Raw genomic sequence first — 57,671 nt, 5'->3', positions numbered from 1 at the left:
TGGACCATACTCTTCGAAGATTTCATCGCTTCCGAATACGTATTTGCAATCGTCACATTGGAAACTCCCGGTATTTCTTTGATCGTTTCCATATTACGAAATTCCGTTTCCATGCTAAATCCATTAATGCCCTGAACAAATTGATGTCTTACTTTTGATTTCATTCTCTTTTTGGAGATTTGGTCAATAATTTGATTTTGCTTTTTTAATAGCTGCTCTTCCTCTGACTTACTGGCTTTTGTATCCATTAATGGCTCATCAGCTAATTCAACCATTAATCTGACTTTATCTTGCGGCGCAATTGGCTTATTTGTAGCTTTATTAATATCTTTCCTATTTAGCCCCCTAACTCGTTTGGACACCTACTTCGTAAGATATTACAATAAATATATCCGAGGGGGCGTATAAAATGAGTAAAAGAAGAGGGCCGATAGAAGAAGTAAAGAAAAATTATGTACGCATGGCTTTAGAATCTGGAAATATGGCATTTGTAGCACGTAAAACTGGTGTAAGTCAATCTACTCTAAAAGCTTGGGTGAATCTATATAGGAGTGAGGTGGAGGCTGAAATGGAACAGGAGGGGGTTAATCCTCTCTCTTCTTCACCTTCTAATAATGACCTTCAAAAAAAATATGATCAAGCAATGAAATTGTTAGGGGAAAAAGAGCTGGAAGTGGCGATGCTTCGTGACATGTTAAAAAAAAAGTTTCCGAACTTTCCGAGAGAGTAGAATTAGCTCACGAATGGATTCAGGAGGGATTCCCAGCTAAACGGGTCCTTAAGATTGCCTCTGTTCACCGTTCTACCTATTACTACCGTCTCTCTCATCCTAAAGGAATGAAAAAAATAAAAGGTGGACGACCTGTACCTGGATTTTCCCGTACGCAATCGAACAAAAAAGTGAGCGACAAAAAGATAAAAGGCTATCTGATGAAATTGATGGAGAGGAAAGAATGCGTCTATGGCTACAGAAAGCTTACTCGAAGTTTAAGAAAGAAATACAAATTAATCATTAATAAGAAAAAGGTTTATCGCCTATGCAAGGAATTGGATATCCTGGTGCCTCAACGGGAGAAAAAGGGGAAGATTCCAAGAAAACTAGCGAAAAACAGAGTGGTTACAGGACCAAATCAGCTCTGGCAGCTAGATATTAAATATGGTTACGTGACAACTTCACGACGTTTTTTCTTTCTTGCCAGTGCCATAGATGTTTTTGATCGTTCCATTGTTGGTTATTTTAAAGGGACTCATTGTGAAGCAAAGGATATTACGAAAATGCTTCAAAAGGCGATGTTAAAGCGTGGAGTTCATATACCTGACTCCGACGATGAAAAAGCTTTAATCATTCGAACGGATAATGGCCCTCAATTTTGTAGTACACATTTTAGAGATTTTTGTGAGAATCAAAAGGTTTTTCATGAACGAATTCCACCCAAATCACCTAATATGAACGCATATATAGAGTCTTTTCATAGTGTACTAGAAAGAGAGTGTTACCAGCCAAACGAGTTTGTAACTTTTGAGCAAGCATATAAAACGGTTGATGAATACATCAAATTCTATAATGAAGAACGGTTCCACGGTGGGCTAAAAGATAATACACCAAAGGAGTACTACGAAAAGTGGCAAAATAAAACCCTAGAACCAGTTAGGTTAGCCATGTAAAACCCTATATCCTGTAGATTTTAGGTAAAAGGAGCCCTTTTACCTAAAATCTACAGGCCACCAAGCGATAGCGCGGTAGATAAAATGGAAAACTAAGAAAAACAGAGAATTCCAAAGTAAGTGTCCAAAATTAAGGGGTTAAACCGTTTCTTTGAGATTCCTAACTTATTTGCGGCATGAAGACTGGCTTCTTTTCGCTGTTCCTTCAAGATTTCCTGTCCTTTTTGAACGATTGATTCTACATTTACTTTGCCATTGCCATCATTGTTCTCCGCACTCGCGAAGGTATAGCTGCTGCCGCTGACTAATAAAGCAGCTAAAATGCTTGAACAAATGATTTTGTTTGGCATTGATTTTTTTCTTCGTTTCATGGATAAACTCTCCCTTTACAAAAGATAAACTTCGAAATTGCCTTTCTATACTTTTTTATTATTTTAATAGTTTCATCATTGTGCAGAGTTCTCTTTTTCCACTTCATCATTTTCTGCTGGATTGTTTTTTTCTTCAATCATTGAATTAGTTGGCTGGTTTGACTCTTCTTGAGTCTTTTGATTATGATCTGCCGTTGCTGAAAGCTTGTTTTGATCAAGTGGAACATTAATCATTTCATCAATATAATGATTTAATCCAAGTAGATGATAGTTGACATCCGTATCCTTACAGGAAACTTTTTGTTTTATCGTCGTTGTAAAAGTTTCTCCGGGATGTAATGCTTGATTTTGGTCTATAAGTTTAATAGGAATCATTATAGTAGAAACATTTTCAATGGTGATATTTTGAGAAATCTCACAGTTGTTATAATAAGTAACGTCACTGGTAGAAATGGATAGTAAATCTTTCGTTGTTGCATTCGTTATTTCTCCACTTGCATTAATCTCCGCTGTAAACCAAGCATACGTATTTAATTTCCCGGCAAAAAGAAATAGGCAATATATTAAAATAATGAATGGAAAAACTAGCATTCGCTTCTTTATTTGCATATAACCTCTCCCTTGCTACAATAAAAGCAGTCGAGTAACCGACTGCCTGACAAAATTATTCTCCGTCGTATTTGGATCCATCATCTGTTTGTTTCGCTTGGACTTTCAAATCAGCCGAATATTTCACACCCTGATAGTCGTTGTTTGCCGTTTCATCCAATTTAATAGCAAACATAACGTCGATATACTGATCCGATTTCAATCTCCAGAATGCTTGATTTGTCCCATCACCAAGCTGCCATTTTTTATCGGATACAGCTTTATAACCCGCTACGCCTTCTTCTCCCACTATACCTGTAACCGCATATACACCTGGTAAAATTTCAGCATCATTGCTAAATGCTTGGGATTCTACCACATTTGTCGTCCCATCAAATAATTTATCCAGCTTGATTTTCGCAGCCTTTTGAACATCACCTGATGGCTTTTCTTTATATTTTAATGCGATATACCCAACTTTATATTTTTTAATATTAACGTCCTTGTCCAATTTCTGACTTAGGATTGCTCTAATATTTGCATCTTGCGTTCCTGTATTGTCGATTGTCATCCATTCCCCATACTTTAATTGGGACGGAGCAAAATCAGCACCATCAATCACTTTTTCCGTAATATTTTGTCCATTATTTAATTGCAATGTTCCGTTGGCGATCTGACCAGCAGCGTTAGTCTCTGAAGTGAACCAAGAATACGTCCCATATCCCGCTGATACAATCAGCGCCCCTGCCAATGTGGTACCCAATAAAGCTCTTTTCACCTTTTTCATAGATTTCTTCCCCCATATAAATAATATTTTTACTAAGGTCATGAATCTTGATGATAGTGGAACGCGGTTCGATTTGCCTCCCATTGGCGAATCTCCCCGCTTTTTTCTAAATCAACATACTCTAGCTTTCTATTCTTTATTTGGTTTGAGACCTAATGCTCGTAAAATATCTTCCAATCCTTTATTGCCAAGCTTTGCTTGAGGTTTTGCATTTTTCTTCGCATTTTCCCCAACTTTCAAGAAGTTCTTTTCAATGAAACGAACATCTTTTTCATTAACAATGCCGTCTTGGTTGATATCTTCTTTGTCATGTTTTTTACCGTACTGTGCAGCAACTTGGACAAGATCGTTAATATCAATCACTTCATCACCATTTACATCTCCGGCAGGAAACTGATCAGTGTATGTTCGATAGCTAACTCCCACTTGTTCACCATCAACCTCTTTACTTAAGGTTGCAGTTACTTTACTAGTTAAGTGACCCGGAACTTCTACGTAAATATCATAATCTTTATTTGAAACTGGAATTCCATGAATCTCATATTGTCCTGATCTATCAATGGTTCCAACATATTCTTTACCATTTCCTGCTTTTGCATAAACCTTCGCATGAATTTGGTCTAAATCTTTCGTATGTGTCCCATTATCATTCGAGAACGCTTCCGGCTTAACGAATCCACGTACAACGGAATGTTTTGGAATGATCGAGAACCCTTCATTTGTAAATCCAGGTATCGTTGTTTCCTTTGTTTCCCCGGCTTTCGTATACTTAAATTCATTAACTGTTAAACTGCCTCCTCCCATTCCATCATAGCTTTCATCATTAATGATTTTAAAGGTCACATCAAGGAATGGAGTATCGCCATCAAATCCTTTGAACTCCTTTTGATTAATAGACGCGCCAACGGTTACTGTTTTTGTCCAATAATCATCTGTAATGGACGGTTCATCTAGTGTAACGTTTAGTTTATAGTCATTTACATATTTTTCAAATGCTTGATTTAGCTTGACATCTTTAAATTCAAAGTTATTTTTCAAATATTCCACACCATATTTACCAGAAACAAGCTTTTTCACATTATTAACACTTAATGTCATCGTAATCGTGTCGCCAAGTTTTACCTTTTCCTTGTTAAAGGTTGGCATTACATACTCTGTTCCTTCTTTAACAAAGGTATAATTGTAGCCTAAAAGTTTAGCAGCCGTTGCGAGATCAAACGGGAATAATTTTAGGTTCACAGGTGTTTCGACCTCTTCAGGTAATAATCCAAATTTGATATCGCCGTTAGGCTGAACAGGCAATATACCTGATGGCCAAGCTGAATTTTGATAATAATAGAGACTATTTGCTGATTGATCAAGCTTTAGACCTTTTGAGTTTAAAAGATCAATCGTAGAATCATATACATTAGCATGTGCCCATAACGCATGGTAACCATCTTCATCGGTGTACATAGAGTCATTCACTTCATAGAAGCCTGGTTTATAATCCTTGAAGGTTAATTCTGGCGGCTTATTATCTACAATGATTACTTGATCATTCACATACGTTTTTCCATCATTATCTTTAGCAATCATTTCAAAAGTATAATCACCATCTGGTAATTTGATCTGTTTGCTGCCTATCGGATTAGCCGGATCATTAGTAAACGGATAAACAGCACCTGTGAAAGCCCATAAAATATACTTTACTGCATCTGGTTCAATGTTTTCGGCATTATATAGTGAACCAATATAACCAACAGGCTGACCTGTTTTCCCGTCTTTTACGATTACATCAATTGTTTTCATCGGGCTCTTCAATTTAAATATGGCATTTACAAATGGATTTAAGTATGGATGGAATTTTGTTGTATCCGTTGCAACAGCTGGTCTATCTAATTGAACATAGTCGATCCCTTTATCTGTGTAGCGAACCGAAAATGGAATTTGATAGTTTTCCTCCGCATCCTTTACATTCACAAAATGAATATATCCTTCGTATCGTCCCGGTTCCGCATTAGTAGGAACATGAATAGCAGGCTGAATTTCCTTTGACTCCCCGGCAGATACGGTAACCGAAGATGGTGCCGTTACCTTCACACCATTTTTCGCAGCATCCTTCACACTTCCTTTTGCTGGCAAGTATTCCACTTCTACTTTAAATTCCTTTGCTTCTTTCTTATCTTTGTTTTGAATCATGACTTTTTTACTTTCATCATAATCCTTATCACTTTGATAATGGCTTCCTAACGCCATTGATCCTGTCTCTTCATCAATTTCAACGGTTTGGTCCCCATCCATATTTTTTGTTTTATCGATTACTTTAATCGATGTATTGGCGTGAACCGCTTCATACGTATCAATGCGCCCCGCCCCAACTTCATTCACGGAATACTTTTCTTTCAATTCATCCGCAGTATTCATCAAAGCCTCTTTCACTTCAAACGGTGTATAATCCGGATGCTCTTGTAAAATTAAAGCTGCTGACCCTGCTACATGTGGAGATGCCATCGAAGTTCCTTGCATACGAGTATAGGCAATATCGTAATTTTCGCCATCTCCAGGATCATTCATATATTCTGGATAGGTAGAAAAAACGGCCACTCCAGGAGCAACAACATCTGGCTTAATATCATAGTTTTTCTCAACAGGTCCGCGAGAGCTGAAGTCTGCTAAATGATCTCCTTCTGTATGTGAACTGCCTATTTCTTTAAATGTAAAAGACACATCGTCCAGTGATTTTAAACGTTCTCCATCTGCTTTTGTTAGTTGGAAAGTTGGAACATAGCCCGTGCTCTCTCCTAAATAAGCAGAAATCTCGCCGTCCACATTATTGTAGACAACCACTGCTTTTGCGCCAGCTTTCTCGGCATTTCTAATCTTTTCATCAAAGGCTATTTCTCCTCTTTGGATTAAAGCCAATTTTCCAGTTAAGTCCTTTCCTGCAAAATCGCTACTTTTTCCTAGTCCTACATAGACGACCGGAAAAGATTTTTCCTTTAAATCATCTAGCTTGTCCGTAAAATTCTTTCCTAATAATTTCATTTCACTAAACTTTTCGTTTCCTGCACTCGCAGAATATGTCGCGATTGTTTGGGAAAAATCACTTGCTCCAACCGTAATAGCTAATGCAGATGCGCCTGGCGAGCCGACCGTTTTTTCATCTGGTCCTGCGTTTCCAGCCGCAACCACGGAAACCACTCCAGAAAGCATTGCATTGTTAATAGCTACGGAAGTTGGATAAAGAGCATCATTGATACCTGCACCTAAAGATAGATTGATAACATCCATTCCGTCTTTTACTGCCTTATCAATTCCCGCAAGAACTGCATCTGTATAACCGCTTCCATAAGGACCTAATACACGATACACGTATAGGTCTGCTTCTGGTGCGACTCCTTCCACTGCATAGTCAACATTGTTTTTCTTCTCTCCGGCGATAGTTCCCGAAACGTGCGTCCCATGCGAAGTATAATAGGTTGATCCAGTAGAAGGGTCTACTTCAGGATATTTTGAGTTCTTCCAATCTTTATAAGTGGTTTCCATTGGATCATTATCATTGTCTACAAAATCATATCCGCCTTTATAAGCATCTTTTAAATCCGGATGGTTGTAGTCGACTCCAGTATCGATTACCCCTACTTTGATGCCCTTTCCTGTAATATGTTCTTTATGAAGCTTGTCCGCACCAATTTGACTGTTGCTATCTTCGGTACCGGACATTGCGGTTGACTTTAATTCTTTCGGTTCTTTCGGCAGATCTAATTGGACCATATTATTATTCCAAACACGTTTAACGAGACCGGTTTGTACCAAGGATTGCACCATATTACCAGGAATGGAAAGCGCGACTCCATTAAAGGCATTTCTATACTCTCTCGTAATCTTTGATTCATTTACATTTATACTGAATGTTGATTTCGTGCCTTTAAGTTTATTAAATTCTTTTTTAAATTGTTGATGTGATTCTTCCACTTTAATTTGTGCAGAAGATAGTGCCATTTTTTTCCCTTTGGCCATTTGCTTCATCATTTCCACTTTTGCCGGTTCCTGCTTGAATTCTACAATGACACTTACCATTTCAGGGCTGTCAACTTTGACATCTGGCGCGATTACAAATCCTGTACCTACTTCAAGCTCCTTAAGTGCCCTTCTCTGTTCATCACTTAAGTTTTTCAGTACCCCTGTTACATCTGTAATTTTTGTTGGTTCCTGCTTTTCTGCCAACACATTATGCGGAATACCCGAAGAAGCTATTAAACTTGCTGTTAATGCTGATCCCAACAAAATATGCCCTAACTTCTTTTTTTTCATGCTCTTCCCCCTCTGTTTTCCTTTTACTTGTGAATAAGTATGTTGATATTGTTCTAGATGACAATATTCGATTATCTAGATAATCATCAGGAAAAAAATTAATCGAATTTTCACTCTAGTCATATTGTAAACGGGGGTATTATTTATCGTAAATTGGGGTTTTTGAATATTCAGAAATCAGTTCTTTCCTCCTGAATATTAATAGGATAGATGTCTCATTTTCGCTTTCTTTCATGTAATTCGTGGGAAAAACAAACATTATACCTAAAGTCTATTTTCCTATTAACGAAAAAAGGAAAATGAAAAAAGAGTAGAAATTACCCCAAATATGGTAAAATCGTTCATTTTTGAAAGTAAGAAAACAGGAGATATTAGATGAATTTGCTCATTTTTTCACTAAATACACATGGAATCATAAATATTCCGTATTTTCTAAATAAATAACATGAGCTTATAATAACAAGTAATTTACTTGTGCATTCTGATATCAAATGGAGGTTACAGATTCATGATTAAAACTATATCTAAAAACATTTCTATTATTTTTCTCATCATTATTTTTCTCGTCATCGCCTTTTTGCTGTATTTCACCATTCAATCAAAAAAACATCCGGAGAAAGTACCCACCATTTTTGGAATCAGTCCATTAACCGTTTTAACTAATAGTATGCATCCATACATGAAAGCGGGTGACTTAGTCATTATTAAAAAGGCAGAGCCGTCAGATGTAAAAGTAAATGATGTGATTACATTTAAAGAAACACCAACAAAATTTATTACCCACCGAGTCGCCTCCATTAAACAAAGTCAAGGAAACATTGGATTTGTGACAAAGGGAGACAATAATAATACAGCAGATTCCAATATTGTCACCTCTAATAACCTAGTAGGCAAACTAGTATTAAAGATTCCGAAAGCTGGATATTTCGCAAAATTTGTTAGCGGTCCAATCGGGTTTATTCTATTAATTCTAATCCCTGCCACTGGATACATTTGTTTAGAGGTTTTTGAAAGACTTTCAAAGCCAAAAAAGCAATCGGCAAATGTTCTAAAGGGGTAAAACTAGTAAATAATTTTCCAGGGGTTACTAGCATATTGAGACGAAACAAACTGGAAAACGGCTCTACAACAACTTCTCTTGAATAAAAACAAAACCTTCCGCATAAGGTAACAGGTTCTTTTGAATGGGGAAAAATAAGTAAATCACAAATATAGTTGCACACTTACTCGTAATGGTTGAGTAGGTGCTTTTTGTTGATATTAAGCCAGTTAGGCATTTTTATTATTATAATCGCAAGAAATTCAGCGTTAAATTAATCTTGTACATTAGCTGTTGTACAATGCTATTTTTCTTCGATTTTGATTACTGATATCAAAGATACTGTTGTTGTTCATTGTTGATTTTCGTGTAAGTATGAGAATTCATAGGCGGAGAATTTCCGGCTAATGTATATAATGGAGGCTTAAGGTGCAGGTATAAGCGGAGATATTCCGACTAACTGCTCTAAATAGAACAAAATCTAAGGATTTCGATAAAATAAGCGGAAAACCTCCTCTTATTTTTAAGGAAATAGGAGTATTTCCAAATTTAAACGGAATTTTTCCGTTTATTTTTCAAACACGGTAAAATCAATATAAAAGAGCCATATTAAAAGATATTTCTACCAGATATTCAACCTATTTAGGATTGACTATTCGGCTTTCCGAATAGCTGACGTTTAATAAACACACGGTAAACAGTTGATGAATAACGATAAAAAACTGCGATTTTTATATAAAAACGCAGTTTTTTCTTTGCTAATTTATTGAGATTTCATATGTTTTTTTGAGGAAGGTTTCTTAACTTTTTTATAGTAAAAAATCTGGTCCCATTTCAGGAAGATTTCTTCCTTTCTTCATATCCTGCCTTCTCAAAAGCCTTTCTCATCGGGACATTTTCAACATCTGTATCGGCATAAATTCTCCAAACTCCTAGATCTTGCAAAAGTCTTGTTGTTCTTAAAAGTAAATCGTTAATAATTCCCTTTCCACGGAATTCAGGAACCACACCAATATAATGGATGGTGCCTTCCATCAGTCCGTTCTTCTCACAGCCCTTGAATGTAACAGGCTGGATAAGCCCCACAATTTCTTCTTGATAGTAGGCAAGTTCCCACCATTCCTTTTCAAAATGAAAATATTCTTCGTCTACGTTGAAAATGTTATCTACAAGTTCACGATGACTCTCAGGTGTTATGTGTTTTTTATCCTCTCTATCTAATGAGTTTATTACTACTCGACTAATAATTTCTTTAAATGTATTTTCTAATTCCGGCGTCACTTTTTTGAAATAACAGCGTTCAGGTACGATTACCTTTTCCTTTGGATCATTCCATATATAAGCGATTTTTTCATAATTTGATGGCAAATTTCAAATCCTCCTAATGGCAGTTTCTATTTCAGATTCCTAATCTATTAGTTCCCTTTTTTCATGTAAAATCCTTTATATTGTTTTGTACATAGAATCATTATTGGTGATATATAAGCCGAATACGTATATCTATGACAATAAAAAAGTAAATAAAATCGATAATTTTTTATCGTAAAACGATAAATTTTATGTTAAGATCAATTTTATAATAAATAAGTGAGGTGCTTATTATGAAACAAGTCTCGACCCTCTTTTTAAAGATAGCTGTTATTTTTATTGGAATCCCCATTCTTGCTTTGTGTATATTTTTGGTGCCTGAGTTAGCGAATATTGCAACAAAATTATTGCCAGGGTTTCCTTATATAAAATATTTCGTTTTCATCGTTTTTTATGGATCGGCGATACCTTTTTACTTTGCTCTGTATCAGGCTTTTAAGCTGTTAAGCTATATTGATGTGAATAAAGCTTTCTCGCAAATTTCTGTCATTGCATTAAAGAAAATCAAATACTGTGCAATCATAATCAGTATCTTGCATGTTCTAGTCATACCGCTCTTCTATTTATTCGCGGAAAAAGACGATGCCCCAGGTGTAGTTTTTATCGGATTGGTTGTTCCTTTTGCTTCCATGATTATTGCAGTCTTTGCCGCTGTTCTCCAAAGGCTTTTACAAGAAGCGATTAATATAAAATCGGAAAATGATTTAACGATCTGAGGTGAATAACATGGCAATAATAATCAATATTGATGTGATGCTGGCGAAAAGGAAAATGAGCGTAACGGAACTTTCCGAGAAGGTTGGAATCACAATGGCGAATCTTTCTATATTGAAAAATGGAAAGGCAAAAGCAATTCGATTAGCTACTTTAGAGGCAATTTGTAAAGCGTTAGAATGTCAGCCTGGAGATATTTTAGAATACCGAAGTGATGAGGATACCCATGATGAAAATGGGAATATTTAATCGCAGGGAAAAGAAAGTTTTTGGCAGTAACCGTATGTATATAAACCTAAATCTATTTAACTACTATTATAAGCAGAAACAACGTTGGAGGCATAAATCATGAGAGCGCTAAAACAACTCGTTCATTTTGGTTGGGAGCAGGCCCTATCATGTTTGTTTCCTGTCGTAATATTTGCTTCTTTAGCTCTCACACAAATTATACCTCTCCCCTTCCTACCTCGGTATGACTGGCTGCTCATCATCTGTCTTCTGATGCAGTGGTGGATGTTGCATTCGGGGCTTGAAACACGTGATGAACTTAAAGTTATTACATTGTTCCACCTTATTGGACTTACTCTTGAACTTTTCAAGGTACATATGGGCTCCTGGTCTTATCCAGAGAAAGGGTATTTCAAAATTTTCGGAGTTCCTTTGTATAGCGGATTCATGTATGCAAGTGTAGCGAGCTATCTTTGCCAGGCGTGGAGGAGGTTAAAGGTTGAATTGATTAAGTGGCCACCGTTTTTAGTAGTTGTACTTCTTGCAGCTGCAATTTATTTGAATTTTTTTACACACCATTATTGGATTGACGTTCGTTGGTGGTTATCTGGTCTTGTCATTATCGTCTTTTGGCAATCATGGGTTACATACGAAGTTAACGGAACTCGGTATCGTATGCCACTCGCACTTTCTTTTGTGCTCATTGGTTTTTTTATATGGATAGCCGAAAACATCGCGACCTTCTTTGGAGCTTGGAAATATCCAAACCAAACCGATGCATGGAGTCTCGTAGATCTAGGAAAGGTGAGTTCATGGCTCTTATTAGTAATTGTTAGCTTTCTTATAGTAGCAACATTAAAGCAGGTTAAGGGAAAAAGCCTTGCCAGTATGGATACTAGTCATTTTTTATAACCTATTTAAAAAAGCAGTGGCCTTATACTAGTAAGAAATTCGCGTTTTTTAGAACATATTTTAATGCGAAATAATAAGATTCTTGTTAGCTAAAGGAGCATTCATCAAAGAAGGATTAATGCTCTTTTTTGTTAGATTATTTATGAACAATAGGAGCAAGGCCGAGGTTTAGCTCCTATTGTACCTTGTTTTTCTTTGGATACAGATGCCATTACTGTGCTGAAACGTTTTCTAACATATCTTTGACCGATTACATACTCCAATCTAATAAAAAATAACCCAAACTAGCTTGAAAAATTTCAATCCTTATTTAATCACAATCGACAATTTATAATTAGCATGCTTAATTAATTCGGTTAAAAATTGATCCAGTACCTCATTAGACGGAAATTTACACTCCAGAAGATAGCAGCCTTCCCCGCTGATTTTAAAGTTATTTACGATGTATTCTTGTTGTGTATGAATAAACGATAAAAATGGCTGGTGATGGATATTCTTCGTATAGATATTAAGGAATGCGTGAACAAAGTAACCTATTTTTCTATCATTTAATTTAATGGTATAGCGTTCGATGACACCTTTCTCTTCTAATTTCAATACTCGTGTTGATGCTGCCTGCCCGGTCAAGTGGACCTTTTCCCCTAATTCTTTCATTGAAATCCGGCCGTTCTTTGTCAGTTCTTCTATAATTTTTTTATCTGTATTATCTAACACCCGAGATCCATCCTTTCACATTTCAAGTGAAACCCCATAATTGCTTGATTTTATCTATGTAAATTTATTTTTCTTCATTTTATACTATCCATAAATCTTGCAAAAGGGGGAACACCTTATGAATATCAGACAAATACGAAATGCAACACTTGTAATACAATATGCAGACAGAAAGTTTTTAATCGATCCGTTTTTAGCAGAAAAAGGGACATTTCCGCCGTTCCCGAATACACCAAATCAAGAATTGTCTAACCCATTGGTTAGCTTACCTACTTCCATTGAAGAGATTATTCAGGTTGACGCAGTTTTCGTCACCCATTTACACCTTGATCATTTTGATGATACTGCCAAAAGTGTTTTACCTAAAGAGATAAAAATCTATGCACAAAACGAAAAGGACGCTGAAGCCATTAAAAAAGAAGGTTTTTATAATGTTGAAGCATTGACGAATGGTGCTAGTATTGGGAGCATCTGCATAACTAGAACAAACGGAAAACACGGTACAGGAGAAATAGGGATGAGGATGGGGGAAGTTTGCGGTGTTGTCTTCAAGCACCCGAATGAAAAGACACTTTATATTGCAGGAGATACAATATGGTGCAGCGATGTTCAAGATGCGATTAAGACTCATACCCCTGAAGTAATTGTTGTTAATGGAGGTGCTGCTCAATTTCTTCAAGGTGATCCTATTATTATGACGAAAGAAGATATTTATGAAACCTACATGCATGCCCAACATTCAACTATAATCGTTTCCCATATGGAGTCTGTCAATCACTGCTTATTAACTCGAAAAGAATTAAAAGCTTTCATCGCTGAGAAAGAACTATCGGGCAACATTTTAGTTCCAGATGATGGCCAAACCTATTTATTTTAATGAAAGTTCTTTAAAAGAAAGAATCCGTTCGCTTTCTCGGTATTTAGCGAACGGATGAACTTTCATAAATCCTTATTAGTATAAATCTTAACGGACACTAGCATGGAGACAAAGCCGATAATAATGGAAGCAATAAAGGGAAGCCATGCAAAAATAGGTTTGGATAATAGTAACGGAACATCAATTCTTATGTTAGCTCCCTCCATCCATTTCATTAAATGCGGCAATACGAAAGGTGTTAGAAAAACGATGAAAAAGCCAATATATTTTGTCTTCTCATATCCGAATTTCACCTGAACAGGAATGAGGATACCGAAAAACAGAGACACCAGAAGCATAATGACTCCCATTTGTTCAATACTTAATGTTTGAAGTGTCGGTGATATCCCTATAAATGTTGACAATGCATACAAAATAATGCAGCCTAAAAAAATGATCAGGATCAGAAGATATTTAGCTTTTATCACACCATCGCGTTTATATGGTGTCGTACATAAAAGTACAGATCCTTTGGATTTCTCCTCTAGCATGGAAACAGAATTAAACAACACATATTCCGTAAATAGCACCGTTATTAGCAAACTAATAAATCCATCATTACTGAAACCTAATTTTGCAGAAATAATGATGGGTGCAACAAATGCAAAAATAATCATAAACAGCCAATATTTTTTGGTTAATAGCAAATCTTTTTTCACAAGGTGGAATAACATTATTGATCCCCTCCTAAATAAGCCAGCATTATTTGTTCAATACTAGGTCTTTCCGCAACGATTTGACTCATCTGTTCTTTTACGACGGATAACTGATCCGTAATTCCCTCAAAACCATACGAAGTGATATGCAAACTTAAAAATAATTTCTTTGTATACTCATTCAAAAAGGCTGTATCCCCTTTAACTAAAGCATGTCTGTCTATTAATTCATCTTTTGCTTCATGCAGCAAAATTCGCCCCTCATCTATTAAAATCAATTCATCTGCCACTTTTTCTAGATCGGAAGTGATATGTGTGGAAAAGAATACACTTTTCCCTTCTTCCATCATAAAGTCTAAAAGAATTTCCATTAGTTCACTGCGGACTAGAGGATCTAAACCGCTGGTCGGTTCATCCATAATCAATAAATCAGCATGATGAGATAGTGCGATAGCAAGCGCAAATTTCATTCTCATGCCTTTTGATAAAGTTGATATTTTTTGAGACAGATTGAGCTTGAATCTATCAATATAGTGATGAAAAACAGAATCATCCCATGTGGAATAAGCCGGTGCTATGACACTTTTCATATCCTTCAAGGTCAAATCTTCATAGAAATACCCCTCATCCATCACAACACCTATTCGATCCTTAAAGGCTCCTTCATTTTTTTCGATATCTTTTTCTCGAAATCGTATAGAGCCTTTATCCTTTAAGATTAAGTTCAAGATTGCTTTAATAGTAGTTGTTTTCCCTGCCCCATTTACCCCAATAAAGCCTGTGATACAGTCTTCCTTAAGCGTGAAGCTCACATTTTCTAATGAAAAATTTTTAAATGCTTTACTCAAATTATTCACTTCTAAAATAGGTTTCATATCTAATCATCCTCTTCCATAAGTAAATCTATCATTAAAAGAAATTCCTCTTTCGTTATTCCCACCAACTTTGCTGTTTTCCATGCTTCTAATAGTTGTTTTTCAACTATTTTCCTTTTCGTTTCTAGCATCATCTCCAGGTTTTCCGGAGCAACATAAGACCCTTTGCCAGCCTTCGTTACAATAAAGCCTTCTTTTTCTAACTCTTCATACACCCTTTTAGTGGTAAGTACACTTACATTCAAGTCACTCGCTAAAGCCCGAATGGATGGAAGCTGCTCGCCTTCTTTCAGTTCTCCTTGCAGAATACTTGCTTTTATCTGCTCTTTTATTTGTAAATATAAAGGCTGATCCGATACATTTTTTATTATTATTTTCATAAATGAACCTCTTCTTTTTATAACTGTTAATATACAACATATACAGTATATACACTATTCACATTATAATCTTTTCCTAATTGGTTATCAATATCTAAAAAAAATAAACAGGCGCCGCATCTCTGATGTACGGATTTCAACGTCATTATGAGCCGCATTTTTTAATCAAAGGAATACGGCTTCTGACTATTAAAAGGTAAATAACTTCATTGTATTGAACACTTAAAAAAGGTATGATTTTTTCTTTTTCACTGACCACTTTTGTCAGGGGTGACGTTTTAAAATGAAAGAGACAATTAATAAAGGAGGCGACCAATAATGGTCATGACATTGAAGCAATTTCGCGAAAATTTAGACGGGAATCGTCGTTTAACGATTCGAACACTTGAGGCTTTTCCTGAAGACAAGTTATTCACTTTTTCACCGGTAGAACCACTTCGGCCTTTCTCAAAAATGATTTTAGAGATACTAGATATTGAAAGAGCATACATACGCGGTATTGCTCTCGGTGAATGGGAATATAGCCAATCATTTGCTGGTATTTCTACCAAAGAAGAACTCTTAGACGCTTGTCATGAAACAACGGAGGATGTGCAAAAATGGTGGCCAAAAATCACCGAGGAAAGGTTGCACACCGTAGAAAAAGATCCCTTTTTTGGCGGCGAAATGAGTCATTTTGAACGTCTGCATAATGCATTGGAAAATGAAATCCACCATCGTGGCCAAGGTTATATTTACTTACGGTTACTTGGGATTGAACCGCCAGCGTTTTGGGAGAGACAATAAAAAGTGCTGCATGGTTGAATATTATCATTTCCTTAACAAGAAAAAAGCCGATATCTTGATTTGCAAGATATCGGCTTTTATATAGTACTTATTCCTAGATTTTCAAATAAACCCTTATATTTGATCTAAGATACCAAACAAATTTTTATACTTAGAGAGTGTGCCCTTGTCCACTTTTGTACCAGAAGCAAAAAAGGTAATGTCACCTTTTCCGTTGCCCAGTAAATTTCTTTCCTTTAATATTCTCTCTAAGTTTTTTGCTGTTCCAATACTTCCGGAAATCATTTCAACCTCTTTATCAAATAACTTCTTCAAGGAATTAGTGAAATACGGAAAATGGGTGCATCCTAAAACAACCGTTCCATACTGCTTTAGGTCAAGTGAGGAGAGCTCCCTTTGTAAATATGGCAACACTTTTTCCTCCCTGAATTCAAATTTCTCCGCAAACTCTACTAGACCTGGAAGAGGAATACTATCTACAATATCATGATGGTCGATACTTTTGACAAGGTGATGATATTTTTCTTCCTTAAGAGTTAATCTAGTGGCCAACACTAACACTTTTTTCTGTTTTTCTTCACTTTTTTGAACAGCCGGTTTTACCGCTGGCTCAATACCCAAAATAGGGAAATCATATTTTTCACGAAGGTCTTGTACGGCGATGCTTGTAGCTGTATTACAAGCAATGACTATCGCCTTAACGCCTTGATTTGCGATAAACTCCACTGCGTCAAAAATATATTGTTTTACCTCTTCCTTCGATTTTTCACCATATGGTACGTGTGACGTATCTGCATAAAAGAGGTAATCTTCCTTTGGTAAAATTTTTAATGCCTGATGAAGTACGGTCATTCCGCCAATACCTGAATCAAAAAATCCAATTCTCATTTCTTCCACTCTTCTCTTTTTACTCTTTCTAACTCTGTACATTACGAAGCAGTCTTGAAATAACGACTCGTTTAACTCATTCGGTGAGGATCGTTTCTTAAACCAACACAAAAAACTTCCCCACCTAAAAAAGTATTGTACAATTACTTTTAATTGATTTACAATAATTTTTTTAGATCGAACAAAGGAGGATGTACATGTCTAAAAAAATAGGTATTATCGGTGACTTTAAGGAAAACTTACTCAATCATACAGCCATCAATAAAGCAATTGAAATCAATAAACAAGAACAGTATCCTGAATTGGACTATGAATGGTTGCCCACCCAAAATTTACATCAAATAGATCTAAGTACATATGATGGATTTTGGCTAGCACCTGGTGGGCCGTATGTTTCGGATGATAATGTTTTAGATGCCATTAAATGGATTAGAGAATCAAAACAGGTCCCCTTCTTAGGAAATTGCAGCGGATTTCAGTATGGAATTTTCGAATTCATGAAAAATGTCGTGGGATTAATCGATGTAAATACCGAAGAGGTTGATGCCAATGCGGCAAATAAAGTAGTAAGCAAATTATCCTGCTCCCTTCGCGGAAATATCCATCAATCTGTTTTTATAAAGAAAAAGACAAAAGTATATGAAATAATCCAACAAGCGCAAATAACAGAGACCTATAACTGCAATTATGGAGTAAGTCCTGAATATCAAGAAATGTTGGATGAACACGGCTTGGTTGTTGCAGGTGTGAATGAAGACGGTGAAGCACGAATTCTCGAACTGCCTCATCATCCCTTTTTTATCTTGTCATTATTTCAACCAGCAATGAATACAAGCAAAGAACATCCGCACCCATTGATTACTGCTTTTATAAAGGCCCTTTTTACAATATCTTAACGGGTTCACTTACGAGGTGCAAAACGGTAAATTACAAACCTAATCACATAACAAATCACAGCATATTGAATCAAAAAGGCTTGGAGATGCAAATATCTCTCAGCTTTTTTTCGCTAAAGCATCTGTAAGTTAAAGCGAGTTTGATAAATAAGCGGAGAAATTCCTCTTAATTACGAAATAGGACTGAAAATAGCTTTAATAGACGGAAAAATTCCGACTATTGACTCGAAAAACGTGAAAATGGGTCATTTTACTTTGCTTAAGCGGAAAACCTCCGCTTATATACCTCGAACCGAGTTCTTTTCTGCGGTTTAACCGGAAAAAATCCGCTTATTTTAAATATCACTGGTTACTCCATTAAGGATAAGACTTTTTATGTTTCAAAAAACCAAATGAACCTTATTTAGATGCGTTGTGGGGAGCATTCGCTCTGTCTCCTTAGCCCCACTAATCCAGCCGTGAAAGTTACCCATTAAAATCAAATCAACTATCTCTGTAATCGCAACATAATCCACGTACTAAACCACAAAAAATTCACACATCCTCCAATAATTATTTCATATTCTGTGATTTACTATGTGAATTAGGAAACGATAAGCAATTAAAATTCGCCAAAATGTTGATAAATTAATAAAAACGCACTGTGAATGATAGTGTGAATTCAAGTGCGTTTTGCTATGTGTTTTATAATGTTTACACCTCTAAAGTAAACCCGTTACTAATATTTTTGGGAAGGTTATTCTTTATCCAAAAAATTCGTATAAGTCTCCACCCACTGGGAAAACGGAAGATTGGGGTCCCAAGTTACCATATTGATTGCTTTTGCGCATCCCCAATCTAAAACGCGCTGCTGAAGCATATGTATTTTCAGGCGATTTTTTACTGCCTCTTTATTTTTTATATCATCCAAATAAACATTTAAAAGATGTTTCGCTATCTCCTGTTCCCCGTTATCCATATAATAAATCATCATCTTTATTAAATCCGAAACAGGATCTCCGAAATAAGCATTAGTGAAGTCGAATACCCCACTGATTTCCCAGCCATTCAAACCGTTGTTAATCAAAAAGTTACCGGGCTTAAAATCACCCATCACGAATGTTGGGGAAGTAAATGTTTCGAAGCTTTGTCTAGAGCCCTCCAACAATGTTTCTGTCCATTTTATATCATCCGTTGTAATCACGGAGTATTTCTTCGCATCTTCTAACCAAAACATAATTCTGTTATACAGCCATTTTACATAGCCTTCTTTAAATGGAACTATCCCAAAATGCCCGGTATCAAGCTCACCGAATTGCTTCACTTTCCAACGATGGAACTCCCTTAAAGTTTCTGCAATTGCTTCAGCAAGTCGATGCTTGTCCTCTGCATTCAATAAAGCTTGAAAGTGACCGGAATTCATATGCTCCCCTTGGAGGCATGGCATAAGCGAATAGCTCCAACCGAATATTTCTTCCGAATCGTCTATCCTATATGGAATGGGAACCTTTACTTTTGTTCTTTTATGGAGATTTTCAATAAAAAATTTTTCCTCCACCAATTGTCCAGGATACAAAGGGTTTCCCTTCAACACAAATTTCCCTTCCGTTGATGTGATAAGCATCGTCTGTCCCATTGCCCCATTTGCCGTTTTCGTAGAGGAAACCAGCTGTCCTAAATGAAATTTATCCAGCATAAGCTGCAATTGCTCGTTATGGATATGGCCTAATTTATTGGAAGCAAAAATGATTTCCGTTGTCATTTAACAACCTTCTTTAGCTTTTGTTCTAATTCATCCTTCTGACGCAGGTGATGGCGGGAATGCATGCCGACTAAATCGTACCACTCCCTCGCATTTAGCCAGCCAAATCCCCCATGTTTCACTTTGTAATTTGGATTGATACCATCCACTTTCATTTCCCATTCTCTCATTCTTTCGATTACCTGATCCAGTCTGTTCGTAAGTTCTTCTCTGCTTGCCGAATTGTTTGGCGGGGAATTTAATTCAGTTGGTAATTTGATTTTAATAGGGGGAAAGCCGCCTAATTTATATAAATTCTCCCCGAACTCCGTTTTTCCAAGCGTTTGCTCTTCCTTTGCTAATGCACAGGCTTCCATATAATCTAGGTACTCATTGGCAACAACAATCAAATGGTCATACATTTGCCCAATAGACCAAACACCTTCAGCCGAAATATATTGTAACTGCTCTAATGAATAGTTTTGCAAATCTTTTTTGAACGTTTCCAGCACTTCATGATCACTCATTAAACCCTCTCCCTTTTAGGCCAGCCCCTCGTTGATTAAGAAACTCTTTTTTTATAAAACAAAAAGATAAATTGATATAATCCAAAGACCACCGTCAGCATAAGAATGACTGGAAATTTTCGCTCGGCAGGAATGAAAAAGTATACAATCATCATAGTGAGCAGAAAGATAAAATAACCAATATTAAATGCTTTTTTGAAGGTCATAGAAAAACCCCCCTTTTATGTGTCCTACAGCTTAACATTAGTTTATACAAATTTATACATTAGGATATCATCAACATACTCATTTTCACTCATCTTGAATTCTTTTATTTTACGTCCCTCTTCCAAGAACCCGATACTCTTGTATAAGGATATTGCTCTAAGGTTGGTTGACAATACTCCTAAGCTTACCTTTTCGATAAAAAGATTTTTCTCTGCCCAGTCTAATAATGCTTTCAAGAGCATTTTTCCAATTCCCATCCCTCTGTATTCTTTCTTAACCAGCATGCTTAAAGAACCAGTGTGTGATAATCTTTTACGATTATCAGATTGAAATACTATCCAGCCGACAACCCCGCCATCTATTTCAGCCACAAGCATTGTCTCTTTTTCATTTTCGATTATCTTATGAATCCATTCTTTTTGTTCCTGTATGGATGGTTTCTCAATTTCTTCAGGTACTGAAATGAAAAATTCCCTCTCACAAATGATAGAATACTCTAAATCCAAAATTTGCTTAGCATCCTTTAAAGCTGCAGTCCTAATAATGCATTTCACATTATTTTTGAATACAGGCATTCCTCTTCCTCCAAATGATTTTTTATTAATCTTCGACATTTGCTATAAAATTCCTGCTGTATGAAAACTTTCCATAATCTAAAAAAAGATATGTAGCATTTCATAAATTATTCTAATTTTATGGATTGCGCCTGTTCCGGTGTCCGTTTTCGGTTGCCACTAAATTGTTGGCATAAAAAATGGAAATAGAAATAAATATAAGTTGACAAATAGGAATTATAGGATTTATTCTATTATCAATAATAAAATTAACATGTCATGGAAACTTATCCAGAGAGGTGGAGGGACTGGCCCGATGAAACCTCAGCAGCAGATTCCAATGGAATCCTGTGCTAATTCCTGCAAGCATATGCTTGGAAGATAAGTTGAGGTTCATAAGTATTCGAGTAATCCTCTTCTTATCTTTATTCATTAAAAAGGAGTGGATTTTTTTATGGGTAAATTACTAAGGGAAGCTGTTGAAACTAGAAGGAACGAATTAATTAGTAAGTTAATTGAACTTGATCAATATAAAAAAGACGGCAAGCATTTATTTGAGTTAACCTTATCGGATTTGGAATATGAATATTTTAAAATTCAATCAAAAAACCACCCTCACAGCGGTATCGATTCCATCCGGTGGAGAAATTTTTAAATTGGAAAATGCAAATATCCCTTTCTAGAAAGGGATATCTGCTTTTATATTAAGCTTGTATAAAATCCGGGTTCATGAAAGTTGGATTAGGATACTTGTAGAATCCTTCCCCTGTTCCTCTTCCAAGCTTTCCTTTATCGATATACTCGGATTTCAATAAATCAGCAAGTTTTTTATAGTCAGGGTTACCTGTTGCTTCCGCTTTGGCGAGTGTAATATTATAAGCGGTTGTGATTCCAACCACATCTAAAATCGCAAATGGACCCATTGGTGCTCCTGTTGCTACCATCCATGTTTTATCAATGGTTTCCGGATCGGCAATTTCATTTAATAACAACATTTGCGCTGCATCTAAAAGCGGAACTAATAATGAATTTAAAATATACCCTGGCTGCTCTTTTTGCAATGGTAATGCAACCATTCCGATGGCTTTGGCAAAATCAATTACATCCTCAAATACTTTCGCGTCCGTTCCAGGATGCTTCATGATTTCCGCAGTATTGTTTTTCCAAATTTCATTCGCGAAGTGCAAATTTAAGAATTTTTGCGGACGGCCTGTCGCCTCTGCAAATTGGCTTGGCAATAATGTCGATGAGTTGCTCGCAAAAATCGTTTTTTCCGGAGCTACTTTTCCTAGTTCTTTATAAAAATCTGTTTTTATTTGAACCACTTCAGGGATTGCTTCAATCACTAGATCCGCCTCAGCAGTTGCTTTTGCTAAATCACTGTAAAAGGAAATTCGATTAAAAGCGGAATTTACTTCTTCCTCTGTTGCTTTTAAATCTTCTTGATAACGTTGTTTCAAATCCGAGATTCTATCTTTTGCTTTGCCTAATACTTCATCATTAATGTCATATACATTTACATTAAAGCCTTTGAAAGCAATTTGGTAAGCAATTTGACTTCCTAAAACGCCGCTTCCTGCAACGGTGATATTTTTGTAATTCATCGTATTTTCTCCTCTTTTCTTAAAAGAAGCTTCCTTATTAATATCTTTTATTACCCCCTAATTATAACAACGTTTTAAATTAAATAAAAATTAGATATACTAATTAATAATTAAGTAATACTTAATATAGGAGCAAAAGATGAATCTTGAACAATTACAATATATCGTCGAAATTTCCAAATCCGGGTCCTTAACGATGGCGGCCCAAAAATCGCATATTACTTTGTCGGCAATCAGCCAATCCATTTCATTGTTAGAAAGTGAATTGGGGGTAACGCTATTTTCAAGGTCACGGGGGCAAAGTGCTGCACCAACACCTGAAGGAAAGGTGATTATTGAAAAAGCAGCGGAAATATTAATGAAAGTGAATGAGCTAAAAGAAGAAGCGAATAGCTTCAACCATACACTGTCAGGTGAATTAAGAATCGCTACGATTCCTGGTCCCACCCACTTACTTGTAGAAACTGTAGCCCGTTTTAAAAAAGATTTTCCAAACGTTAAGATCGAAATTTTTGAGAAAGGACCTAAGGAAATCATCGAAAATATCTTATCCAATAAAATGGATATTGGCTTGATGGTGCTTGATGAAGATTACATCCCGAAAAACAGTGATTTAGTGTTTGAAACTGTGTTAGAAGGCAAAATGGTTGTTGCTGTTAATAAGGATTCTCATTTATCCAGTGAAAAATCCGTCACGCCAGAAATGCTAATAAAGGAAACATTGGTCCTATATGAGGATGATATTATTAAAAACTTTCTGGAAGAAAATGTTGCAAAATTTGCTGAAATTGATGTTTTGTTTGCAACAAATAATACGTTTGCCATTGAAAATGCAGTGGAAGAAGGCGTAGCCGTTACCGTAGGATTGGACTTCTCCTTTCATAAAAATCGAAAGAATAACCAAAACATTATGACCATCGATTTGAAAACCCCGAATAAAAATATTGTTCCTTATGGGTGGGTTCGTCACAAAAACAAACCTTCTTCCCAAATTGCCAAAACATTTATTAATAGGTTATCATTGGATATTTAATACTTTAATGACAGAACAATAAGAAAAGCGCAAGCGCCTTGCTAATCGGCGTACGGATTTCGTAGTCGCTCACCTCGAGATAAAGGAAACACAACATTTGTAATTGGCATATGGATTAGCAAACATTTTAGCACAGTAAAATACTTCTTGTATTACAATGATTTTATAGAAAATAGTCTCAAAACATCAGATCAAATAGCACCCTTAATAGAGTCTTGACAATAGTTGTTGTCGTCCGTGGAATTAGTGTGCTATTTAAGTTGTTAAGGAAGAATATGTTTCTCATCTGGCGATAAAAAGCTGCTGATTCCCGAATCTTGGATTAAGAGGGGCCGCACTTATCAGTTGGGGAACCAGGTTAAGCCCCAATCTGAGAAATAGGCGGAAAAATTACGCTTAATTAGAATTTTTTCAAAAAATAAGCTTAAATAGACGGAGATATTCCGCCTATTGACTTAAAAATTAAAAAAATGGGGGAGTTTTCTTTGCATTAAACGGAAAACTTCCCCTTATTTCCCCCGAAACGAGCTCCATTCTGCATTTAACCGGAAAATCTCCGCTTATTTTACTTTTGCTGGTTACTCAATTAAGGACAAAACATCTTAATTACAAAGTCTGGTACGTTCTTTAGCAAAAAATTGATTTGTATTTCCACTTTAAAGTGGTTGCCTCAAGCTTTTTTGTGTGCTATTTCATTGTTATTTGTAATGCTAATTTGTTGTTATTTAACTTGTGATTTTGGATTTTCTCCATGTTATCGGAACTACTTAGTATAAAATGCATTCCTTTTTTCTTGTTGTTTATTTGTTTCGCTCACAATAATTCTATAAATTTATAAAAATTCTTAATATTTTTATTACAAAAAATCCACAAACTTCAAATTTAATCCACAAGCTCTTAATATTCAGCCACTATACTAACATTGTACTAGTAAAAATGACATATATTTTCAAACTTCCACGTACTCGTTACACCTGAATACATATTAAGGGGGGGAAAACATTTTAAACAAAGCCCTTTCATCCATTACTAATTTGAAATGAATAATAGGTCAAATCATTTTTATTTTAAAAAGGAGAATGTGAATATGAAACTTGCAAAACGTATAACGGCTACTGCATTGGCAGTTGCAGCTACTACCGGTATTATCTTTGGAGGTATATCACATCAAACAAAAGCAGCCTCATCCGATATTGTGGTTGCTGGTTCGACAGCTTTGCTTCCTCTTACTCAACAAGCTAAGGCAGAGTACCAAAAAGCCCATAAAGCTGTTTCCATTTCTGTTTCAGGTTCATCCTCCATTGACGGTCCTGAATCTGTTATGAAGGGAACTGCTACAATTGGCGCATGTGATTGGGACGCTACGGTTGCCCAAGGCGGATTTAAGGCCTACAAGCAATTAAAAGCATATAAAGTTGCGGTTACTCCTTTTGCAACGATTGTTAATAAATCTAATCCTGTTAAAGACCTATCTACTAAGCAATTACAGGATATCTTTTCTGGAAAAATCACGAATTGGAAGCAGGTTGGCGGAAAAAACGCCAAAATCGTCGTGGTTAATCGAAAATTCGGTTCCGGAACTCGTGTTAATTTCCAAGCAAAAGCTCTAAAAGGAGCAAAATTCATGAGTAAAGGAAATTACAAAGAAGTTGGAAAAAGCGGTGAAATGGTCGCAAGCATTCAATCCAATCCAAATGCAATTGGATACGTAGATTTAGCCTATGTAGATAAAACAGTAAAAGCCCTTCAATACAATCATGTTTCTCCTTCCGCTGCAAATGTCGCTAGCGGCAAATACCCAGTTTGGGGATATGGCTATCTGTTAACTAAGGGCGCTGCAAAAGGTGAAAATCTTAAATTCATTCAATATATGCAAAGCAGTAAGTTCCAAAATGGTTCCTTAAAGAAATTAGACTTCATTCCTTATAAAAACGTAAAATAAGTTCTTGTGTTCCCCCTAATTTTCAAAATATACGGAGTACCAGCCTTTCATAGGCTGGTATTCTTACTAAACGGAGGTATTTATGGCAAGCATCGAGCAAGCTCCGAAAGACAGAACCATTTCTCAAGATACGTTGTTCAAAAGAAATGTAAATGTGAAGTATGCCAAAAATAAACTATTTAAGCTAACAACCTTTGGTTGTGCCATCATCTTATGCCTAGTCTTATTATCGATTATTATCTTTGTTGGAAAAAGCGGTCTTGCAGTATTTAAACATGTTTCAGTGTTTACTTTCTTTTTCTCCAAACATTGGGATCCAAGCACTGATCATTATGGTGCCGCTATATTCATTATTGGAACCATTGCCTTAACAGCATTAACCATGCTATTGGCTGTACCTACTTCCATCGCTATAGCCATCTTTACCGGGGAGGTTGCACCTAATTGGATGAAAAAAGTGATTCGGCCGATGCTGGATATTATTGTAGGAATACCGTCCATTATTTTTGGTTATTTAGGTTTAACCATTCTCATCCCATTCATTATGCGAATAACCGGCTCGGTAATGGGCGAAGGGCTGCTAGCCTCCTCCCTCGTTCTCGCATTCATGGTTATTCCCACCATCACTCAGGTAAGCGACCATGCCATCTCTTCGGTCGCTGCTGAGATTCGCGAAGCTAGCTACGCACTTGGGGCAACGCGATTTCAAACGGTTTTCCGAGCCATTCTGCCTAGTGCTAAAAAAGGCATTTTGACTGCTTCTATTTTAGGAATGGCACGGGCTCTTGGAGAAACAATGGCTGTTGTGATGGTTATTGGAAATACCGCTCAGCTCCCGCATAGTTTAACGACACCAACAGCAGTCTTAACTAGCAACATCGTCATGCAGATTTTAGAGGTGCCATTTGATTCGACCTGGTTTGATGCATTATTTATGATGGCATTTTTATTAATAATCATCTCTACCCTAAGCATTGTAATCATTCGCAGACTAAGGGCAAAAGGAGTTTAACAAAATGAATAATAATATTTCTCCTTTTACAAATAGGAAGACTAATCGAAGACTCGTTACAGACCGGCTATTTACAGGATTTCTTTGGCTTGTTACGTTGGCTGTTATGACAATCGTCTTTGCCATTCTATTTATCATTTTATCGAAAGGGCTCCGTCACCTTTCCTTGCATTTCTTATTTGGATTGCCGAGTGAAATAAATGCAGGAGGAGGAATAGGACCATTCTTGTTCAATTCTTTTTATATTCTCATCATATCCATGATCATTTCTCTCCCTATCGGAATTGGCTCAGGCATTTATTTAGCTGAATATGCACCGAATAATCGATTAACGGAAATCATACGCACCTGCATTGAAAGCCTTGCATCTGTTCCTTCCATTATTTATGGGTTATTTGGATATGTATTATTTGTTAATTATTTTCATATCGGTTTAAGTGTACTTGGTGCTGCAGTTAGCTTATCTTTATTAAACCTGCCTGTTCTAACGCGTGTAACAGAAGAAGCAATCCAGACGGTTCCACAGAATATTAGAGAAGCATCGTATTCACTTGGTGTAACCAAATCAGCTACAATCCTTCGCGTTGTCTTGCCTGCCGCATTATCCGGGATCTTAACAGGTATCAGCTTAGTTGCCTGCCGTGCTTTCGGTGAATCTGCCGTAATACTAATTGCCGGAGGAACTGCCGCTTCTGATACAATGTGGGATTTCCATTTGCTTTCTCAAGGAGCAAATTTGCCCGTTCATCTATGGTATGTCCAATCGGAAGCATTAGTACCTGATGCGAAGCAAATTGCGGACCGTTCTGCCGCAGTATTGATCATCATTATTTTGTTAATAAGCGTTGTCATTCGAATTCCAGCTTGGATTCGTGCGTATCGGCTGAGAAGATAATAATTCTTACCTCACACTTGAGTGAGGTTTGTTTTTTTAGTGAATTTTAGAACAGAAAAAGGGACAAACTTTTAAAATAGGATCTATTCGTTAAATTGTTTGCCTTTTCATCAAAAAAGCAATGAATCAAAAAAGGAGATGTCAAAAATGACAAAAAAGTTTAATAAAGGCAGCAGCAATCAAAATTCCCCTTCCTTACACGGGCAAGCTCCTGAAAGCGGAGACAATAGTAAGGGGAATAAAAGAAATAAGGATAAAAGGGATAAGACGGATGGGGTAATATAAGGAGCGGAAACCGGTCGTGTTCTTGATCGGTTTCTTTTTAGACTGCAAATGCAGTAAAAAAAGGTTGCCAAAAGCTCCTCATGAGCATTCGACTAACCTTTTAAAATATCAATATCGTAAATTACTTACACCATTGCACTAATTAACGTATTTAGCTCACTAAGCTTTTGTATTTCGTACGTTGGTGTTATACCTGTGTTGTTCGCTTTCCGCTCAGGATTGAACCAACAAGTATCGAGACCATAAAGATTGCCGCCTTTTATATCAGCACTTAACGAATCGCCAATGATAAGTCCCTGCTCTGGAGATAGATTAGGGATACGGGCAAACACATAATCGAAAAACTCCTTCATCGGTTTCTGATAGCCTGTTTCCTCAGAGACAAAAATCTGCTTAAATAGCGGGTACAATCCAGTTGCACGAAGGCGTTTATCCTGTGTTGCAGAATCCCCATTGGTCACAATATATAAATCATAATGATCCTTAAGTTCTGTAATTAATTCCAGTGCCCCGCTAATAAGCTGATGACCTTGTTCCAAGTAGCTGCGGTATTTATTTTCCAATAAAACGCCATCCACTTCTTTTCCATATTCTTTAAATAAAGCGGCAAAACGGGTATTTACCACTTCATCACGGCTGATTCTTCCCTCTTCAAACGATCTCCAGAGTTCTTGATTAATTTTTTTATAATGCTCTTTCAACTGAGGAGTCAGCGTCATTTGCTCCTCCTCAAAAAGCAATTGCAAAGCAGCGCTCTCAGCAGCACCAAAATCCAATAATGTATCATCTATATCAAAAAATAAGGCTTTATATGATTTCACTGATATCGTCTCCCTCAAATTGTGTATACCTTATTAGTTTACATAATTTTTGACTGCCTTGAAAACATATTTGAACTTAGCTAGTGACAACCCTTTGAAAATTGGGAAATCGGCGAAGTGTGAAAAAGGAAGGTAACATAACTTAGGCAGTGCGATTTTATCCGCACTGCCGTTTTTGTTTGTTCTTTTTCAAAGAAATAACGAGGTAATTATTCCGCCGATTCCTACACATGATTCCACCATAAAATATACAGGCTAGATGGTTATGTAGCATCGTTTGATTTCCAACTCTCTGTAATTGTCCATACTATTGCAGGGAAAATGAACATCAACAGACCAAATTTGCACGATCCTCCTTCGAAGACCTCTTTTTGGTTAGAAAGCCTGTGAATGACTTAATATATTGATTAACTTTCCAAAAGGATCCCGAACATAGAACCGCCTGACTCCCCATGGTTCGTTTACGGGACCGTATTCTATTTGGAAACCAGCATTTTTGACTCGTGTCATCGCTTCATCGACATCATCGACTTCTATGGATAGATCAGGTGTCGGGGTTTGGGATCCACCCTCGGAAGCAAAACTAATTTGGATGCTCATTTCTTCGCTCGTCCCATATGTTGCTATCCAGCCATGATCCATCAGCAATTCAAGACCTAATACGTCCTGGTAAAAGCTTTTAGCTTCCATTATTTTCTTCGTTTCAATATTGGCAACGATTCGTTTAACCTTCATTTCGGGCCTCCATTTATAAGAACGCTATATTTATATCATTTTAGCATAGTTTCGTACCCGTAATCTAAATAATCAAAAATAATAATGCGGTGTTTTCCCACCATGAAGTCTACCGCTTTTTGATCGTGAGTTAGCTTTACACTGCCAATGTCCCGAAACAGAAAAGTGAGCCCAATTCCCGCAAAGTCGCGTACGCATCTCCCTTATACTAGGAATGCGCGCCCAGACTGAAGTAAGCTCCTTTTTTCTTATTGGTAATGGCTCGGCCGCCTAAGCGATTCTGTTTTTCAATGACCACCGTTTGTTTCCCAGCTTTTGCTGCGTAAATTGCAGCGGTTAAACCCGCAATACCTCCACCAACCACGACCACATCAACATCAACCTTTTGCATCGCTCATCATCCCTTTCAAATTTTACCGGTATGACGGGAAAGGGATATGATTTGTGACAGTAAAGCAAAAAAAATTAAGGGAAATCTCCTCGGTTAACCAGGTTTTCGAATTAGTTCCCTATTCATGCTGATTTCTACTCTTAGCATTAACACTATTTGTGATGCGGTTCTCCGTAATGTATCTATGTGAGGTTTAAAAAAGTGCCCCAAAGGAATAGATTATGAGGCACCTACAATATTTCATGACTTATTATCTCAACTTGCATACACTTTGTGAATTTCGTTATAAAGATGTTTCCAACTTTCAGATTTGCTTGCAAGTTCACCTAAACTATTCATGTAAAGCTTAATAATAAACTTTCCAAGCTTACTGCTGGGCGTGGTCTCAAGCGTATCCATGATCTGCTGCAATCTTTCATTCATAACCTTAACAGTTTCCACTTCGAATTCATCATTAGTCGAAACATATGCGGCATGTTCATACGCATCTTTAAGATCAAAAGGTGCAGTTAATATATAGACAATGGAAGAAACAATTGGTTTAACAAATTGCGGCTCGCTTTCCCTGACTTCCGGTAAAACCTGGTTTAACACAACAGTTTCTAGGTTATTGATTACTTCTGACATTTTAATTTGCACCCCACATTATAAATTTCTGCAACTTTGTATTATGGCGGATGATAAAAAGAAATGGATTAGCATCCTTCAAATTTCATCATGTTTATACAAAAAACTACGCAACTATTATACCATTTAAAAAAAATAATTTTCCTGCTGGGGTCTGGTTCTGCCGCTTAAGGAAAAAAGCACAGCTTTTTACAATGGGGGAATGAATCATCCTTTACTTATGGTACGGTTCCCCCTGTCTTACTAAGTAGTAAAGCGTCATCATAATCAAACCAAAAGGTGGCGCGACACGTTCCTAAGTGAAAAGCTTAGGCGCTTTGAAACATATTTCCTGTTTCGAGTGAACTATTATTCCGAGAAGTCAAATGAAAGGGTAACGCCTTGAAGGGCTTCCTCTAATCCTTCGACATGCAGAATAATTGGCAAGAATTATTCTGTATGAAGCTCGATGAAGTCGGTCGAGAGTTGCCGTAAGTCTTATGACACGAAAACTGTCCAGAGGTGGATGGTGCAACCTATAGACCGGGAGTCTATAAAACACTTATGGTTAGGATGTACTAAGAAACGCATGTGATTGGTGTTTCGTACGGACGAATCTCTGATGGTACGGGTCTATATCGGAAGCAGGTCGAAAGGTCTGTTGACACAAGTGGTGTCGCTACTGTGGATTAGTAAAACTCTCCTTTATGAAAGTCCATATATTGTTAAAGGCAATATCGAGGTAGCAGGCTCATAGGAGAAACCTAAAAGTGTATATGTAAAGATAGGAATAATGGAACGTGGTAAACTGCCAACGTTGAGGACTTGCACTCCAATGAAACGGTTCTTAGGAAAGCATTTATGATATTAGTAAATGTATAACTAAAATTTATGGCAGTGAAAGTGGTGGCACAGTACCTATGAAGCGTGTAATGAACGTGGAGGGATAGCCACTAGTCGATTGAAGACTGATAGTTATTTAAACGGTTCAACGTGGTTTTGAGTAAAACTAAGAGATGTAGCTTTCTCCTTCTGGGGAGGGTACAGCCCATGTTGAAGAAGCCCAAGTTAAGACACAGTGAATATTATAATATGCAAGATTATTTTGATGAATTATATTCCAACAGTCTTAACGGTAACAACTTCTATAAATTAATGTCTATTATTGGTTCCGAAGATAACATCCGTTTAGCATTTAGAAATATTAAAAGTAATAAGGGTAGTAAAACTGCGGGAACAGATGGATTAACTATTAAAGATATTTGGCATTTGAATGACCGTGAAATTATACGTGGTGTAAGAGATAGGTTGGATTGGTATCAACCACAACCGGTTAGAAGAGTGTATATACCTAAAGAAGGAAGCGATAAATTGCGACCTTTAGGCATTCCTACTATTTGGGACAGATTGGTTCAACAGAGTATTTTGCAAGTTCTTGAACCAATTTGTGAAGCAAAATTCCATAACCACAGTTATGGTTTTAGACCAAACAGAAGCACCCACCATGCACTTAGTAGGATGATTAGTCTCATGAACATTGGACATCATCATTACTGTGTTGATATTGACATAAAAGGTTTCTTTGACAATGTCAATCATGGAAAACTTTTGAAGCAGCTATGGACAATTGGAATAAGAGATAAGTCCCTACTCTGTATTATCTCTAAAATTCTTAAATCCGAAATTGAGGGTGAAGGAATTCCTACTAAAGGAACACCGCAAGGTGGGATAATCTCCCCTTTGTTGTCCAATATTGTTCTTAATGAACTGGATTGGTGGGTCAGCAATCAATGGGAAACTTACAAACCTAAAAATGCGACCACCATTGGGTTTCGTCAATATGCTAGGAAATACACTAATCTCAAGGATGGCTATATTATACGCTACGCTGATGATTTTAAAATCATGTGTAGAACATATAAGGATGCCAAGCGATACTATCATGCCACAGTTGACTTTCTTAAGAAAAGACTCGGTCTTGAAGTCAATGCCGACAAATCTAAAGTAGTCAATTTAAAAAAGAACTCTTCTACTTTTCTAGGTTTTAAAGTCAAATTGGTTCCTCAAGGAAAATCTAAATTTGGTTGGGTAGCAAAAACAAACATGACTGATAAAGCTATCACTAAAACCAAAAGAGTATTAAAGGATAGAGTTCGAGAAATTCAAAAGAATCCTATAGCAGAAAATGTAATTCGATATAATACCACCTTAATTGGTATACAAAATTACTACCGATATGCCACGAAAATATATCTTGATTTAACGGAGATTAGCTACGGTTTGCGCAAAGCCATTAAAACCAGATTAAGAAACAACATGAGCGTTATTAGATTCAAAGAGACATCCGAAGAATTTAAAAAGAAAACTCAAGGGATAAAATCAGATACTAAGGTATATGTAGTTCAAAATGCACCTTTACTTCCAATCACCGGAGTACATCACAAGAAGCCAATGAACTTTTCACAAAATATATGCAACTTTTCAAAGGTTGGTCGTGAGAAAGTTCATAGCAATCTTAAAGCCATACCAAGAGATGTTTTGAAATATGTCATGTCCAATTATTCTGTCAATCGGAGCATTGAGTACAACGACAACAAAATATCAAAATACGTAGCCCAGTATGGAAAATGTTATGTAACAGGTGAAGTAATAGGAATCGATAGAATCTATTGTCATAACGTTAAGCCCCGTAGGATGGGTGGCACTGATAAGTACTCTAACTTAGTGATTATAGATTCCAAAGTACATAAACTCATATACATGAAAAATCCTGATAGAATCCGGGAGGTTCTTCGAACTCTAAATCTTAATACGAAACAGTTTAACAAGCTTAATCGCTTGAGAACTGAATCTGGAAATGAACCAATAGTAGTTTAAAATAATTTATTGTATCAGTTGGAAACGATGGAACGCTGAGTGCTCTGAAAGGGGCTCGCTCAGTGTGAAGTGGGGGAAAAGACGGAGATTACATCAAACTCTTACCTATCACTATATATGCTTTATATCCTTTCGGTTCGGCTCGACTTCTATCTTTTTTATAATTGCCCTTATTAACTGCTTCCTTTGCTCGAAAGTAGCGGATTCGTAAAGAGTATCAAAGTTTTCAAGGGCTTGGAAAACCGATTCTTTAGTAATAATTGATTCGGAATGTAAATCTTCATACTCCCTTTCAAATTCTCTTCTTCTATCCTCCAAAACGGCAATATCCTTTAAGATTAATTCGGCTTGCATATTATAAACTTCCGCCCTAATTTTTTCAGCAAAATAATCACTATTTAACTTATCTAAATGAGCCTTTTTCTTTTCAAGGCTTTTCTTATTTAATAACAGGGATTTCCTTATTGAGCTTTCTTCAAGCACTTTTTGCTCCTCAATCCTATCAAGTACCTCTTCCACAATCCCCATATCGCTTAATAGCTCTTTTATCTTTTGAAGTACCTTCCTTTCAATACTCTCTTTACCAATTAAATTTGATTTACAAGCCTTTAAACCCTTACTAGCAAACGCTTGACACATATAGTATAAATGATAACCGCTCCCATCCCTTTTTTTCGACTTACTCATTACAGTTCCAGCACCACAAACAGGGCAACGTAGAATCCCTGATAGAATAAAATCTCCATGAAAGTTCCTATTTTTTGATACACTTTCCCGATTGGTATTATTAACCGCTTGTGCTTTAGCCCATAAATCGAGGGAAATTATTGCCTCGTGCTTTCCCTCGACTAAAACATAATCCTTAGTAACTCCTTTCCGCCTTTTAGTATTCCAGTCCTTTCTTCTACCCCATCTACACTTTCCTATATAAACTTCGTTCTCCAATATCGTCTTAATCGTACAGATGCTAAAAAGCTTCCCCTTTTTTGACCTATATCCTTCTTCATTCACAGTTTTAGCAATATATTTATATCCCTTTCCCTCTGCTCTCAATTCAAATATTCTTTTTACAATTAAAGATTCGCTTTCATTAATCACTAGCTGCTTATTTACATTATCGTAACCTAGTACAATACCCCCATTCCAATAGCCTTGTTCCGCCCTTTTCTCCATACCAGATTTTACTCGTTCGATAATCATACCACGTTCATATTGGGCAAAAGTTCCTAAGAAGTTTATGAACATACTTCCATTAAGGGTGGAGCTATCTAGATTATTATCACTTACTAGTAGTCGGCAATTATTTGGTAATAAAACATCATCAAGCAATTTTGAAATATCACTAAGCCGTCTTGAAATTCTATCGACCGTTTTTACAAGAATCGCTTGAAATTTCCCCTCATATAAGTCCCTAAATAGTCGCTGAATTTCTGGACGTTCATAGTTTTTTCCCGAATATCCTTCATCGGAATAAATACCGTATATCTCATACCCATTATTTTTGGCATATTTCTTCAAAATATCTTCTTGGGCTTCCAAGGAAAATCCTTCTTTAGCCTGTTCCTCCGTTGAAACCCTCGTATATATAGCAACTTTCAAAAGCGGTTGATTCATTCATTCTCCCCTCGTTTCTTAGTAGCTTGGTTCTTTATTAAATAAGCTAGTAAGCTAATTAAATCACTTCTTTTCGTTTCCTCAACAGTGGGTATTACAAGATTTATACCTTCTTTATTTCCTTTCGCTCCCATTTTTTCCTCTCCTCTTGATGTAAAGTTTTATAGAATTGGTTCGTGCACACCTTTAGTTTTTATATCACCGTAGCAATACGTGCCTTCATAGAATTCCCTACGGTCTAATATTCGTTTTACTTGCATCTTCGTAAATTTTTTCCGCTGTTGAGTGTGATACCCTTCAGCATTTAATTGAGAAGCCAATTCAGATAAAGACCATTTAGGAAAATTCCCTTTTAGCTCAAATAATCGTTTAATAACCAACGATTCCTCATGATTTATCTCAAGAAACTTTTGCCCCTTTTTCGCTCTATAACCGAAAGCGGCTCTCCCTCCAGCATATTTCCCTTGTCTCGCCTTCATATTTCTTCCACGACCTAGCTTCATAGCTATTTCCATACGTTGATACTCGTCCAATAACTCCATTAATCCATTTACTAGAAAATCGTTTGGGTCTTTCTTATAAATGCTATAATTAGGCTGTTCGATACTTTTAACGTCTACTCCATACCTTTTTTTAGCTCTCGATGAACTAAAACTTTAACAATATCAGAACGCCATAGGCGGTTAGTATTTAAGACAATTACGAAATCTACCTTGGAAGTAGAAATTTTCGTCAGCATATCTTGAAAGCCTTCTCTTTCTACCTCTAAGGCTTCTTCATCTATTTTTGCTCCACTTATTCCAGCATCAATAAAGCACTCTAGCAAATTCCATCCTTTCTTTTCACAGAATGACTTTATTTCATCCTTTTGATAGGTAAGGCTATAACCATCTTTTACTTGCCCAAGTGTAGAAACCCGAATATACCCTATTACGTTCACCGTTTTTCCTCCTAGCGTAACGAAAATTCTAATTATCGTAACGTTTTAAAAAAATAATTACCTTTATTTGGTAATTATTTACTAGGCAAGCATATTACGCTTTTACGTATAATTACAACCCTAAGTTGTGCTAATTTTCTACTTGAGGTATTTTTACAGGGTATTATGAATTTCAATATTCTAATTTGGGCTTAGGTTTTGGTTTTTAAAGGAATATAGATTAGTCCTTTTAAATAAAAGAGCACAGGCATATTCACAATTCCCTCTTAATCCATCAATTTTAGGTTTTAAAACATTGTAGCTAAGTCGATTTCTTCTTTAGGCTCCATAATCTTAAAGGTCTGAACCTCAATATAGTTGAGAAACTCAACAGAAAACCTCCTACCGTCTACCTTTTTTAATCCTCCCTCAATATCACCTAAATATTCCATTATCTCAAAATAGTTACCTCTGATAATCTTTGGCTTTATTAAATTATTACTTTGCAAATACAGTCGTTTGCCGAATGATCGTTCATCCGCTTTAAATTCACTTAAGTTTTTAATTAAATATTTTTTTAACTTGGCATATCTATCAACAATTTGTTGAGAATGAATCATTTTTACATTGACTATTCCATGCCCCCATATATTTTGAAAAATACCGTTTCTTAATTCTTCCGCTGGTATATCAGGTATATCCATCAAAACATGGAAATGAATCGTTCCTCGTTTTTGAAAGGAACGCACTCCCAAGTATTTAAAATCGGAATATCTATCACGCATACGCTTAATCCAGTTTTCAAAATCCCGACCTGCTTCATCTAGCGACACCTCCTCTTTTCCATAAGTCAATGTCACATACTTATCTCCTACTTTAAAGTTCATATCCATCAAATCGCTAAATACTTCGATTTCCTTCATTTTAAGGTTCCGAGCTTTAGGGGTTTTTATCGTCCTTTTCCCATTTTCTTTATCCCCCGCTCCGTTATTTCCCAAAATAGCCACTTGAATCATTTTCTCTAAAGCAGAAAATCCAGAGTTTCCCTTTATCTCCTTAATTTCCGCTTTCCGTTCAGCCTTCGTTTTTCGAGAACTTCCTCTTTTCCTAATCTCCTTTCCATAACGCTTTATTTTGATGTAGCTTTCTATCCACTTCATCTCGCAATCATATCCGTCCATATTCTTCCTCCTAAGTCCATAGCTCCCCTCTGGGGCGTTCGATATAAATAAACCAAGGAAGGACAAATTCACACCGTGAATTTTCGTGAATTAAAAATAAATGTGATTGGCGATTTAAAATGCGGATATTTCACATGAATAGAGCGGATTAGGGTTTCTATTACATTTCAAAATAAAACAGCCCCTACAGAGCGATTTTTGGACGATAAACCGTCCTTTTCGCCAGTAAGGGCTTGGGTGGGCAGATTTATATTTAGATTAGAGGGAAAGTATCCATCAGACTTTTATATTAGGGAACAAACAAGTAAATATAAACTATAAACTAGGACGGAGCGAAGCGAAGTCCTCCGAGCGTAGCGAGGAGTAAGGTCAGTTATCTCTTGGATTTTCATATAAAGGAAGCGTCCTCTGTACGAGGGCATGACTTCCCCATTAATTAAGAAGTAGAAGCTTCAGCTTCGCTGAAGAGTTTATTCCCTCACTTAACACTCTGGAATTTTCTAGGCTCCTCATTCTCCCATTTAGTTCCTCCCTTCACATTATCTTTCGAGTTTCGTCGTATTTATTTAGTTTAGTAAGGAGAATGATATTCAGATGTATATTTCTTTCTACTTCTTAATATCCGCCTATATTTTAACTAAAACTTTAAAGTAATAAAGAACACAAGAGTTTCTTGGATGCTTTATTTCTCTAAAGTATCGTAAATTCCCTCCTTTTTCCCATACACATGTGAAGATTACAGGAATCTTTATAGGCACGATCATATAGGTTGCTCATTTTCAATTTTAGATATTGCCGTAACTCCTTATCCTCGTTTCAAAAATGGTTTCGTGCGTTTTAAATAGGGTAATTTCCCATTCTAGTTTTATCTCTGCTAATCTATCATTATTAATACGTTAAAAGCCCCCTGGGTGATTTCTGGAAGTCTAGCAACCAGTTATCATCCAAGGGGCTTAAATTAATTTTTTGGTTTCGGATATTTCCTTATCAGCATATCATCTTTATCTCCATAGTCCAGATATTCCTTTATTTTTTCGTATCGGAACTCCCTTTTAGCAAGTTCATTCTGGCTAATTACTCGTATATCACCTATTCCCATATTTATCGGGTAGCCCATACGCTTCGCAAGAGCGGCAACCTCATTAAGGGTTTTCTCTAAGGCGAGTACTGACGGGTCATCAGTCCCAATATAGAGAATCAGCTTATATTCGTCTTTATAACGTTTAATAATTTGCCAATCTTCCATGTTAGGTTCACCTTACTTTCCTTTATCATCGATTAATTTAATCAGACCCTTTTTAATAATTACAAATCCTCTCTGTTCCCAATGCTTCACAAACTTTTCAGTACAGGTTATCTCCACACAGCTACTTTCATTCCTCATTACAAATCCTTCTCTTTCACTTCTTAAATCATCATAAGCGTTTTTCACATTTTCACTACTTTCTATCCATTTTTACTAGACTTTTTCTCTGCTCCGCAGATAAGGCTTCGCCAATTAGTTTCCGAGAGAACTATATATATTTATTAAAATAACCTTCTATTCCTTTGCACCATATTCCTCTAAATACTTTAAAATTCCCTTATCCCCATTTTCACGGGCAATCTTTAAAGGAGTCACACCCTCACTAGTTTTAACGTTCGGATTAGCTCCTGCATCTAATAAAATTTTTACTATATCATCATTATTAGAACGGATAGCCCACAATAACGGTGGTTCTCCCATCTCTTTATATATGTTTGGGTCGGCGCCTTGATTTAATAATTCCCTTACAAGGTCACTATTCCCCTCCCCAGAAGCTCTAGCAAGTTTGGTTACACCGTAGTCATCAGTAGCATTAATATTATTGGAATTTCCAGAGACAACATTATTTTCTTGCGTATCACTTTCCTCATTCGAAACAATATTTCCCGTTTCTGTATTTGAATTAGACCCATTTGAGGAACCAGCATTCTTTTTGATTTTATCCTTAGCATTCATTAAAACAGTAGCTGAAAGGTTATCTAAGGAAGTCGGTGGGAAGAAGTCTACAACTAAATTATCAACTTCAAACTTAGTTTCCTTTGGGGTGATTCCTTTCTTGAGGCTTATTTCACTATCAACATACTGATTAGTTATCCACTTAATCGCTTCTAAACTACTTTCCTTATTCAGCAAAACTCCCAAAAGAGCGGCAATATTTCCTCTTCCCATTCCATAATTTTCACTATCATAGGAAATATCAATCATAGCTCCTGTCATCTTATCTGGGTTTTTTCCTTCTAATTGAATAGAATACCCAGGTGCTACAAGATGAACAAAGAATAATTTATCTGGATTAGCTTCTTGCAAGCCTAATAATTTAGATTGCTTAATAAACGCCTTTATTGAATCGCCCGATACTCCCATAACAACAGATTCACTTTTACCACCACTAGAATTCGTAAATTTAGCGCTCTTTGAACTTAAATTAACATTCTGACACCCTACTAACAAAAATACTATTAGTAAAGCTAACTTTAAATATCTCACTATTACCCCTCCATATCCCCATATAGATACATTTTTTTATACTCTTTCCATGCAAATACTTTGTTAATTCAGACTCTTCACGAACCCAAAAAGTCCATATGAGAGAACTATTTACTTTTATTAAAGTAACTCTAATTCGGTACGCAATAGCGTACCACCTATATTTTTAGTATATGGTAACTTTTTCAATATAGTCAATATGATAGATTGTAGGGAGAAATATGGCGAGAAAAGTCGAGGTAAAAATTCATAAACTAGCCAATCAAAGAGGAATTTCATTAAGAGAATTATCTCGTTTAACCGATATACGCCATGCTGCTTTAAGCGAATTAGCTAATCAAAAGAGACAAAATATAAACTTTAGCCATATCGAAAGAATCGCTGATGCTTTAGAGCTAGATGATATTAGAGAAATCATCGACCTCATAAAAATTAAAGACAAATAAAGTCGCCCCAAGTGATGGGACGACTTTATTTGTCATGTTAACTCTTGATCATTTTCTCAGACTATTTTTGTTTAGCTGCTACTATTTATATGTGATACTAAATACTTTTACATTATCTAATTGAAGCTGTATATTCTTCTTCAAGAATCTTATCAAATACATGCTCTAGATACACTGCTAAGTTCTTAAACATTACTTGAATATCATCATTTGACATTGTTACATCAAAGTAATGAACACTTTTTTGTAAAATTTCTACTTTATTTGTTGCTTCTTTACGTCCTTTCTGAATATGTTTTACAAATAATTTAGTATCGGTCTGTTCAATTTTCCCGCAACAGTAATCTATAAATCCTTGTAATGATTTACTTTTAATATCTATAGAGTGATTATCTTCCTTTAAAACTTTAGAAGCATATAGTCTGAATGTGTATTCTAAAAACATTCGGCTTACTATATTTAGAAATGGTGAGTACTTTCCGTTTTTATTTTCATAAGTAAGAAAGTACAATAAAGACTTTATTTTATCAGAATGCTCAAATTGCAGATTTTCATAATATTTTTTATAGAATGTTTCTGAAAGAACAGTCTGTTGTTTAGGCACTATAAAGGGTGCCTTCATTGCCTTTATTACAATTTTTAAGCTATCTTGCCAGTAAGTATATTCAAAGGTATTATCCATATAATACTTGAAAGTAATACTATATTCCCCTGGTATATTATCTGGTTGGATTATTCCATTAACTAAAACTAAATCTGAACATTCTATTCGTAGCAATTGAGGTTCAAACAAATCTTTGTGCTCTATTTCTATTTTTTCATTTAAATCTATTGTTTGATTAGTGTAGTAAAATTTATTTTCATCTTTTTTTAATGATATCTTTAAAGATTTAACTTGTTGATTATTCCCCTTTTTAATGCCTACTCCATCACTTTCTTTTAAGTTAATACCGCTACTCTTTATTCCATCAATTAATAGTCCCTCATCTTGTTCTTCCTTTGGTTTATTATCATGATGGGAAACAGTAGTAACTTCTTCTTTACGTTTTATCGAACTATTTGTATCCTCTTCTTTTTCTTTAATTAAAGGGAGAAAAAAATCTTCTATTTCCCTCGCTTTATTAAACAAACGTGTTAGGGATAGTCCATTTCTATTACTTTCCTCAATCGCTTTATCAATTAAAAAGTTAATTTTTATTATTTTGTTCTTATCTATATTGGAAAATTCCTCATCTATACCCAATGCCTTTTTAATTTCTCTATTATTAAAGAACCTTCTGATTGTTGTATAACTTATCTTTTGAGTTATATCTTCATTTAGAAATTTTTCATTTTGATCTGCAATTACTAGTTCTATTGGACTCTTCTTTTTGCGTCTACTCTCAAAAACACCTTTTTCTTTAGAGGACCATGCTTTTAATCCTCTACCTTTATCTTCGCCAGAGTGAGTACGTTCCATAATTAACAATGCTTCTTCTTCAGAAGTAATATAACAATTTATTTTATTAGAGTAATTTGCTTTATCCTCTTTCTTTAAGTTCTCAATTCTCTGCATTAACGATTTATCTATGGAAGTTAGTATTTCTGGGTTATTTAGAAATTTAAGACAAGCAACTCTTCTATTACCTTCATAAACAATGTATTTCCCTTTGTTAGGGTCATAGACTAAGACAGGTAGATTAGAACCTAATAAACCATTTTCATAAATATCTTTCGCTAAATTATACATATATTGGGAACCAACTTTATTAACTAACTTTTTTATTGTATCAATCTCGTTTGATCCCACATCATGTCTAGGATTTTCTACATAATTCATTATTTCGGAAATATCTATTATTTTGTATTGGTTCAAAGAACTCATAGTATCACCTCAGCTCCAGTTATTATTTTTAAATAATCACTTTCATTATTTAAACGATTTATTTTTTTAGAAAAGAACATAAACTCTAAACCATTCTTTTTCTCTTGTAATGTATAAGATAAGTTAAAAGTAATTTGTTCGAACTTGGAATACAACTCTTGAATTTCCCTAGCTGTATCATATGTAACTATCCATTTACGATTATTCATTAAATGAATTATAATTTTAGCTAAATTTTCATGATCACCGTGTGAGTAAAAATTAGTGTACAACCCTTGTCCTTTTTTATAATAAGGTGGATCAAAAAATGTAAATGAATTTCTCGTCTTAACTATAACTGATTCAATAAAATCCATAGCATCTAAATTATATAAATCAATTGATTGTTTATATTTTGATATTTTTACTATCTTTTTAATTAAATCCTCTTTATTAAACCTACAATCTATTAAGTAGGTACCGTTTTGCCCCAATCCACCAATTGGACCAGCTTTATCAATAATTCCCGACCTATTAGTTCTATTTAAAAAAAATGTAGAAAAACCAACTAATAATGGATCATTTTCATATACATTTTCTCTAATTCTTTTTTGATTATGCCACTCTTCGATTGTTACTGGTGTATTTTCAATCAACCTTATAAAAGCTTCAGTATGATTCAAGACACTATTCCAAAAGCAATATATCGAGTAGTCATAGTCATTTATAATAATCCGTTTGACTATACCATTAAATAAAAGGGCAAATGAAATAGCAGAACCCCCAGCAAAAGGTTCGATGTATGTAGAAGATTTATTATTATTAACTAAATTACTAATAAAAGGATATATCTTATACTTTCCTCCAGGGTACCTCAGAGGAGATGGATTCAACAATTGTTTCACTTCTTTCTATACTTAAAACTTTTTGTGTTAGTTACAAATAGTATAACATTTTCAACAAAATTAGAATATAATGTCAAGATATAAAAAAATGGGGCAATTAGCCCCTGTTATATTTAAATTATTATTTCAAACTTCCGCTTTACTATCACTTGTGATACGGTTCACCACTATTAATGCTGAACTACATCCTCCACAATCTGGACCTTATATGCAAAATGAGATTGTTTTATTAGCAATTACTAATCCAAAGATTATTACCAAATGATCAATTTGAGGTCTATCAACTACTAAAATCTATCATTTAATCACCTCAAACTATGTTTCGCTAAAAGTTAGTGTGTATTAATTAACATACTGAAACTCTTCTCAATTGTTTCGTCTTTTCGAAGCATCGAAATCGTCTATGTCTAGCTGTAAAATCATATAATTGCTTTTAAAAAATCAAGGAAATAAACCACTTTTTTGATTACAGGATAGGTTTCCATTGAAACAGTCCGAAACGGGAAAGAAACGGACCGAATCAGGACTATATACCTGGTGAATTTATCATTCAAAAAGAAAAGCCCGGTGCATTCACCAGGCCATTTTTTTATAAGGATAGCTTTTTCCCCACAATCTTTCCCTTTTCTCGTCCCCCATGAAAAGGTGCAAAAATCACTTCAAACTGAAAGTCAGCAGGTTTCAGAAGATATTCTGCAAATGGACGTGGTCCACAGCTGTTGCTGCCAATACCATTTACTTGATGATCAATATTCAACGTGATAAAATCACGCTTTTTCAATTGATAGTTATGCTTGGCCGTATCGATATCCCCCTTCGTATAAAATGAAGCACTAAAATTCATCGTTTGTTTGGAGGCCGCTGCCAAACCAAAATGCAGCCCATTATGAAAGCTTGCCCACTTTACATCACTGCGGTTTCCATTTTCCTGCGGATACTCATAGTGGAAGAATAAATCCTCTACCTTCATATCGTAATGACCTATTTTACATGCGAGCTTGCTGTCGGGATAGCTTTCCCACGGACCTCTACCGTACCAGTCCACAGAATCTAGCTCATTCGGGATTCTCATTTCTAATCCGACCTTTGGCCATGTATCCGGAAGCTTGCCGTATGGGTTGCCTTCTACATATAAATGAACTTCACCGTTTCCAAGAATGGTATATTCATAGACCGCATTTACACCCCAATCCTTCACAAGCGGCGCAATATTAGCCTCGACTTTTACACGGACAGTTGATTCATCCACTTGCTTCCATGTAATATTTCGTGTATCCTGCTCCAACATATGGAGATAGCTTTCCTTCCACTCTTTTACGATATACATTTCATTATCCGTCATCGCACGCCAGAAATTGAGCTTCGGACCTTCCTCCATTACGGTTTGGCCGCTTGAAGTCCAGGAAGTGATGGAGCCCGTTACCTTTGAAAATTCAATCGCGAAATCCTGCCCGTTAATTAGAATATCCGCAGCAGTTTCCTCCACATTAACCGGTGCCATCCAAGCTATTCGGACATCCTCCTTCTCACTTGTTTGAGCAGGAACAGTAAACTGCCCCCATGCGAGCTCATGCCCTTTTTTCGCCCATGACACATCCTTCTTTAAAGTAAAGGATAGATTTAGTTGATAGTCTTTTTCCTCCACTAGATTGCTGGTTTGATATGGAATGGTTATCACACTAGACTCACCAGCAGGAATAGGAGGCAACGCCAATTCACCCGCTTCGAGAAACTCTCCGTCAGCCCATAGACTCCAGCCGCAATCCAAATGCTCCAGCCCAATAAAATCATAGCGATTATGGATTTCCACTTTTCCAGCTTCTATATCAACAGCGGTTGCCACAACTGGTTCTATCACTTTTTTCAACTGATACAGACCTGGTGATGGCTTGCGATCCGGATCCACCAATCCATCCATACAGAAGTTACTGTTATTCGGTTCATCCCCGAAGTCACCCCCATATGCGAAAAATTCCTGACCGTCCTCCGTGTATTGCCGTAATCCATGGTCGACCCATTCCCAAACGAATCCGCCCTGCAGACGCTTATATTTATAAAATGCATCCCAGTATTCTTTTAATCCGCCGGGGCCATTCCCCATTGCATGGGCGTACTCACATAAAATATGCGGTTTTTCCCAATTTTCCTGTATCGCAAATTCGATAATCCTCTCAACGGAGGAATACATCGTGCTAAAAATATCCGCTGCCTTTGTTTCGCGGTCTCCTTCATAATGAACGATTCTTGTATCATCCAGCTCCTTGCAGCGTTTATACATTGCTTCGAAATTACAGCCGAATCCTGACTCGTTTCCGAGCGACCACATGATAATACTTGGATGATTTTTATCCCTTTCAATCATGCGCTCCGCTCGATCCACATAAGCAGCTTCCCAGCTTGGGTCATTGCTTAAACGGTCAGCGTCGCCGATGATTTCAAAGCCATGACACTCCAAATCTGTTTCCGCAATGACATATAATCCGTATTCATCACAAAGATCATAGAATCGCGAATCGTTTGGATAATGTGCTGTACGAACGGCATTGATGTTATGCTGCTTCATCATGATGATGTCCTTTTTCATCAACTCATAGGAAACGGTTCTGCCCGTATCAGGATCATGATCGTGTCGGTTAACCCCTTTAAACATCACGGTTTTGCCATTCACCTTTAAATTACCATCCTTAATTTCAATCGAACGGAAGCCAATTCGGAATGAAACTGCCTCTATAACTGCACCCTCATCATTTTTCAAAGTAAGAAGAAGCGTGTAGAGATACGGATTTTCCGCAGACCATTTCTGTGGCGACGTAATCCTTTTTTCCAAGCTGTCCTGTCCAGAAAAATCCCCCTCAGCGATGCATTCATTTTTATCCAAAAGTTTGTACGCTAATGAATATTCCGAACCTTTCACTCGCACTCGTACCTTTAAAAGAGCATCCTCATAATCATCATCTAATTCTGTCGTTACATACACATCCTCGATATGTACCTTCGGAAGCGAAACCAAGGAAACATCACGGAAAATACCGCTCAACCACCACATATCCTGATCTTCAATATAGGAACCATCACTCCACCCATGCACTTGAACAGCAATTTTATTTTCCCCTTCTTTAAGATGGGAAGTAATGTCGAACTCTGATGTCAGGCGACTTCCTTGGCTGTAACCCACTTCCAACCCATTCACCCAGACATGAAAAGCACTATCAACGCCGTCAAAGCGTAAATGAATCTCTCTCCCATCCCAATCTTTTGGAATAAAAAAGCTTCGTACATAGCAGCCAGTCGGATTTTTCTCCGGTACATGCGGAGGATTAATCGGGAATGGATAGTATAAATCCGTATAATGAGGCTTCCCGTAACCCTGCAACTGCCAAAGTCCCGGCACTTGGATGTCATCCCAATTGGAAGAATCATAGCTTTCCAGATAAAAATCCTGCGGCACCAATACTGGATGCTCTGCGAAAAAAAACTTCCATGTTCCATTTAATAATTGAACAGAAGATGGCTCAGACAATGCTTCCTCTTCCGTACGAAATGAAACAAAATGGGATCTTGCATCTAATCGATTGCGATGCAGCAAGTTTTGATTTCGAATATCGTCTTTTGTAAATGTCATCATTGTCACCTCAAAATCATTATTCTTTTACAGAACCACCAAGGATTCCTGAGATAAAATGCTTTTGCAAAAGCAAGAAAAAAATCATAATCGGAATGGTCGATAAAGTTGTTCCGAGCATTAGCTGTCCATAATCAATTCGGGCTAAACCGATGATGCTGGATAAAGCAACCGGCAAAGTAAAAATTTCTTTCGAATTTAACGTTATCAGCGGCCAGATTAAACTGTTCCATTGGGACATAAATAAAAAAATTGCAACGGCAGCAAGTGCAGGCCGCATAACCGGCAATACAACCGTAAAGAAAATCCGTATTTCTCCCGCCCCATCCACGCGTGATGCTTCAATAATGGAATCTGGAACCGCCTTCATATTTTGCCGCATTAAATAAATGGCAAATGGAGATGCAAGACTTGGGACGATAATCGCTTGATAGGTGTTTAACCAATTCAATGACACCATCATATTAAATAATGGGATTAAAGTCACCTGGTATGGGATCATTAACGAGCACAAAATGATAAAGAACACGAAATTCTTCCCTTTAAAGCGGAACTTTGCAAATGAGTAACCTGCCATGGAACAAATCAGGGTGCTTAAGACCGTATAGACAACCGCAATAAACAAAGAATTCCACATGATTTTTACCATACCTAATGACTCATTTAACGTATGAAAGTTCTCCCCTAATGTGGAGCCCGGAAGAAGCTTTGGCGGAATACTGAAAATTTCCCCCGACTTATGGGTAGAGCCTATCACCATCCAATAAAATGGTCCAATGGATAATATGACCCCTACTATCAGAATCGCATATATTCCTATTTTTTGAGATGGAAATCGAGTCGTTTTCATTCGTCCAGATCACCTACCCACTTCATTTGCACCCAAGAGATGATGGCAATAATAAAGACAAGCACATAGGCGATTGCAGATGCATAGCCAAATTCAAAATACTTAAAGCCGGTTTGATACAAATACAAGGTGATGGTTGTGGTCGCACTATTTGGGCCGCCTTGTGTTAAAATAAACGGTTCATCGAATAATTGCAGTGTTCCAATTGTCGACATCACTACAGTAAAAATAAACACAGGCTTTAATTGGGGAACGGTTATCATGAAAAACTGGCGAATTTTCCCCGCCCCGTCCATACTTGCTGCTTCATATAACTCTCCTGGGATATTTTGAAGTCCCGCTAGAAAAATCACCATATTGTATCCGGTCCATCTCCACGTCATGACGATAATAATCGAAACCTTTGCCCAAAATGGACTTGTCATCCAATGAATGGGACTGATACCGATTTTACTTAAAAAATAGTTTACGAGACCGAAATGTTCGTCAAGCATGATCATAAAAACGATTGACGCCGCCACTAAAGCTGTTATCGCCGGCATAAAAAAGGCGATTCGGAAAAATGCTTTCGCTTTTACCATTGACGAATGGAGGCCTACGGCGATTAATAAAGAAATGGAAAGCATAATCGGCACTTGAACAATTAAAATTTGAAAAGTATTCAAAAGCGATTTATAAAATACAGGATCATGGAATAATCTCGTATAGTTTGAGAGTCCAACAAAGGTTGTCTCCACCCCGCGGACTTCCTGAAAGCTCAAAATAAACGATGAGATGACCGGATAGATGGTAAAAATAATGATTAATAGTAAGGCTGGTGCTAAAAAAACATATGGCGCACTTTTGGGTGAAATCCTTAATAGATTTCGAAATTCCCATTTTGGCACTGCTTGTTTTGCTGAGTGTGTTTTTGTGATATTTTCCGGTTGAAGCATTTAATCACTCCCCTGATTAAATGGAATAGAATGCCCTGCTCAATGGGCGAATTCTTCTTATTTTTATTTGTGCATTTCGTTTTCTATCTGCTTTTTCGCCTTTTCCAATGCTTCCTTCATTGGCTTATGCTCCAGTAAAATTGCTGCCTGCGTGTTACTCATTAATTCACTTGTCTTCGCATAGTTCTCATCTAAATACACTTTCGGAACCTTGTTTACGATATCGGCAAATTTTTTAAAGATTGGTTGATTATTAAAGTAAGCATTATTTTCACTGAACACAGGTGCATTGTACGTTTCTTTTAGAGATGGGAATAATCCGTATTTTTCAAAACCGGTAAGCTGTGCTTTTTCGTTGGTCGTAAAATATTTAACAAAGGCATAGGCTGTCGCTTGATTTTTGCTTGTAGCCGGAATCAGCAACGAGGATCCGCCAGTGTTAGCATATCTTGTCCCTTCCTCTGTAAAGCCTGGCAGGTAAAATACATCCCATTTTCCTTTCAATTTCGGAGCTTGGTCCATGATGGTTCCCGCATACCAAACACCATAAGGAACCGTTGCCACACTGCCATTGACAGTCGCGGTGACAATTCCGTCCCAGCCATTATTATTCAAGACAAGCCCATTATCATATAGCTTTTTTATAACCTCAAAAGCTCTGACAGATTCGTCTGAATCGATTTTGATGTTTCCGTCTTTATCAAAATAAGAAGTACCCTGTTCCTGCATCATTAAATGATACACGCCATCATATTTTGAAATGTCGATTGGAAGCATTTTCGCTCCGGTAGCGGCTTTGATCTTTTTTCCAGCTTCGACATAGTCATCCCAAGTCTTAATAGATTCCGGATCCACACCGGCTTTTGGAAATAATCCACACGATAAAAAATCCCTGCTGGACCGATATCCCAAGGAGCGGCAAAAAAATCACCATTTTTATCTGTAACGGATGCTACTTTCGCGGGGTTAAAGGAATCCTTAAATTCAGCGTATCCTTGTTTACTTAAATCTAAGAAACTGTTAGGAAATTGATGCAGATAGCCGGGGATTCGCTCATCCTCCATGAGGACAACATCCGGCAGACCAGAACCCCTTGCTGCAAGTCCCACTGTTAATTTGTCATATAAATCAGAGCTATTAAAATCCTCTACCTTCACCTTTACTCCAGGGTATTTCTCTTCAAAATCCTTTGCTGCCAGCTTCATCGTTGCCGCTGCGACATCCCATCCCCAGACGGTAATCGTTCCCGATGGTTTCCCGTTTTTAGCATTTCCATTCGTTTCAGTAGATTTATTGGAGCAAGCCGACAATAAAAGAAGAACAACGACTAACAATAGTGACATGCACTTTCTCATTTCAATCCCCCATTTTTTCGTTTTAAAAAAGCTCATTCGTATCCGACTTGTTATTGGCATGTTCTAGTAAACTTTTACTTTCTGCAAACTTCTCCCCCTCCTTTATAAATAGCCATTTCGCAAACATAGTTTAGTGAAATTTTTACTAAACATTTAACATGCAAAAATCGTGCCAAAATGAAATTATTCTATTCTTAGCTTCAACTGAAATAAGAAGTAGGTGAGAATATTGATATGGAAGAAGAGTTGGAGCTTACTAATTTACAACTGTCTGTTCTAAACAAAGTCATTAACTTTTGACAATTCTGACAAAGTACATGTCAATTCTGAACTATTTTAAAAACCCCAAATGGGAGGGATAGAGGGACCGGTCCGCTTATCTCCTGGCCAATGGGGAGATAGACCATATGAGTAGACGGAGGGTCAGCCCCTTATCCTACTAAAGAGTTTCCCGCAATCAAAAACACACTCGATGTCCAGGTAAATGCAGGGTCCCGCAGTCCTTCGCCAGTTAAGGCATTATAATTTTCTGCCATACCATATTGATTGGCCATCCGGCAGAACTTTTCCGCAGTCTTTTGTGCTAATTCGATGTCTCCACAAGCCTTTAATCCATCCATTAACAGCATCGTTGATGGTGCCCAAATTGGTCCGCGCCAATATCCATCCGGACGGTAATATGGACTGTCGACACTTTCGGTAGCAAATCCGTGATCTGTTAAAAATTTATTTCCATTCACCAATCCGTCTAGCAATACTTTTTGTTGGAAACTTGTTAACCTATCTCCTAAAAGAAGCGGAATATATAATAATAGACTTTGAACTTTAATAGGTTCATGTGTACTGGATAGACATGCTTTGAACCCAGCCCCCGTCCAAAAATGCTCCATCATTTTGGAAAAAGTTTGGTCTGCTCTTCTTTTCCAAACGCTAGACTCTTCTTTTTTCCCCAGTCGTTCCGCTATGGATGCTAATACGTCCATTTGGATGATTAAAAATGCTGATAGATCCGGTGTTTCTACAGGAATTCCCTTAGAAAACACGGTGCTGTTGTCCCAGCCGCTATCATTGCCATGATTGTACTGAGGAATTCCGTCCCCATCATCATCACGATAGGTAAACCACCAATTGGTCCATCGCTCCAGTGGCCCGTATATTTCTGCTAATTTATCGTTATCAATATAAGAGGATTGCTCCATCATCCACCTTAATGTCCATCCATGAATCGGCGGTTTGCAGCAATTCCACAATCCAGATTTATTATTAAGAAAATCTGGCAAGGCGCCGCTTTCATCCTGCTGATCGAAAAAAATGCAGTATTGGTCCCATGCAAGCTCAGGTTGCTGCTTGATTAATGCCATCGCGTTGAAGCAATGATCCCAGCTCCAAATATTGGTCATCCAGTTTTTCGACATATACATGGCTGGTCTAGTTAAAAGTCCATCCGGCTTCACCACGCATGACCATGTAATATAGGTTGCCATATCGAATCCGTGCTGATATTCTCCCGGAACTTTTAGCGAATTTTCCTGCCATGAATGGAATTCATCCTGTACTTCCTTCACACACGACTCAAAACTGGCTTCTAAATTCTTGTCCCTCTCAAAAACAATGTGGTAATCCGAAATCGCCAGTTCCGCGATGCCTGTTTCCTCTTCTACATCACATCGAATCGATATATGCTTGCTTTTATCAACCTCAAATGGAGCATCGACCTTTAAATTCCCCTTAAGAGGAATAATCCTAAAGCGGCGCTCTTGAATAAAACTGTTTATCTCCCATGTCCCGTCAGGAAAAGGGAGTGCATAATCATATGCACCGGTTAGTGCAGTAAGCTGAATGCCGACCCCATTGGCTCTCAATCGAATCGTAGAGTCTGAACTAAAACAGCATTCCACTCGCCCGCCGCTTTTCACATTCAGACTCAGCACCTCAGGAGAGAACCCCACCTCATAATCAAGAGCCTGATCAGCATGAAGTAAATCCAGCTTGAATATCGCACCGCTCTTCTCATCTCCGCCCCGTATATGGCGAATATATAAAGACTTCGCATCATGATTGCGACGAAAAACTGGTGAAATCACCATAAAAGATCCATATCGACTGAATGGAATCTTCATCTCCTCTACCTTCATTTGCAATCCCTCCTTTGGTGTCATTTTAGTGTCAGGCACCCTCTGTGGACATTTTGCAGTTTTGTCCGTGTATCGAGGACAAATAGAAAATGTACACCAGGAGCGTACATTTTCCCAATTTGTCCACGAGTGGTGCCTGACACCATTATTGACACCACATTATTTTAAGCCGGTTGATTGGACGCCATTGACGATTTGTCTTTGAGCCAAGAAGAATAGGATTAATGGCGGTAAGCTAATCAGGAAAGTTACAGCCATTATTCCATTCATGTCGACATCATGTACACCTTTAAATTGGGCAAGGCCGAGTGTTAAGGTGTACTTGCTTTGGTCGTTCAAGAAAATCAGCGGTCCTAAGTAGTCGTTCCAGCTTGATAAAATATTGAAAACTCCAATCAGCACGATCACCGGCCACATCAATGGCAAGTATATCTTATAGTAAATTTGAAATGCATTTGCCCCGTCCATTCTCGCTGCTTCATCCAGCTCTTTCGGTATAGACATGATGAACTGGCGCAATAAAAAGATATAAAAGGCAGAACCGAACCAAGATGGAACAATCAGTGATTTTAACGTGTTAATCCATCCAAAAAAGTTGAATTCCATGTATAACGGAATCATCGTCACTTCCCAAGGAATCATCATCGTTGCCAGCAAAATGATGAAGAGAATATCTCTTCCTTTAAATTTGAAGCGCGCAAATCCATAAGCAATTAATGTCGATGAAAAAATTTGCCCGATTGTCGTCAGAACTGTCACGATAATGCTGTTCATCAAAAACAGATTGAACGGCTGGCTATTCCACGCCTTTATAAAATTATCAAAATGCCAATGATACGGCAGAAGCTTCGGCGGGAACTGATAAAGCTCATTCGGCGCCTTCAAGGACGAAGTGATCATCCAGAAAAAGGGGGCAAGAAATAAAAGAGACAACACGATTAATAAACCATAAATAAAACCTTTCCTCATTCCTTTTTGTACTCTCATTAAGGCACCTCCTTTACTTCTTTTTGTTTTTCACTTCATTTTCGTAATACACCCATGCACCGGATGTTTTGAAAACAAGCAGGGTTAACAGCAATACAATCAAGAACATAAACCACGAATTGGCTGAGGAATACCCCATTTTAAAGTACTTAAACGCATTTTCATAAGCGTACATCGCGTAAAAATATGTGGACTGCAGCGGTCCTCCGCCCGTCAAAACAAGTGCAAGTGTCAGCTGTTGGAAAGCACTGATAATCGTGGTAATGATATTAAATAATAATGTCGGTGTTAACAGCGGCAAGGTTATTTTAAAAAACATATAGATTTTACCTGCGCCATCTATTTCCGCTGCTTCATACAAATCTTTCGGAATATTTTTCAATCCGGCAAGGAAGATCAGCATCATCGTTCCTTGTCCCCAGAGGCTCGCGATGACCATTGCTCCTAATGCCCAGCTTGTATCATTTAACCAATCCGGACCCGTAATCCCGAATAACGACAAAATATAGTTCAAAATTCCATATTCCCCGTTGTACACCCAGCCCCAAATCATTGCGAGCGCAACACCGGAGATGACGGAAGGCACATAGAAAAACGTTCGAAACAAAGAGCTTCCTTTTACCTTATGATTTAATAAAATCGCCAAAACTAAGGCGAGAATAATGTTTAACGGAACAAACAAAATAGCAAACTTCACAGTCACCCAAAGGGAATGCCAGAATAACGGGTCATCCGTAAACATGGTTTTATAATTATCAAATCCAATAAATTTCTTCGGCCCGACAATCGGCCAATCAAAAAAGCTGATGATAAGCGAAAAAATCAGTGGCCCTAATGTAAAAAGCAAAAAACCAATAATCCACGGCGAGATAAATAAATATGGGACCACATTGCCCCGTTGTCGCTTCTTTTTTAATGGAATAGAGGAATGAACTGGTGCAACACTTACATTTGTTTTCATAATGACCTCCTCTTATAAGAAAAGCGGAAGCGCCTTGCTCATCGGCGTACGGATTTCGTAGTCGCAGGCTCGAGATAAAGGAAACACAGTGAGGTAGTTCACGAACAAGTGAAAATAGTACTACCATTTTCAACTGATGTTGACTTATCGTAGGGAGGAGACTACGAAACCCGCTAGCCGATATCTGCTTACGCTAGACAAGATTAAACTTGTTAAATTATTTAGATGTTGAAAAATTTTATACTTTCTTATCCCTTAAGAAATGCCCATCCGCCTTGCTCATCTGCGTACAAATTTCGTCGTCTTCGACGCAAGTTATAGGAAACACAGCGAGGTAGTTTACGAGTCGATGCCGCTAACCGTAGGCGTATTAAACTGGTTAAACTTAAAAAAATTACGGGAACGATTGTCTAAAACCACCGCCCCGCCAAATCTCCAATCCATCTTACTGTGACACGTATTTTTCCGAATCCTTCACCGCTTTATCAAAAAGTGGCTGTGCTTTTTGTCCGAGCATTACCGCATTGATCGCAGCAGGCAGGTTACGATTAATTTCACTCCAGTTTTTATTTAATAAAAAGGCAGGTGTATCCGACGCTTTTTCTAGCATGGTGTAGAAAGGTTTGTACAATGGATCGTCCATGACTTTCGTTTCTTCCACGACACTTTTTCTGACTGGGAGGTCTGCTGTTCTCATCTTAATCGCCTTATCAGACGAGAAGAACTTCACAAATTTCCAGGCTAAATCCTTTTGTTTAGAATCCTTGGCAATAGAAATGGAGGACGATGAAATAAGTCCTTTTACTGGTTTGGAACCAAATGCTGGCATTTCAACGGTTCCAAAATCAACCCCAGCATCTTTAAAGCCTTGGATCGGCCAAATTCCGCTTACATACATGCCAAGCTTTCCGGATTTAAAAATATCGCTGCCGCTTTGTTGATTTTTCCCGCCGACTAACACAGCCATTCCGTCCTTTACCATGTCACCGTACATTTGAATGTCCTCAACCGTTTCAGGACTGTTCATGACACCATTCACTTTCTTCCCATCATTACTGATGAAGCTTCCGCCATTACTCCAAACGAGCCCCTGCAAATCGTACGTATCAGGCTCCGCCGTTACCCCAAAGCCATATTGCTTCTTGCTTTTATCTGTCAGCTTTTTCGCAATGGCTTTGAAATCATCCCATGTCCAGCCCTCTTTTGGATATGGAATGTTATATTTATCGAACAACTTTTTGTTGTAATACACGACCATGGTAGAGAACCCTGCCGGCATTCCATATAGCTGTCCATTCACTTTTGAATAATTAAATAGTCCATCATAAAAGTCGTCCATTTTTAAGTCAGCATCTTTTTTCACATATGCATCAAGCGGTTCAAGGGATTGATAATAGGTCGAAAAGTCCCACATATACATCACATCCGGCGGGTTTTTTGCGCCAAATGAAGCGGCAAGCTTTTGATCGAAGCCATCCCCATATGCTTCCACTTGCACCTTTACACCTTTGTTTTCCTTTTCAAATTCCTTTGCAATATCCTGTTGAATTTTTAATGTATCCCCGGTATCCCAAGTTGCAAAGCGGAGAACGGTTTTTCCATCTTGTTTACCGTCACCGGAAGAACTGCTGGAGCATGCACTCATTACAAGCACTACTGCTGCCACTAATACCGAAAGCCACCATTTCTTTCTCCTCATAGGACCCCTCTTTTCTGTTTTGTGTTGGCTGACCAAGCTTTTTTGAAAAGACTTTTTTTCGTAAAATGTTGCTAACCGAAAATTCAAGATGCAGCAACAAAAGATATAGAAAAAAGCCTTTACAAAAAATTTAACCGCTTTCATTGTATCGTGAATGAAAGCGGTTAAACACTTCTATTTGTTTGGAGTTTTGTGTTATTTTATATCATCAAAAAAGGGTATTGTCATTTTGTTTGAAATTTTTCGTCATTTTGTTTTACCCTATACTGCGAAGGTGTCATGCCTGTACACCGTTTAAACCATTTACTAAAGTATTTAGCATCCTGCATGCCAATTTGTTCTCCTATCTCTTGCAGATGAATAGAAGATAATTTTAATAATTGCTTGGTGAGCTGCAATCTTTTTTTCTCGATAAAGGAATGAATGCTGATACCTAGCGTTTTTTTAAATAAGGTGCTTAAATGGCTTCTGCTCATGCCAACATGATCTGCTATATCCGCTACCGTCATCGGAAAGGAAAGATGGGAAACAATATATTCAACTGCTGATAATATCGTCTTTGGGTATTCATGGAAATCATGATTTTGGAGCTGAGCATGATTTAATGCCATGACAGCTTTCATCCAATCCCGCACACCTTGAAGTGGCCCCGTCCTTATCCAATCCAATTCAGAATGCTCTATCTTAACCTCCGACAAAATATGGAGTATTTGATTATGGAATGCATTCTCTATAAAAAAATACGAAATATCCGTTCCGAGATTCACCAGGCTGGACTGCGCATTTTTTGGAAAAGGCTCATACTGCACTGAAGAAAAGTTTCGAATGAGATAGACATAATAAGGCTGTTGCATCCATTTCCAATCCTTTGTTAGGCGCTCCTCCAAAAGCTTTTCGAAATTATTCCGGTATCCGCTCAGCCACAAGAGAAAGCACTCTTGAAAAGGAGATGGTTCTTCCGAAACGGCTCCTGTTATTTCCTGTTGAAAGCGGCTTAAAAAGTGGTCTAGTTCCTGATCATCGAATACGGTTTTCAGCAAGTATCCAGATGCACCCAGCTTCAACCCTTCCTGTGCATACTCAAAATCCTTATGGCAGCTGAGTAAAAGAATTTTCGTTTTCGGAGAATGTGCTTTTATCTTCCGCGAAAATTCCAGCCCATTTTCCTCCGGCATCACAATATCCGTAATCACCACTTCCGGTTCGTGGATTAGAAATTCCTCCCACCCGCGCTTACCATTCGGAGCATCTCCTACAACCATCATGTTGTATTTTCCCCAATCGACCGTTGCCTTTAATCCGCGGCGGACAATTGTGTCATCATCTACAATCAGTACTTTAATTGGCTTTTTTGCAGTCATGTTCCCCCACCCACCTTTTTGGCCATGAAATCGAAATCGTTGAACCTTTTCCTAGAACGGAATCGGCTTGAATAAGAAACTCTTTTCCAAAATGAATATAAAACTTCTGCTTTACATTGTGTAAGCCTATTCCCCCGCGGCGTGCTTTCCCATCTGGCCGTCTGAATAGTGCTTGCAGCTTCTCCACCGGCATCCCTTTGCCATTATCCGTTAAATTCATTTGAAAATACTGATCCGTCTCTTTCATCTCCAACACTATTTCTCCTTTTCCATCCTCAAAGGCATGAAAAAAAATATTTTCCAGCATCGGCTGCAGCGTCATTCGCGGGATGAGTCCATTTTGCAGCCTGTCCTCCATCTCCAATTGAAAGGTAAAATTAGGGCCATACCGCTGTTCTTGAATAATGAAATAATGCTGAATAGATTCCAGTTCTTCTTTTATCGGTACTAATTCAATGGTAAAATTCAAATTTCCCTCGAGCACCTTCGTCAAATGAAAAAGCATTTTTCCAATTTCTTCGTTTCCATCGATTCGCGCCTTCCATTGAATCGTATTAAGCGTATTAAAAAGCAGATGCGGGTTAATTTGATAATGAACCGCCTTCATTTCCGCCTCGCGTTTCGTCGCTTCCTTCTCTTTCACTTCCTCCATCAGTTGCTTGATTTTATCCACCATCCGGTTAAAATGGGTGCTGAGTCTCCCAATTTCATCCTTCGTCTGCTCTACTATTTTTGTATCAAAAATCCCTTTACTAACCTCATCTATTGCAAACTTCAGTTTTAAAATTCGATTTGTAAATTGATTGGAAAATAGATAGGATAGAATGAGAGCCAGAATAAAAGCAATCCAAACCCCAATCGTGATAATTTTAAAAATAACTCTGGAAGATTGAAAGAATTCATCGCGCGGAATACGGATCTCGATATCCCAGTTATTCGTTCGTGTATCTTGAGTCCAAACAATATCATCTTTTCGATCCTTTTCACTGCTTTTCGTCTTATACAGCAATTCCCCTGTTTCACTGTGAATCGCAATTCTGGAGTGCAGATCATTTTCC

55 protein-coding genes, 2 pseudogenes and 1 riboswitch (2 of these 58 cut by a window edge) are annotated in these 57,671 nt (G+C 37.2%); of the genes and pseudogenes, 17 read left to right on the top strand and 40 right to left on the bottom strand.

Going from position 1 to position 57,671, the window contains the following annotated elements; all coding sequences use genetic code 11:
* On the bottom strand, window positions 1-362 hold the start of the coding sequence (locus NSQ59_RS04355; protein ID WP_340829543.1) for a S8 family serine peptidase. It extends 2,965 nt beyond the left edge of the window; only the first 362 of its 3,327 coding nucleotides appear in the window; the start codon lies at window positions 360-362; its stop codon lies beyond the left edge, outside the window.
* 47 nt (window positions 363-409) lie between these two features.
* Between NSQ59_RS04355 and NSQ59_RS04350 the strand changes: the two genes are divergently transcribed.
* Complete coding sequence (locus NSQ59_RS04350) at window positions 410-730, top strand: transposase (RefSeq protein ID WP_055738127.1); 321 nt, start codon at window positions 410-412, stop codon at window positions 728-730.
* Between the two features lie 17 nt (window positions 731-747).
* On the top strand, window positions 748-1,665 hold the full coding sequence (locus tag NSQ59_RS04345; RefSeq protein ID WP_152982338.1) for an IS3 family transposase: 918 nt from the start codon (window positions 748-750) through the stop codon (window positions 1,663-1,665).
* A 92-nt stretch (window positions 1,666-1,757) separates the two neighbouring features.
* On the opposite strand, the gene NSQ59_RS04340 is transcribed toward NSQ59_RS04345, so the two are convergent.
* The 4 genes from NSQ59_RS04340 to NSQ59_RS04325 form a co-directional block, all read right to left on the bottom strand.
* Complete coding sequence (locus NSQ59_RS04340; protein WP_340829541.1) at window positions 1,758-2,036, bottom strand: hypothetical protein; 279 nt, start codon at window positions 2,034-2,036, stop codon at window positions 1,758-1,760.
* Between the two features lie 75 nt (window positions 2,037-2,111).
* Complete coding sequence (locus tag NSQ59_RS04335; RefSeq protein WP_340829540.1) at window positions 2,112-2,645, bottom strand: hypothetical protein; 534 nt, start codon at window positions 2,643-2,645, stop codon at window positions 2,112-2,114.
* Between the two features lie 55 nt (window positions 2,646-2,700).
* The gene (locus tag NSQ59_RS04330) at window positions 2,701-3,411 is read right to left on the bottom strand and encodes a hypothetical protein (protein ID WP_126648367.1); all 711 of its coding nucleotides are present in this window, start codon (window positions 3,409-3,411) and stop codon (window positions 2,701-2,703) included.
* A 129-nt stretch (window positions 3,412-3,540) separates the two neighbouring features.
* A complete protein-coding gene (locus NSQ59_RS04325) occupies window positions 3,541-7,707 on the bottom strand; it encodes a S8 family serine peptidase (protein ID WP_340829537.1) in 4,167 nt (1,388 codons plus the stop codon).
* 508 nt (window positions 7,708-8,215) lie between these two features.
* On the opposite strand from NSQ59_RS04325, the gene NSQ59_RS04320 reads away from it, so the two are divergent.
* Window positions 8,216-8,767, top strand: a complete 552-nt coding sequence (locus tag NSQ59_RS04320; protein WP_340829536.1) for a signal peptidase I — start codon at window positions 8,216-8,218, stop codon at window positions 8,765-8,767.
* An 813-nt stretch (window positions 8,768-9,580) separates the two neighbouring features.
* Here NSQ59_RS04320 and NSQ59_RS04315 read toward each other — a convergent pair.
* A complete protein-coding gene (locus NSQ59_RS04315) occupies window positions 9,581-10,114 on the bottom strand; it encodes a GNAT family N-acetyltransferase (protein WP_340829534.1) in 534 nt (177 codons plus the stop codon).
* Window positions 10,115-10,347: 233 nt separating this feature from the next.
* Here NSQ59_RS04315 and NSQ59_RS04310 point away from each other — a divergent pair, with 233 nt between their 5' ends.
* From NSQ59_RS04310 to NSQ59_RS04300, 3 genes are all read left to right on the top strand, one after another.
* The gene (locus tag NSQ59_RS04310; RefSeq protein ID WP_340829532.1) at window positions 10,348-10,830 is read left to right on the top strand and encodes a DUF2975 domain-containing protein; all 483 of its coding nucleotides are present in this window, start codon (window positions 10,348-10,350) and stop codon (window positions 10,828-10,830) included.
* A 10-nt stretch (window positions 10,831-10,840) separates the two neighbouring features.
* A complete protein-coding gene (locus NSQ59_RS04305) occupies window positions 10,841-11,077 on the top strand; it encodes a helix-turn-helix domain-containing protein (protein WP_340829530.1) in 237 nt (78 codons plus the stop codon).
* 99 nt (window positions 11,078-11,176) lie between these two features.
* On the top strand, window positions 11,177-11,968 hold the full coding sequence (locus NSQ59_RS04300) for a DUF817 domain-containing protein (RefSeq protein ID WP_340829528.1): 792 nt from the start codon (window positions 11,177-11,179) through the stop codon (window positions 11,966-11,968).
* A gap of 306 nt (window positions 11,969-12,274) precedes the next feature.
* Here the strand turns inward: NSQ59_RS04300 and NSQ59_RS04295 are convergent, their stop codons facing one another.
* Window positions 12,275-12,682, bottom strand: coding sequence for an Lrp/AsnC family transcriptional regulator (locus tag NSQ59_RS04295; protein ID WP_340829527.1), 408 nt, complete (start codon window positions 12,680-12,682; stop codon window positions 12,275-12,277).
* 118 nt (window positions 12,683-12,800) lie between these two features.
* Between NSQ59_RS04295 and NSQ59_RS04290 the strand changes: the two genes are divergently transcribed.
* On the top strand, window positions 12,801-13,559 hold the full coding sequence (locus tag NSQ59_RS04290; RefSeq protein WP_340829524.1) for an MBL fold metallo-hydrolase: 759 nt from the start codon (window positions 12,801-12,803) through the stop codon (window positions 13,557-13,559).
* A 62-nt stretch (window positions 13,560-13,621) separates the two neighbouring features.
* On the opposite strand, the gene NSQ59_RS04285 is transcribed toward NSQ59_RS04290, so the two are convergent.
* The 3 genes from NSQ59_RS04285 to NSQ59_RS04275 are packed head-to-tail and all read right to left on the bottom strand — an operon-like array spanning window position 13,622 to window position 15,509.
* A complete protein-coding gene (locus NSQ59_RS04285) occupies window positions 13,622-14,272 on the bottom strand; it encodes an ABC-2 transporter permease (RefSeq protein WP_340829522.1) in 651 nt (216 codons plus the stop codon).
* A complete protein-coding gene (locus tag NSQ59_RS04280) occupies window positions 14,272-15,129 on the bottom strand; it encodes an ABC transporter ATP-binding protein (RefSeq protein ID WP_340829519.1) in 858 nt (285 codons plus the stop codon). The genes NSQ59_RS04285 and NSQ59_RS04280 overlap by 1 nt, the downstream gene beginning before the upstream one ends.
* A gap of 2 nt (window positions 15,130-15,131) precedes the next feature.
* Window positions 15,132-15,509 (bottom strand): GntR family transcriptional regulator, encoded by a 378-nt coding sequence (locus NSQ59_RS04275; RefSeq protein WP_126648356.1) that lies wholly within the window; start codon window positions 15,507-15,509, stop codon window positions 15,132-15,134.
* 318 nt (window positions 15,510-15,827) lie between these two features.
* On the opposite strand from NSQ59_RS04275, the gene NSQ59_RS04270 reads away from it, so the two are divergent.
* Complete coding sequence (locus tag NSQ59_RS04270) at window positions 15,828-16,295, top strand: DinB family protein (RefSeq protein ID WP_340829515.1); 468 nt, start codon at window positions 15,828-15,830, stop codon at window positions 16,293-16,295.
* A 114-nt stretch (window positions 16,296-16,409) separates the two neighbouring features.
* Here the strand turns inward: NSQ59_RS04270 and murI are convergent, their stop codons facing one another.
* Window positions 16,410-17,183, bottom strand: coding sequence for a glutamate racemase (gene murI / locus NSQ59_RS04265; protein ID WP_340833132.1), 774 nt, complete (start codon window positions 17,181-17,183; stop codon window positions 16,410-16,412).
* A gap of 197 nt (window positions 17,184-17,380) precedes the next feature.
* On the opposite strand from murI, the gene NSQ59_RS04260 reads away from it, so the two are divergent.
* Window positions 17,381-18,079 (top strand): glutamine amidotransferase-related protein, encoded by a 699-nt coding sequence (locus NSQ59_RS04260; protein WP_340829513.1) that lies wholly within the window; start codon window positions 17,381-17,383, stop codon window positions 18,077-18,079.
* Window positions 18,080-18,815: 736 nt separating this feature from the next.
* On the opposite strand, the gene NSQ59_RS04255 is transcribed toward NSQ59_RS04260, so the two are convergent.
* From NSQ59_RS04255 to NSQ59_RS04240, 4 genes are read right to left on the bottom strand one after another with little or no spacing between them, the layout of a single operon-like run.
* Window positions 18,816-19,820: a phosphotransferase family protein gene (locus tag NSQ59_RS04255; protein WP_340829510.1), complete on the bottom strand. Its 1,005-nt coding sequence runs from the start codon at window positions 19,818-19,820 to the stop codon at window positions 18,816-18,818.
* The gene (locus NSQ59_RS04250) at window positions 19,817-20,326 is read right to left on the bottom strand and encodes a DinB family protein (RefSeq protein WP_340829508.1); all 510 of its coding nucleotides are present in this window, start codon (window positions 20,324-20,326) and stop codon (window positions 19,817-19,819) included. Before NSQ59_RS04250 ends, NSQ59_RS04255 begins: the two co-directional genes overlap by 4 nt.
* A 35-nt stretch (window positions 20,327-20,361) precedes the next feature.
* A complete protein-coding gene (locus NSQ59_RS04245; protein WP_183102072.1) occupies window positions 20,362-20,532 on the bottom strand; it encodes a hypothetical protein in 171 nt (56 codons plus the stop codon).
* Between the two features lie 42 nt (window positions 20,533-20,574).
* Window positions 20,575-21,108 (bottom strand): GNAT family N-acetyltransferase, encoded by a 534-nt coding sequence (locus NSQ59_RS04240; protein WP_340829504.1) that lies wholly within the window; start codon window positions 21,106-21,108, stop codon window positions 20,575-20,577.
* Window positions 21,109-21,371: 263 nt separating this feature from the next.
* A riboswitch (SAM riboswitch) is annotated at window positions 21,372-21,475 on the top strand.
* Between the two features lie 66 nt (window positions 21,476-21,541).
* Here NSQ59_RS04240 and NSQ59_RS04235 point away from each other — a divergent pair.
* Entirely contained in the window at window positions 21,542-21,742 is a 201-nt protein-coding gene (locus tag NSQ59_RS04235; RefSeq protein ID WP_126649254.1) for a Fur-regulated basic protein FbpA, read from the top strand.
* Window positions 21,743-21,791: 49 nt separating this feature from the next.
* Here the strand turns inward: NSQ59_RS04235 and NSQ59_RS04230 are convergent, their stop codons facing one another.
* Complete coding sequence (locus NSQ59_RS04230; RefSeq protein WP_126649253.1) at window positions 21,792-22,691, bottom strand: 3-hydroxyacyl-CoA dehydrogenase; 900 nt, start codon at window positions 22,689-22,691, stop codon at window positions 21,792-21,794.
* Window positions 22,692-22,830: 139 nt separating this feature from the next.
* On the opposite strand from NSQ59_RS04230, the gene NSQ59_RS04225 reads away from it, so the two are divergent.
* The 5 genes from NSQ59_RS04225 (at window position 22,831) to NSQ59_RS04205 (ending at window position 27,858) form a co-directional block, all read left to right on the top strand.
* Entirely contained in the window at window positions 22,831-23,724 is an 894-nt protein-coding gene (locus tag NSQ59_RS04225) for a LysR family transcriptional regulator (protein ID WP_340829502.1), read from the top strand.
* Between the two features lie 1,087 nt (window positions 23,725-24,811).
* A complete protein-coding gene (locus NSQ59_RS04220) occupies window positions 24,812-25,666 on the top strand; it encodes a phosphate ABC transporter substrate-binding protein (RefSeq protein ID WP_126649251.1) in 855 nt (284 codons plus the stop codon).
* Between the two features lie 82 nt (window positions 25,667-25,748).
* Window positions 25,749-26,678: a phosphate ABC transporter permease subunit PstC gene (gene pstC / locus NSQ59_RS04215; RefSeq protein WP_340829497.1), complete on the top strand. Its 930-nt coding sequence runs from the start codon at window positions 25,749-25,751 to the stop codon at window positions 26,676-26,678.
* A gap of 4 nt (window positions 26,679-26,682) precedes the next feature.
* Window positions 26,683-27,573 carry a phosphate ABC transporter permease PstA gene (gene pstA / locus NSQ59_RS04210; protein WP_340829495.1) on the top strand — a complete coding sequence of 297 codons (891 nt, stop codon included), beginning with the start codon at window positions 26,683-26,685 and terminating at the stop codon, window positions 27,571-27,573.
* 147 nt (window positions 27,574-27,720) lie between these two features.
* Window positions 27,721-27,858, top strand: coding sequence for a hypothetical protein (locus NSQ59_RS04205; protein ID WP_183102071.1), 138 nt, complete (start codon window positions 27,721-27,723; stop codon window positions 27,856-27,858).
* Between the two features lie 125 nt (window positions 27,859-27,983).
* On the opposite strand, the gene NSQ59_RS04200 is transcribed toward NSQ59_RS04205, so the two are convergent.
* From NSQ59_RS04200 to NSQ59_RS04180, 5 genes are all read right to left on the bottom strand, one after another.
* Window positions 27,984-28,679: a YjjG family noncanonical pyrimidine nucleotidase gene (locus NSQ59_RS04200; protein ID WP_340829492.1), complete on the bottom strand. Its 696-nt coding sequence runs from the start codon at window positions 28,677-28,679 to the stop codon at window positions 27,984-27,986.
* Window positions 28,680-28,942: 263 nt separating this feature from the next.
* A complete protein-coding gene (locus NSQ59_RS04195) occupies window positions 28,943-29,011 on the bottom strand; it encodes a DUF6199 family natural product biosynthesis protein (RefSeq protein WP_340833131.1) in 69 nt (22 codons plus the stop codon).
* Window positions 29,012-29,054: 43 nt separating this feature from the next.
* The gene (locus NSQ59_RS04190) at window positions 29,055-29,414 is read right to left on the bottom strand and encodes a VOC family protein (RefSeq protein ID WP_126649247.1); all 360 of its coding nucleotides are present in this window, start codon (window positions 29,412-29,414) and stop codon (window positions 29,055-29,057) included.
* 208 nt (window positions 29,415-29,622) lie between these two features.
* Window positions 29,623-29,805, bottom strand: coding sequence for an FAD/NAD(P)-binding protein (locus NSQ59_RS04185; protein WP_340829487.1), 183 nt, complete (start codon window positions 29,803-29,805; stop codon window positions 29,623-29,625).
* A gap of 255 nt (window positions 29,806-30,060) precedes the next feature.
* Window positions 30,061-30,432, bottom strand: coding sequence for a hypothetical protein (locus tag NSQ59_RS04180; RefSeq protein WP_126649245.1), 372 nt, complete (start codon window positions 30,430-30,432; stop codon window positions 30,061-30,063).
* 1,029 nt (window positions 30,433-31,461) lie between these two features.
* On the opposite strand from NSQ59_RS04180, the gene ltrA reads away from it, so the two are divergent.
* Window positions 31,462-33,288 carry a group II intron reverse transcriptase/maturase gene (gene ltrA / locus NSQ59_RS04175; protein ID WP_340829483.1) on the top strand — a complete coding sequence of 609 codons (1,827 nt, stop codon included), beginning with the start codon at window positions 31,462-31,464 and terminating at the stop codon, window positions 33,286-33,288.
* Between the two features lie 111 nt (window positions 33,289-33,399).
* On the opposite strand, the gene NSQ59_RS04170 is transcribed toward ltrA, so the two are convergent.
* The 7 genes and pseudogenes from NSQ59_RS04170 to NSQ59_RS04140 form a co-directional block, all read right to left on the bottom strand.
* A complete protein-coding gene (locus tag NSQ59_RS04170) occupies window positions 33,400-34,902 on the bottom strand; it encodes a recombinase family protein (RefSeq protein WP_340829482.1) in 1,503 nt (500 codons plus the stop codon).
* Window positions 34,899-35,036: a hypothetical protein gene (locus tag NSQ59_RS04165; protein WP_307152385.1), complete on the bottom strand. Its 138-nt coding sequence runs from the start codon at window positions 35,034-35,036 to the stop codon at window positions 34,899-34,901. The genes NSQ59_RS04170 and NSQ59_RS04165 overlap by 4 nt, the downstream gene beginning before the upstream one ends.
* A gap of 27 nt (window positions 35,037-35,063) precedes the next feature.
* Window positions 35,064-35,842 (bottom strand): annotated as a pseudogene (locus NSQ59_RS04160) (recombinase family protein).
* 287 nt (window positions 35,843-36,129) lie between these two features.
* Entirely contained in the window at window positions 36,130-37,002 is an 873-nt protein-coding gene (locus NSQ59_RS04155; protein ID WP_340829479.1) for a rolling circle replication-associated protein, read from the bottom strand.
* 958 nt (window positions 37,003-37,960) lie between these two features.
* Window positions 37,961-38,248 (bottom strand): hypothetical protein, encoded by a 288-nt coding sequence (locus tag NSQ59_RS04150; RefSeq protein ID WP_307152388.1) that lies wholly within the window; start codon window positions 38,246-38,248, stop codon window positions 37,961-37,963.
* Window positions 38,249-38,260: 12 nt separating this feature from the next.
* Window positions 38,261-38,386: a hypothetical protein gene (locus NSQ59_RS04145; protein WP_307152389.1), complete on the bottom strand. Its 126-nt coding sequence runs from the start codon at window positions 38,384-38,386 to the stop codon at window positions 38,261-38,263.
* Window positions 38,387-38,542: 156 nt separating this feature from the next.
* Complete coding sequence (locus NSQ59_RS04140; RefSeq protein ID WP_126649698.1) at window positions 38,543-39,514, bottom strand: ankyrin repeat domain-containing protein; 972 nt, start codon at window positions 39,512-39,514, stop codon at window positions 38,543-38,545.
* A gap of 221 nt (window positions 39,515-39,735) precedes the next feature.
* On the opposite strand from NSQ59_RS04140, the gene NSQ59_RS04135 reads away from it, so the two are divergent.
* Entirely contained in the window at window positions 39,736-39,960 is a 225-nt protein-coding gene (locus NSQ59_RS04135; RefSeq protein WP_126649699.1) for a helix-turn-helix domain-containing protein, read from the top strand.
* Between the two features lie 112 nt (window positions 39,961-40,072).
* Here NSQ59_RS04135 and NSQ59_RS04130 read toward each other — a convergent pair whose 3' ends face one another.
* From NSQ59_RS04130 to NSQ59_RS04075, 12 genes and pseudogenes are all read right to left on the bottom strand, one after another.
* The gene (locus NSQ59_RS04130; protein WP_126649701.1) at window positions 40,073-41,824 is read right to left on the bottom strand and encodes a hypothetical protein; all 1,752 of its coding nucleotides are present in this window, start codon (window positions 41,822-41,824) and stop codon (window positions 40,073-40,075) included.
* Window positions 41,821-42,696, bottom strand: coding sequence for a DNA adenine methylase (locus tag NSQ59_RS04125; protein WP_126649726.1), 876 nt, complete (start codon window positions 42,694-42,696; stop codon window positions 41,821-41,823). The genes NSQ59_RS04130 and NSQ59_RS04125 overlap by 4 nt, the downstream gene beginning before the upstream one ends.
* Window positions 42,697-43,297: 601 nt before the next feature.
* Window positions 43,298-46,330 carry a beta-galactosidase subunit alpha gene (gene ebgA / locus NSQ59_RS04120; RefSeq protein ID WP_340829470.1) on the bottom strand — a complete coding sequence of 1,011 codons (3,033 nt, stop codon included), beginning with the start codon at window positions 46,328-46,330 and terminating at the stop codon, window positions 43,298-43,300.
* A gap of 19 nt (window positions 46,331-46,349) precedes the next feature.
* Window positions 46,350-47,180 (bottom strand): carbohydrate ABC transporter permease, encoded by an 831-nt coding sequence (locus NSQ59_RS04115; RefSeq protein WP_340829468.1) that lies wholly within the window; start codon window positions 47,178-47,180, stop codon window positions 46,350-46,352.
* Complete coding sequence (locus NSQ59_RS04110) at window positions 47,177-48,115, bottom strand: carbohydrate ABC transporter permease (protein WP_340829466.1); 939 nt, start codon at window positions 48,113-48,115, stop codon at window positions 47,177-47,179. Before NSQ59_RS04110 ends, NSQ59_RS04115 begins: the two co-directional genes overlap by 4 nt.
* Window positions 48,116-48,178: 63 nt before the next feature.
* A pseudogene (locus NSQ59_RS04105) lies at window positions 48,179-49,320 on the bottom strand (ABC transporter substrate-binding protein).
* Window positions 49,321-49,901: 581 nt separating this feature from the next.
* On the bottom strand, window positions 49,902-51,605 hold the full coding sequence (locus tag NSQ59_RS04100) for an amylo-alpha-1,6-glucosidase (RefSeq protein WP_340829464.1): 1,704 nt from the start codon (window positions 51,603-51,605) through the stop codon (window positions 49,902-49,904).
* 159 nt (window positions 51,606-51,764) lie between these two features.
* Window positions 51,765-52,592 (bottom strand): carbohydrate ABC transporter permease, encoded by an 828-nt coding sequence (locus NSQ59_RS04095; RefSeq protein WP_340829462.1) that lies wholly within the window; start codon window positions 52,590-52,592, stop codon window positions 51,765-51,767.
* Window positions 52,593-52,605: 13 nt separating this feature from the next.
* Window positions 52,606-53,553 (bottom strand): carbohydrate ABC transporter permease, encoded by a 948-nt coding sequence (locus tag NSQ59_RS04090; RefSeq protein WP_340829460.1) that lies wholly within the window; start codon window positions 53,551-53,553, stop codon window positions 52,606-52,608.
* 445 nt (window positions 53,554-53,998) lie between these two features.
* Complete coding sequence (locus tag NSQ59_RS04085; RefSeq protein WP_445669196.1) at window positions 53,999-55,252, bottom strand: ABC transporter substrate-binding protein; 1,254 nt, start codon at window positions 55,250-55,252, stop codon at window positions 53,999-54,001.
* A 224-nt stretch (window positions 55,253-55,476) separates the two neighbouring features.
* The gene (locus NSQ59_RS04080; RefSeq protein WP_340829458.1) at window positions 55,477-56,613 is read right to left on the bottom strand and encodes a response regulator transcription factor; all 1,137 of its coding nucleotides are present in this window, start codon (window positions 56,611-56,613) and stop codon (window positions 55,477-55,479) included.
* Window positions 56,591-57,671, bottom strand: partial view of a sensor histidine kinase gene (locus NSQ59_RS04075; protein ID WP_340829455.1) — the 3' portion only. The gene runs 611 nt beyond the window's last position; only the last 1,081 of its 1,692 coding nucleotides appear in the window; the start codon falls outside the window, past its right edge; it ends in the stop codon at window positions 56,591-56,593. The genes NSQ59_RS04080 and NSQ59_RS04075 overlap by 23 nt, the downstream gene beginning before the upstream one ends.

It is taken from the genome of Margalitia sp. FSL K6-0131 (assembly GCF_038008735.1).
GTDB classification, from domain to species: domain Bacteria; phylum Bacillota; class Bacilli; order Bacillales; family Bacillaceae_C; genus Margalitia; species Margalitia shackletonii.
The sequence above is the reverse complement of the archived record's forward strand: the minus strand, read 5'-3'. Positions and strand labels throughout refer to the sequence as shown.

Excerpts from the sequence above, each read along its gene's own strand:
- NSQ59_RS04350 (WP_055738127.1), top strand. The coding sequence starts at position 410 with ATGAGTAAAAGAAGAGGGCCGATAGAAGAAGTAAAGAAAAATTATGTA.
- NSQ59_RS04340 (WP_340829541.1), bottom strand. The coding sequence starts at position 2,036 with ATGAAACGAAGAAAAAAATCAATGCCAAACAAAATCATTTGTTCAAGC.
- NSQ59_RS04335 (WP_340829540.1), bottom strand. The coding sequence starts at position 2,645 with ATGCAAATAAAGAAGCGAATGCTAGTTTTTCCATTCATTATTTTAATA.
- NSQ59_RS04330 (WP_126648367.1), bottom strand. The coding sequence starts at position 3,411 with ATGAAAAAGGTGAAAAGAGCTTTATTGGGTACCACATTGGCAGGGGCG.
- NSQ59_RS04325 (WP_340829537.1), bottom strand. The coding sequence starts at position 7,707 with ATGAAAAAAAAGAAGTTAGGGCATATTTTGTTGGGATCAGCATTAACA.
- NSQ59_RS04320 (WP_340829536.1), top strand. The coding sequence starts at position 8,216 with ATGATTAAAACTATATCTAAAAACATTTCTATTATTTTTCTCATCATT.
- NSQ59_RS04310 (WP_340829532.1), top strand. The coding sequence starts at position 10,348 with ATGAAACAAGTCTCGACCCTCTTTTTAAAGATAGCTGTTATTTTTATT.
- NSQ59_RS04305 (WP_340829530.1), top strand. The coding sequence starts at position 10,841 with ATGGCAATAATAATCAATATTGATGTGATGCTGGCGAAAAGGAAAATG.
- NSQ59_RS04300 (WP_340829528.1), top strand. The coding sequence starts at position 11,177 with ATGAGAGCGCTAAAACAACTCGTTCATTTTGGTTGGGAGCAGGCCCTA.
- NSQ59_RS04290 (WP_340829524.1), top strand. The coding sequence starts at position 12,801 with ATGAATATCAGACAAATACGAAATGCAACACTTGTAATACAATATGCA.
- NSQ59_RS04285 (WP_340829522.1), bottom strand. The coding sequence starts at position 14,272 with ATGTTATTCCACCTTGTGAAAAAAGATTTGCTATTAACCAAAAAATAT.
- NSQ59_RS04280 (WP_340829519.1), bottom strand. The coding sequence starts at position 15,129 with ATGAAACCTATTTTAGAAGTGAATAATTTGAGTAAAGCATTTAAAAAT.
- NSQ59_RS04275 (WP_126648356.1), bottom strand. The coding sequence starts at position 15,509 with ATGAAAATAATAATAAAAAATGTATCGGATCAGCCTTTATATTTACAA.
- NSQ59_RS04270 (WP_340829515.1), top strand. The coding sequence starts at position 15,828 with ATGGTCATGACATTGAAGCAATTTCGCGAAAATTTAGACGGGAATCGT.
- murI (WP_340833132.1), bottom strand. The coding sequence starts at position 17,183 with ATGAGAATTGGATTTTTTGATTCAGGTATTGGCGGAATGACCGTACTT.
- NSQ59_RS04260 (WP_340829513.1), top strand. The coding sequence starts at position 17,381 with ATGTCTAAAAAAATAGGTATTATCGGTGACTTTAAGGAAAACTTACTC.
- NSQ59_RS04255 (WP_340829510.1), bottom strand. The coding sequence starts at position 19,820 with ATGACAACGGAAATCATTTTTGCTTCCAATAAATTAGGCCATATCCAT.
- NSQ59_RS04250 (WP_340829508.1), bottom strand. The coding sequence starts at position 20,326 with ATGAGTGATCATGAAGTGCTGGAAACGTTCAAAAAAGATTTGCAAAAC.
- NSQ59_RS04245 (WP_183102072.1), bottom strand. The coding sequence starts at position 20,532 with ATGACCTTCAAAAAAGCATTTAATATTGGTTATTTTATCTTTCTGCTC.
- NSQ59_RS04240 (WP_340829504.1), bottom strand. The coding sequence starts at position 21,108 with ATGCCTGTATTCAAAAATAATGTGAAATGCATTATTAGGACTGCAGCT.
- NSQ59_RS04235 (WP_126649254.1), top strand. The coding sequence starts at position 21,542 with ATGGGTAAATTACTAAGGGAAGCTGTTGAAACTAGAAGGAACGAATTA.
- NSQ59_RS04230 (WP_126649253.1), bottom strand. The coding sequence starts at position 22,691 with ATGAATTACAAAAATATCACCGTTGCAGGAAGCGGCGTTTTAGGAAGT.
- NSQ59_RS04225 (WP_340829502.1), top strand. The coding sequence starts at position 22,831 with ATGAATCTTGAACAATTACAATATATCGTCGAAATTTCCAAATCCGGG.
- NSQ59_RS04220 (WP_126649251.1), top strand. The coding sequence starts at position 24,812 with ATGAAACTTGCAAAACGTATAACGGCTACTGCATTGGCAGTTGCAGCT.
- pstC (WP_340829497.1), top strand. The coding sequence starts at position 25,749 with ATGGCAAGCATCGAGCAAGCTCCGAAAGACAGAACCATTTCTCAAGAT.
- pstA (WP_340829495.1), top strand. The coding sequence starts at position 26,683 with ATGAATAATAATATTTCTCCTTTTACAAATAGGAAGACTAATCGAAGA.
- NSQ59_RS04205 (WP_183102071.1), top strand. The coding sequence starts at position 27,721 with ATGACAAAAAAGTTTAATAAAGGCAGCAGCAATCAAAATTCCCCTTCC.
- NSQ59_RS04190 (WP_126649247.1), bottom strand. The coding sequence starts at position 29,414 with ATGAAGGTTAAACGAATCGTTGCCAATATTGAAACGAAGAAAATAATG.
- NSQ59_RS04185 (WP_340829487.1), bottom strand. The coding sequence starts at position 29,805 with ATGCAAAAGGTTGATGTTGATGTGGTCGTGGTTGGTGGAGGTATTGCG.
- NSQ59_RS04180 (WP_126649245.1), bottom strand. The coding sequence starts at position 30,432 with ATGTCAGAAGTAATCAATAACCTAGAAACTGTTGTGTTAAACCAGGTT.
- ltrA (WP_340829483.1), top strand. The coding sequence starts at position 31,462 with ATGTTGAAGAAGCCCAAGTTAAGACACAGTGAATATTATAATATGCAA.
- NSQ59_RS04170 (WP_340829482.1), bottom strand. The coding sequence starts at position 34,902 with ATGAATCAACCGCTTTTGAAAGTTGCTATATATACGAGGGTTTCAACG.
- NSQ59_RS04165 (WP_307152385.1), bottom strand. The coding sequence starts at position 35,036 with ATGGGAGCGAAAGGAAATAAAGAAGGTATAAATCTTGTAATACCCACT.
- NSQ59_RS04155 (WP_340829479.1), bottom strand. The coding sequence starts at position 37,002 with ATGGACGGATATGATTGCGAGATGAAGTGGATAGAAAGCTACATCAAA.
- NSQ59_RS04150 (WP_307152388.1), bottom strand. The coding sequence starts at position 38,248 with ATGGAAGATTGGCAAATTATTAAACGTTATAAAGACGAATATAAGCTG.
- NSQ59_RS04145 (WP_307152389.1), bottom strand. The coding sequence starts at position 38,386 with ATGAGGAATGAAAGTAGCTGTGTGGAGATAACCTGTACTGAAAAGTTT.
- NSQ59_RS04135 (WP_126649699.1), top strand. The coding sequence starts at position 39,736 with ATGGCGAGAAAAGTCGAGGTAAAAATTCATAAACTAGCCAATCAAAGA.
- NSQ59_RS04130 (WP_126649701.1), bottom strand. The coding sequence starts at position 41,824 with ATGAGTTCTTTGAACCAATACAAAATAATAGATATTTCCGAAATAATG.
- ebgA (WP_340829470.1), bottom strand. The coding sequence starts at position 46,330 with ATGACATTTACAAAAGACGATATTCGAAATCAAAACTTGCTGCATCGC.
- NSQ59_RS04115 (WP_340829468.1), bottom strand. The coding sequence starts at position 47,180 with ATGAAAACGACTCGATTTCCATCTCAAAAAATAGGAATATATGCGATT.
- NSQ59_RS04110 (WP_340829466.1), bottom strand. The coding sequence starts at position 48,115 with ATGCTTCAACCGGAAAATATCACAAAAACACACTCAGCAAAACAAGCA.
- NSQ59_RS04100 (WP_340829464.1), bottom strand. The coding sequence starts at position 51,605 with ATGAAGGTAGAGGAGATGAAGATTCCATTCAGTCGATATGGATCTTTT.
- NSQ59_RS04095 (WP_340829462.1), bottom strand. The coding sequence starts at position 52,592 with ATGAGAGTACAAAAAGGAATGAGGAAAGGTTTTATTTATGGTTTATTA.
- NSQ59_RS04090 (WP_340829460.1), bottom strand. The coding sequence starts at position 53,553 with ATGAAAACAAATGTAAGTGTTGCACCAGTTCATTCCTCTATTCCATTA.
- NSQ59_RS04085 (WP_445669196.1), bottom strand. The coding sequence starts at position 55,252 with ATGAGGAGAAAGAAATGGTGGCTTTCGGTATTAGTGGCAGCAGTAGTG.
- NSQ59_RS04080 (WP_340829458.1), bottom strand. The coding sequence starts at position 56,613 with ATGACTGCAAAAAAGCCAATTAAAGTACTGATTGTAGATGATGACACA.